General features: G+C 62.5%; 57 protein-coding genes and 1 tRNA gene (1 of these 58 only partly in view). 35 read left to right on the top strand and 23 right to left on the bottom strand.

The window, feature by feature from the left end; translation table 11 throughout:
* Positions 1 to 92: 92 nt before the first annotated feature.
* Together PU133_RS14315 and ndk are read left to right on the top strand one after the other, a co-directional pair.
* On the top strand, positions 93 to 782 hold the full coding sequence (locus PU133_RS14315) for a glutathione S-transferase family protein (RefSeq protein ID WP_404862227.1): 690 nt from the start codon (positions 93 to 95) through the stop codon (positions 780 to 782).
* Positions 783 to 890: 108 nt separating this feature from the next.
* Positions 891 to 1,313 carry a nucleoside-diphosphate kinase gene (gene ndk, locus PU133_RS14310; protein WP_126010760.1) on the top strand — a complete coding sequence of 141 codons (423 nt, stop codon included), beginning with the start codon at positions 891 to 893 and terminating at the stop codon, positions 1,311 to 1,313.
* Between the two features lie 100 nt (positions 1,314 to 1,413).
* On the opposite strand, the gene PU133_RS14305 is transcribed toward ndk, so the two are convergent.
* From PU133_RS14305 to PU133_RS14285, 5 genes are all read right to left on the bottom strand, one after another.
* Positions 1,414 to 2,154, bottom strand: a complete 741-nt coding sequence (locus PU133_RS14305) for a phosphoadenylyl-sulfate reductase (RefSeq protein ID WP_404862226.1) — start codon at positions 2,152 to 2,154, stop codon at positions 1,414 to 1,416.
* 129 nt (positions 2,155 to 2,283) lie between these two features.
* Positions 2,284 to 2,763, bottom strand: a complete 480-nt coding sequence (locus tag PU133_RS14300) for a molybdenum cofactor biosynthesis protein MoaE (RefSeq protein WP_404862225.1) — start codon at positions 2,761 to 2,763, stop codon at positions 2,284 to 2,286.
* A gap of 6 nt (positions 2,764 to 2,769) precedes the next feature.
* Positions 2,770 to 3,027, bottom strand: a complete 258-nt coding sequence (gene moaD, locus PU133_RS14295; RefSeq protein WP_126010757.1) for a molybdopterin converting factor subunit 1 — start codon at positions 3,025 to 3,027, stop codon at positions 2,770 to 2,772.
* Positions 3,024 to 3,608: a CDP-diacylglycerol--glycerol-3-phosphate 3-phosphatidyltransferase gene (pgsA, locus tag PU133_RS14290; RefSeq protein ID WP_126013364.1), complete on the bottom strand. Its 585-nt coding sequence runs from the start codon at positions 3,606 to 3,608 to the stop codon at positions 3,024 to 3,026. Before pgsA ends, moaD begins: the two co-directional genes overlap by 4 nt.
* 246 nt (positions 3,609 to 3,854) lie before the next feature.
* On the bottom strand, positions 3,855 to 4,163 hold the full coding sequence (locus tag PU133_RS14285) for a hypothetical protein (protein WP_126010756.1): 309 nt from the start codon (positions 4,161 to 4,163) through the stop codon (positions 3,855 to 3,857).
* Positions 4,164 to 4,194: 31 nt separating this feature from the next.
* Between PU133_RS14285 and PU133_RS14280 the strand changes: the two genes are divergently transcribed.
* A complete protein-coding gene (locus PU133_RS14280) occupies positions 4,195 to 4,365 on the top strand; it encodes a hypothetical protein (protein WP_404862224.1) in 171 nt (56 codons plus the stop codon).
* Positions 4,366 to 4,385: 20 nt separating this feature from the next.
* Here the strand turns inward: PU133_RS14280 and uvrC are convergent, their stop codons facing one another.
* Together uvrC and PU133_RS14270 are read right to left on the bottom strand one after the other, a co-directional pair.
* Positions 4,386 to 6,470, bottom strand: coding sequence for an excinuclease ABC subunit UvrC (gene uvrC / locus PU133_RS14275; RefSeq protein ID WP_404864549.1), 2,085 nt, complete (start codon positions 6,468 to 6,470; stop codon positions 4,386 to 4,388).
* Positions 6,471 to 6,564: 94 nt separating this feature from the next.
* The gene (locus PU133_RS14270; RefSeq protein WP_404864548.1) at positions 6,565 to 7,332 is read right to left on the bottom strand and encodes an SDR family oxidoreductase; all 768 of its coding nucleotides are present in this window, start codon (positions 7,330 to 7,332) and stop codon (positions 6,565 to 6,567) included.
* A gap of 339 nt (positions 7,333 to 7,671) precedes the next feature.
* Between PU133_RS14270 and PU133_RS14265 the strand changes: the two genes are divergently transcribed.
* A complete protein-coding gene (locus PU133_RS14265) occupies positions 7,672 to 8,343 on the top strand; it encodes an outer membrane protein (protein WP_404862223.1) in 672 nt (223 codons plus the stop codon).
* A 105-nt stretch (positions 8,344 to 8,448) separates the two neighbouring features.
* Here PU133_RS14265 and PU133_RS14260 read toward each other — a convergent pair whose 3' ends face one another.
* The 4 genes from PU133_RS14260 to PU133_RS14245 all read right to left on the bottom strand — a co-directional run bounded on the left by PU133_RS14260 (position 8,449) and on the right by PU133_RS14245 (position 11,127).
* Positions 8,449 to 9,042 (bottom strand): glutathione S-transferase family protein, encoded by a 594-nt coding sequence (locus PU133_RS14260; RefSeq protein ID WP_404862222.1) that lies wholly within the window; start codon positions 9,040 to 9,042, stop codon positions 8,449 to 8,451.
* Positions 9,043 to 9,075: 33 nt separating this feature from the next.
* Positions 9,076 to 9,729 carry a ribonuclease T2 family protein gene (locus PU133_RS14255; RefSeq protein WP_404862221.1) on the bottom strand — a complete coding sequence of 218 codons (654 nt, stop codon included), beginning with the start codon at positions 9,727 to 9,729 and terminating at the stop codon, positions 9,076 to 9,078.
* Positions 9,726 to 10,163, bottom strand: a complete 438-nt coding sequence (locus tag PU133_RS14250) for a hypothetical protein (protein ID WP_404862220.1) — start codon at positions 10,161 to 10,163, stop codon at positions 9,726 to 9,728. Before PU133_RS14250 ends, PU133_RS14255 begins: the two co-directional genes overlap by 4 nt.
* A 97-nt stretch (positions 10,164 to 10,260) precedes the next feature.
* A complete protein-coding gene (locus tag PU133_RS14245; protein WP_404862219.1) occupies positions 10,261 to 11,127 on the bottom strand; it encodes a 23S rRNA (adenine(2030)-N(6))-methyltransferase RlmJ in 867 nt (288 codons plus the stop codon).
* An 81-nt stretch (positions 11,128 to 11,208) separates the two neighbouring features.
* Between PU133_RS14245 and PU133_RS14240 the strand changes: the two genes are divergently transcribed.
* The gene (locus PU133_RS14240; RefSeq protein ID WP_404864547.1) at positions 11,209 to 13,341 is read left to right on the top strand and encodes a molybdopterin-dependent oxidoreductase; all 2,133 of its coding nucleotides are present in this window, start codon (positions 11,209 to 11,211) and stop codon (positions 13,339 to 13,341) included.
* 12 nt (positions 13,342 to 13,353) lie between these two features.
* Here PU133_RS14240 and purN read toward each other — a convergent pair whose 3' ends face one another.
* Positions 13,354 to 14,034: a phosphoribosylglycinamide formyltransferase gene (gene purN / locus PU133_RS14235; protein ID WP_404862218.1), complete on the bottom strand. Its 681-nt coding sequence runs from the start codon at positions 14,032 to 14,034 to the stop codon at positions 13,354 to 13,356.
* Positions 14,031 to 15,107, bottom strand: coding sequence for a phosphoribosylformylglycinamidine cyclo-ligase (purM, locus tag PU133_RS14230; protein ID WP_126013358.1), 1,077 nt, complete (start codon positions 15,105 to 15,107; stop codon positions 14,031 to 14,033). Before purM ends, purN begins: the two co-directional genes overlap by 4 nt.
* A 197-nt stretch (positions 15,108 to 15,304) precedes the next feature.
* On the opposite strand from purM, the gene PU133_RS14225 reads away from it, so the two are divergent.
* From PU133_RS14225 to ppx, 5 genes are all read left to right on the top strand, one after another.
* The gene (locus PU133_RS14225; RefSeq protein ID WP_126010748.1) at positions 15,305 to 15,838 is read left to right on the top strand and encodes a CDP-alcohol phosphatidyltransferase family protein; all 534 of its coding nucleotides are present in this window, start codon (positions 15,305 to 15,307) and stop codon (positions 15,836 to 15,838) included.
* Positions 15,839 to 15,947: 109 nt separating this feature from the next.
* Positions 15,948 to 17,081, top strand: coding sequence for an AI-2E family transporter (locus PU133_RS14220; RefSeq protein WP_126010747.1), 1,134 nt, complete (start codon positions 15,948 to 15,950; stop codon positions 17,079 to 17,081).
* A gap of 3 nt (positions 17,082 to 17,084) precedes the next feature.
* On the top strand, positions 17,085 to 17,792 hold the full coding sequence (gene hdaA / locus PU133_RS14215) for a DnaA regulatory inactivator HdaA (RefSeq protein WP_404862217.1): 708 nt from the start codon (positions 17,085 to 17,087) through the stop codon (positions 17,790 to 17,792).
* Positions 17,793 to 17,874: 82 nt separating this feature from the next.
* Entirely contained in the window at positions 17,875 to 20,118 is a 2,244-nt protein-coding gene (locus PU133_RS14210; RefSeq protein WP_404862216.1) for an RNA degradosome polyphosphate kinase, read from the top strand.
* A gap of 8 nt (positions 20,119 to 20,126) precedes the next feature.
* Complete coding sequence (gene ppx, locus PU133_RS14205) at positions 20,127 to 21,647, top strand: exopolyphosphatase (protein ID WP_404862215.1); 1,521 nt, start codon at positions 20,127 to 20,129, stop codon at positions 21,645 to 21,647.
* A gap of 123 nt (positions 21,648 to 21,770) precedes the next feature.
* Here ppx and PU133_RS14200 read toward each other — a convergent pair whose 3' ends face one another.
* Both PU133_RS14200 and rnd read right to left on the bottom strand, forming a co-directional pair.
* On the bottom strand, positions 21,771 to 22,010 hold the full coding sequence (locus PU133_RS14200; RefSeq protein WP_404862214.1) for an amino acid transporter: 240 nt from the start codon (positions 22,008 to 22,010) through the stop codon (positions 21,771 to 21,773).
* A gap of 12 nt (positions 22,011 to 22,022) precedes the next feature.
* Positions 22,023 to 23,177, bottom strand: coding sequence for a ribonuclease D (gene rnd / locus PU133_RS14195; RefSeq protein ID WP_404862213.1), 1,155 nt, complete (start codon positions 23,175 to 23,177; stop codon positions 22,023 to 22,025).
* 195 nt (positions 23,178 to 23,372) lie between these two features.
* Here rnd and aspS point away from each other — a divergent pair, with 195 nt between their 5' ends.
* Positions 23,373 to 25,163, top strand: a complete 1,791-nt coding sequence (gene aspS / locus PU133_RS14190) for an aspartate--tRNA ligase (RefSeq protein WP_404862212.1) — start codon at positions 23,373 to 23,375, stop codon at positions 25,161 to 25,163.
* A gap of 5 nt (positions 25,164 to 25,168) precedes the next feature.
* Entirely contained in the window at positions 25,169 to 25,840 is a 672-nt protein-coding gene (locus tag PU133_RS14185; protein ID WP_404862211.1) for a hypothetical protein, read from the top strand.
* On the opposite strand, the gene PU133_RS14180 is transcribed toward PU133_RS14185, so the two are convergent.
* On the bottom strand, positions 25,794 to 26,975 hold the full coding sequence (locus tag PU133_RS14180) for a hypothetical protein (RefSeq protein ID WP_404862210.1): 1,182 nt from the start codon (positions 26,973 to 26,975) through the stop codon (positions 25,794 to 25,796). The two genes, PU133_RS14185 and PU133_RS14180, sit on opposite strands and share 47 nt — an antisense overlap.
* Positions 26,976 to 27,154: 179 nt before the next feature.
* On the opposite strand from PU133_RS14180, the gene parC reads away from it, so the two are divergent.
* Both parC and PU133_RS14170 read left to right on the top strand, forming a co-directional pair.
* Complete coding sequence (gene parC, locus PU133_RS14175) at positions 27,155 to 29,404, top strand: DNA topoisomerase IV subunit A (RefSeq protein WP_404862209.1); 2,250 nt, start codon at positions 27,155 to 27,157, stop codon at positions 29,402 to 29,404.
* 28 nt (positions 29,405 to 29,432) lie between these two features.
* Complete coding sequence (locus tag PU133_RS14170; RefSeq protein ID WP_404862208.1) at positions 29,433 to 29,792, top strand: MliC family protein; 360 nt, start codon at positions 29,433 to 29,435, stop codon at positions 29,790 to 29,792.
* A gap of 27 nt (positions 29,793 to 29,819) precedes the next feature.
* On the opposite strand, the gene PU133_RS14165 is transcribed toward PU133_RS14170, so the two are convergent.
* The 3 genes from PU133_RS14165 to hemB all read right to left on the bottom strand — a co-directional run bounded on the left by PU133_RS14165 (position 29,820) and on the right by hemB (position 32,371).
* Positions 29,820 to 30,575, bottom strand: a complete 756-nt coding sequence (locus PU133_RS14165) for an arginyltransferase (RefSeq protein ID WP_126010737.1) — start codon at positions 30,573 to 30,575, stop codon at positions 29,820 to 29,822.
* A gap of 175 nt (positions 30,576 to 30,750) precedes the next feature.
* Positions 30,751 to 31,236: an RDD family protein gene (locus PU133_RS14160; RefSeq protein ID WP_404862207.1), complete on the bottom strand. Its 486-nt coding sequence runs from the start codon at positions 31,234 to 31,236 to the stop codon at positions 30,751 to 30,753.
* An 88-nt stretch (positions 31,237 to 31,324) separates the two neighbouring features.
* A complete protein-coding gene (hemB, locus tag PU133_RS14155; RefSeq protein ID WP_404862206.1) occupies positions 31,325 to 32,371 on the bottom strand; it encodes a porphobilinogen synthase in 1,047 nt (348 codons plus the stop codon).
* An 89-nt stretch (positions 32,372 to 32,460) separates the two neighbouring features.
* On the opposite strand from hemB, the gene PU133_RS14150 reads away from it, so the two are divergent.
* The 3 genes from PU133_RS14150 (at position 32,461) to PU133_RS14140 (ending at position 35,269) form a co-directional block, all read left to right on the top strand.
* The gene (locus PU133_RS14150) at positions 32,461 to 32,970 is read left to right on the top strand and encodes a DUF6163 family protein (RefSeq protein ID WP_404862205.1); all 510 of its coding nucleotides are present in this window, start codon (positions 32,461 to 32,463) and stop codon (positions 32,968 to 32,970) included.
* A gap of 134 nt (positions 32,971 to 33,104) precedes the next feature.
* Entirely contained in the window at positions 33,105 to 33,611 is a 507-nt protein-coding gene (gene ldtR, locus PU133_RS14145; RefSeq protein WP_404862204.1) for a transcriptional regulator LdtR, read from the top strand.
* 386 nt (positions 33,612 to 33,997) lie between these two features.
* Complete coding sequence (locus PU133_RS14140) at positions 33,998 to 35,269, top strand: murein L,D-transpeptidase (RefSeq protein ID WP_404862203.1); 1,272 nt, start codon at positions 33,998 to 34,000, stop codon at positions 35,267 to 35,269.
* Positions 35,270 to 35,778: 509 nt separating this feature from the next.
* On the opposite strand, the gene PU133_RS14135 is transcribed toward PU133_RS14140, so the two are convergent.
* A complete protein-coding gene (locus PU133_RS14135; RefSeq protein WP_404862202.1) occupies positions 35,779 to 36,750 on the bottom strand; it encodes a phytanoyl-CoA dioxygenase family protein in 972 nt (323 codons plus the stop codon).
* A gap of 126 nt (positions 36,751 to 36,876) precedes the next feature.
* On the opposite strand from PU133_RS14135, the gene PU133_RS14130 reads away from it, so the two are divergent.
* The 9 genes from PU133_RS14130 to PU133_RS14090 all read left to right on the top strand — a co-directional run bounded on the left by PU133_RS14130 (position 36,877) and on the right by PU133_RS14090 (position 46,123).
* Entirely contained in the window at positions 36,877 to 37,764 is an 888-nt protein-coding gene (locus PU133_RS14130; RefSeq protein ID WP_404862201.1) for an AraC family transcriptional regulator, read from the top strand.
* A 110-nt stretch (positions 37,765 to 37,874) separates the two neighbouring features.
* Positions 37,875 to 39,194, top strand: a complete 1,320-nt coding sequence (gene glyA / locus PU133_RS14125) for a serine hydroxymethyltransferase (RefSeq protein WP_404862200.1) — start codon at positions 37,875 to 37,877, stop codon at positions 39,192 to 39,194.
* A gap of 8 nt (positions 39,195 to 39,202) precedes the next feature.
* Positions 39,203 to 39,685, top strand: a complete 483-nt coding sequence (gene nrdR / locus PU133_RS14120) for a transcriptional regulator NrdR (RefSeq protein WP_126010729.1) — start codon at positions 39,203 to 39,205, stop codon at positions 39,683 to 39,685.
* The gene (ribD, locus tag PU133_RS14115) at positions 39,678 to 40,802 is read left to right on the top strand and encodes a bifunctional diaminohydroxyphosphoribosylaminopyrimidine deaminase/5-amino-6-(5-phosphoribosylamino)uracil reductase RibD (protein ID WP_404862199.1); all 1,125 of its coding nucleotides are present in this window, start codon (positions 39,678 to 39,680) and stop codon (positions 40,800 to 40,802) included. The genes nrdR and ribD overlap by 8 nt, the downstream gene beginning before the upstream one ends.
* Entirely contained in the window at positions 40,802 to 41,407 is a 606-nt protein-coding gene (locus tag PU133_RS14110; RefSeq protein ID WP_404862198.1) for a riboflavin synthase, read from the top strand. Before ribD ends, PU133_RS14110 begins: the two co-directional genes overlap by 1 nt.
* Positions 41,408 to 41,520: 113 nt before the next feature.
* Complete coding sequence (locus tag PU133_RS14105) at positions 41,521 to 41,979, top strand: 6,7-dimethyl-8-ribityllumazine synthase (RefSeq protein WP_126010726.1); 459 nt, start codon at positions 41,521 to 41,523, stop codon at positions 41,977 to 41,979.
* The gene (gene nusB / locus PU133_RS14100; protein ID WP_404862197.1) at positions 41,976 to 42,527 is read left to right on the top strand and encodes a transcription antitermination factor NusB; all 552 of its coding nucleotides are present in this window, start codon (positions 41,976 to 41,978) and stop codon (positions 42,525 to 42,527) included. Before PU133_RS14105 ends, nusB begins: the two co-directional genes overlap by 4 nt.
* Complete coding sequence (locus tag PU133_RS14095; RefSeq protein WP_404862196.1) at positions 42,524 to 43,774, top strand: MFS transporter; 1,251 nt, start codon at positions 42,524 to 42,526, stop codon at positions 43,772 to 43,774. Before nusB ends, PU133_RS14095 begins: the two co-directional genes overlap by 4 nt.
* Positions 43,775 to 43,984: 210 nt before the next feature.
* A complete protein-coding gene (locus PU133_RS14090; RefSeq protein ID WP_404862195.1) occupies positions 43,985 to 46,123 on the top strand; it encodes a sodium-translocating pyrophosphatase in 2,139 nt (712 codons plus the stop codon).
* A gap of 75 nt (positions 46,124 to 46,198) precedes the next feature.
* On the opposite strand, the gene PU133_RS14085 is transcribed toward PU133_RS14090, so the two are convergent.
* Positions 46,199 to 46,714, bottom strand: a complete 516-nt coding sequence (locus tag PU133_RS14085) for an outer membrane protein assembly factor BamE (protein WP_404862194.1) — start codon at positions 46,712 to 46,714, stop codon at positions 46,199 to 46,201.
* Between the two features lie 178 nt (positions 46,715 to 46,892).
* Here PU133_RS14085 and PU133_RS14080 point away from each other — a divergent pair, with 178 nt between their 5' ends.
* From PU133_RS14080 to PU133_RS14050, 7 genes are all read left to right on the top strand, one after another.
* Positions 46,893 to 47,459: a ubiquinol-cytochrome C chaperone family protein gene (locus PU133_RS14080; RefSeq protein ID WP_404862193.1), complete on the top strand. Its 567-nt coding sequence runs from the start codon at positions 46,893 to 46,895 to the stop codon at positions 47,457 to 47,459.
* Positions 47,456 to 48,010, top strand: coding sequence for a YceD family protein (locus tag PU133_RS14075; protein ID WP_404862192.1), 555 nt, complete (start codon positions 47,456 to 47,458; stop codon positions 48,008 to 48,010). The genes PU133_RS14080 and PU133_RS14075 overlap by 4 nt, the downstream gene beginning before the upstream one ends.
* Before the next feature lie 156 nt (positions 48,011 to 48,166).
* Positions 48,167 to 49,219 carry a phosphate acyltransferase PlsX gene (gene plsX / locus PU133_RS14070; protein WP_126010720.1) on the top strand — a complete coding sequence of 351 codons (1,053 nt, stop codon included), beginning with the start codon at positions 48,167 to 48,169 and terminating at the stop codon, positions 49,217 to 49,219.
* 34 nt (positions 49,220 to 49,253) lie between these two features.
* Positions 49,254 to 50,225 (top strand): beta-ketoacyl-ACP synthase III, encoded by a 972-nt coding sequence (locus tag PU133_RS14065; protein ID WP_404862191.1) that lies wholly within the window; start codon positions 49,254 to 49,256, stop codon positions 50,223 to 50,225.
* A gap of 117 nt (positions 50,226 to 50,342) precedes the next feature.
* Positions 50,343 to 50,678 (top strand): integration host factor subunit alpha, encoded by a 336-nt coding sequence (locus PU133_RS14060; RefSeq protein WP_126010718.1) that lies wholly within the window; start codon positions 50,343 to 50,345, stop codon positions 50,676 to 50,678.
* 131 nt (positions 50,679 to 50,809) lie between these two features.
* Positions 50,810 to 51,331 carry a MerR family transcriptional regulator gene (locus PU133_RS14055; protein ID WP_404862190.1) on the top strand — a complete coding sequence of 174 codons (522 nt, stop codon included), beginning with the start codon at positions 50,810 to 50,812 and terminating at the stop codon, positions 51,329 to 51,331.
* A 114-nt stretch (positions 51,332 to 51,445) separates the two neighbouring features.
* Positions 51,446 to 51,522, top strand: a tRNA-Pro gene (locus PU133_RS14050).
* Positions 51,523 to 51,536: 14 nt separating this feature from the next.
* Here PU133_RS14050 and PU133_RS14045 read toward each other — a convergent pair.
* The gene (locus PU133_RS14045; protein WP_404862189.1) at positions 51,537 to 51,851 is read right to left on the bottom strand and encodes an antibiotic biosynthesis monooxygenase family protein; all 315 of its coding nucleotides are present in this window, start codon (positions 51,849 to 51,851) and stop codon (positions 51,537 to 51,539) included.
* 200 nt (positions 51,852 to 52,051) lie between these two features.
* Here PU133_RS14045 and PU133_RS14040 point away from each other — a divergent pair, with 200 nt between their 5' ends.
* Together PU133_RS14040 and PU133_RS14035 are read left to right on the top strand one after the other, a co-directional pair.
* Positions 52,052 to 53,095 (top strand): aldo/keto reductase, encoded by a 1,044-nt coding sequence (locus PU133_RS14040; RefSeq protein ID WP_404862188.1) that lies wholly within the window; start codon positions 52,052 to 52,054, stop codon positions 53,093 to 53,095.
* A gap of 16 nt (positions 53,096 to 53,111) precedes the next feature.
* The gene (locus PU133_RS14035) at positions 53,112 to 54,140 is read left to right on the top strand and encodes an AbrB family transcriptional regulator (RefSeq protein WP_404862187.1); all 1,029 of its coding nucleotides are present in this window, start codon (positions 53,112 to 53,114) and stop codon (positions 54,138 to 54,140) included.
* On the opposite strand, the gene PU133_RS14030 is transcribed toward PU133_RS14035, so the two are convergent.
* Positions 54,082 to 55,029: the 3' portion of an O-antigen ligase family protein gene (locus PU133_RS14030; RefSeq protein ID WP_404864546.1), read on the bottom strand. Its footprint extends 261 nt past the window's final position; only the last 948 of its 1,209 coding nucleotides appear in the window; its start codon lies off the right edge, out of view — the gene reads right to left on this strand; it ends in the stop codon at positions 54,082 to 54,084. The two genes, PU133_RS14035 and PU133_RS14030, sit on opposite strands and share 59 nt — an antisense overlap.

Genomic DNA, 55,029 nt, shown 5'->3' with positions numbered 1-55,029 from the left:
CGGCGCATCGCATGTTATGGATGCGGTGAGAGCGCCATGGCATAGGCACTGATGTTGCCGATCCGTGGGCAAGCGCAGAGGGAGATCGCTCCATGACCATTCAACTCTACGAACTCGTCGGCAGTGACTCCGCACGCCCCTTCAGCCCGCATTGCTGGAAAGTCGTGATGGCGCTCGCCCATAAGGGGCTCGAGTGGGAAAGCCGGTACGTTCCCTTCACCGAAATTCCGAAGATCGAAGATGGCAGCGGCATCGTGCCGGTTATCCGCGACGGAGGTGCGACCGTGTCCGACTCATTCGCGATCGCGCTGCATCTGGAAAGAACACGAACCGATAGCCCGTCGCTGTTCGGCGGACCGGGCGGCGAGGCGATGGCCCGCTTTGTCGAAGCTTGGTGCCAGACGCAGATTCACGCGATCATCGGCAAGGCGGCGATCATGGACGTGCATGACGCGCTGGCGCCCGATGACCAAGCGTTCTTTCGCAAGAGCCGCGAAGCCCGTTTCGGCATGCCGCTGGAGGAAACGCGCGAGCTTGGGCTGTCGGAACTCGGCAAACTGAATGCGAGGCTGGAGCCCGTGCGCGCCATGCTGCGCCACCAGCCCTTCATCGGTGGCGCAGGTCCTCTTTTTTCCGACTACATCCTGTTCGGCGCTTTCCAATGGGCCAGGATCATCATGCGCGAGCCGTTGATCGGCCATGATGATCCGGTGTTGGACTGGTTCGAAACCTGCCTCGATCTGCACGGCGGGATCGGTCGCGCGGTGCCGGCCGCCGCCTGAGCCAAGCCGCCGTCTCGTCGTCGTGTCTTGTGTTCGCAACACTTGGCGGCTATGGAGGCCGCCAAATTCTCCCGACATTCCGTCAAGCAAAAGAACAGGGAAAACCTCATGGCGATCGAACGCACCTTTTCGATGATCAAGCCCGACGCAACGAAGCGCAACCTCACCGGCGCCATCACCAAGATGCTGGAAGACGCCGGCCTGCGAGTCGTCGCTTCCAAGCGCGTATGGATGAGCCTGCGCGAAGCCGAAGGCTTCTACGCGGTTCACAAGGATCGTCCGTTCTTCGGCGAACTGACCGAATTCATGTCGTCGGGCCCGACGATCGTTCAGGTGCTGGAAGGCGAGAACGCCATCGCCAAGAACCGCGAAGTCATGGGCGCAACCAACCCGAAGGACGCTGCAGAAGGCACCATCCGCAAGGTGCACGCGCTCTCCATCGGCGAGAACTCGGTGCACGGCTCCGATGCTCCAGAGACCGCAGCGGAAGAAATCGCCTACTGGTTCTCCGGCACCGAAATCGTCGGCTGAATCGGTTTCTCGACAGCAGGCCCTAAACGGCTGATACAGATACAAAAACCCCGGAACTCAGGTCCCGGGGTTTTTTAATGTCGGATGCCGGATCGCTGGGTCAGGCGGCTGGCAGGGCCGAGGCGGCACCGGCGACATGCAGGCCGCATTCGCGCTGCTCGTCGCGTTCCCACCACCAGCGGCCGGCGCGTTCGTCTTCGCCGGGCTTGATCGCGCGGGTGCAGGGCGCACAGCCGATCGACGGATAGCCGCGCAGGTGCAGCGGATTGACCGGAATGCTGCGTTCCGCAACGCGAATACGGATATCTTCGAGAGTCATGTCCGCGAGCGGATTGATCTTCAACAGTTCCCGATCGGCGTCCCATTCGGCAAAGGGCACACTGCCGCGCGCCGCCGACTGGCCACGCCTCAGTCCGGTGATCCAGATATCGGCACCCGCCAGCGCCCGACCGAGCGGCTCCACCTTGCGGATGCCGCAACAGGCGTGGCGTGCTTCGACGCTTTCATAGAACCCGTTCATCCCGTAGGTCGCCACGAACTGGTCGACCGCGCTCGGTTCCGGAAGGAAACGCTCGATCGAAATGCCGTAACGCGCCTCGGTCTCCTCGATCAGATCCACCGTCTCGTCGAAAAGGCGCAACGTGTCGAGCGTGACGATCCGCGCCGAGGGCAGGGCGCTCACTAGCGCATCGGTCACCACCTGATCCTCGATGCCGAGGCTGGTCGTGAAGACGATCGAGTGGCCAGCGCTTTGCAGCCACGCCAGCCGGTCTTCCAGCAACAGGGTGCCGAACAGGCAGGAGATGTCGCCGATCAGGACATTTGCTTCGTCGCGTCGCATGTTCACTCCAGTGCTTCTTCGCGCCGATTTTCACCATTTATCGGCGATCGACGGCGTAAAGACGAGGCAACCCATCCTTCGAGGAACGCTCTTTGAGAAAAAGCCTACGCTTGAAGGCCGGCAGACGGGTCAGCTTTCGCCGCGAGCCTTTTGCCATCGAAGCCGTGCCTCATCGTCGGCATCACGCGCAGCCACCCAGTCGCCGGCCTGGCCGCTTGCGGCGTGCTCCTTCTTCCAGAAGGGCGCCGAGGTCTTCAGATAGTCCATCAGGAAATTCGCACCATCGAATGCCGCCTGCCGGTGCGACGAGGCGGCGACCACAAGCACGATGTTGCCGCCGGGCGCGATCTTGCCACAGCGGTGGATGGCGGTGAGGCCGCTCAATCCGAACCGGGCAATGGCTTCGTTGGCGATGCGACTGATTTCCGCCTCGGCCATGCCAGGATAATGTTCGAGCTCGAGCGCCGAGAGCCGACCGTTTTCATCGCGGCAAAGGCCCGTGAACGTCACCACCGCGCCGATATCGGTGCGCCCCGATGCCACTGCTTCGATCTCTGCAGCGACGTCGAAATCGTCAGCCTGAACGCGGATGGTCGGTGTGACGGCCATGGCTCTTCATCCGCCGGTCATCGGCGGGAACAGCGCGATTTCACGCGCATTGCCGATCGGCTCGCGATGGTCGGCATGCTCCTGGTCGAGCGCCACTCGGATCACATGGGCGTGCTGCAGCGCTGCCTCGTACTCGTCGCCCTGCGTCTGCAGATAGGCGAGAAGATCGCTGACGCTGACGACACTTTCGGGCAGTTCGCGCTCTTCTTCGGACTTGCCGATGCGCTCGCGCACCCAGGCGAAATAGATGAGCTTGCGCTTCATTCGGTCACCACATGCTTCAACCCGGCCCGGAAATAATCGTAGCCGGTGTAGATCGTGATCAGCGCCGCTGCCCACAGCAGCGCGATACCAAGTTCGGTGGTGTAAGGCAGGATCTTGTCGCCCGCAGGGCCGGCGAGAAGGAAGGCAAGCGCGACCATCTGGATTGTCGTCTTCCACTTGGCGATGCGCGTGACGGGCACGGACACCTTCAGGGCTGCCAGATATTCGCGAAGGCCAGACACGAGAATTTCGCGGCAAAGAATGGTGATCGCGGCCCAGATCGTCCATCCGGCGATCGTGCCGTCCGCTGCCATCAGCAACAATACGGACGCTACGAGCAGCTTGTCGGCAATGGGATCCAACATGCGGCCGATATTGGACGACTGATCCCAAAGGCGCGCGAGATAGCCATCGAGCCAGTCCGTGAGCGACGCAATCACGAAGATCACGAGCGCCGACCAGCGGGCGAAATCCGACCCGTGCAGCCGGCCTTCGACGAAGAAGCACAAGACGATCAGCGGCACCGCCAGGATGCGACCGTAGGTCAGAAGATTTGGGATGTTGTAGACCGGCGAGGCCATGGTCACCTTCAATTTCAAAGTGGTGCCAGATGAACGGTCGATAGCCATGGCGTCAACCTCCATTTTGTCCGAACCGGGCCGCGTCCGTCCAACCATCGCAGAGCTGCGCAACGGACTGATGAATCATAGGTAACCGGACTGGCCGCATTTCAAACGATTGTTTCGCCTGTTTCTAAAGAAGAACTCGCTAAACACCCGCCCGATCGATCTGACATGGAGAATAGTAATGATCGGAGCTCTTATCGGCTACAGGCAGCCACAGGCTTCATCGTCGCAGCAATCGTCCCCACCTTCACAGTCCGCCAACGCATCGACGCAGACTTCTGGCTCCTCCGCCCCCTCGACGGTGAGCAGCGGAGGCTCGGCGCCGGCTGCATCCTCGACGACTGCCGGTGCATCCACGACGCCGTCGTCCACATCTTCGACGAGAGCGGCGGCCACCTCGTCATCGGCGCCGGCTGGAAGGCCGCTGGAGAGCACCTCCGCCGCGTCATCAAGGGGCAGTGGGCAGGGTGCGTCCGGCGCATCGAGCACGGTCGTAGAACGCAGCCTCACCAGGCTTGAGCCGCTACCTACCGAACAAACCGTGCGGGATCCCCGTGCTGCAGCTCTTGCCGTGCTTGAAGCCATGCGGCTTGACAGCATGATCGGCGGCCTCGGCCAGGCAGGCGACGCTGATGCCGGAGCGAAAGACGACGGTTTCCAGGCACTGGTTGCCAAGCAGAGCGAGATCGCGCGCCGCTACGCCGAGTTCTGATGCTGAAAAAGCTTCCGGCGCTACCGGGCGCCGGAAGCATCCGGGTGAAAGTGGTTGTAGATCGAGATCGCCATCGCTTCGGAGATCCCGTCGACTGCGCGCAGATCCGTCAGCGCCGCGCGCGAAACAGCCTTGGCCGTCCCGAAATGATGAAGCAGCGCGCGCTTGCGCGCCGGGCCGATGCCGCCGATCTCGTCCAGCGGGTTCTTCACCATCTCCTTCTTGCGCCGCTGGCGGTGCGAGCCGATGGCGAAGCGATGCGCCTCGTCGCGCAGTCGCTGCAGAAAATAAAGCACCGGGTCACGCGGCGGCAGGGTGAAGGGCTGCTTGCCCTCCATGAAGAATCGCTCGCGCCCGGCCTCACGATCCATCCCCTTGGCAACGCCGATCGCCGTCACCTTGTCCCTGATGCCGAGCGAGTCCAGAATTTCCCGCACGGCCGTCATCTGTCCCTGGCCACCATCGATGAGGATGAGATCAGGCCACGCGGGTAGCGGCGCATCAGTGTCGTCGTCACCCGACGACTGGTCCGTGGCGCTTTCCAGCGGATGCTCCTTGATCAACCGTGAGAAGCGCCGCTCCATCACCTCTCGCATCATGCCAAAGTCGTCGCCCGGCGTGATGTCGGTCGAGCGGATGTTGAACTTGCGGTAGTGGTTCTTCGCAAAACCCTCGGGGCCGGCGACGATCATCGCGCCTACGGCGTTGGTGCCCATGATGTGGGAGTTGTCGTAGACCTCGACCCGGCGCGGCTTGCGCTCAAGTCCGAATGTCTCCTGAATGCCCTGCAGCAACCGGGCTTGCGAGGCCGTTTCCGCAATCTGCCGTCCATGGGCTTCGCGGGCGTTGCTGAGCGCGTGGTCCACGAGCTCCTTCTTCTCCCCGCGCTGCGGCACCGAGATCGCGATCTTGCGCTCGCCCTTCAGCGACAGCGCCTCGGCGATCAGAGATTGTTCCTCGACCTCTTCGGACAGCAGGATCTGCTTCGGGATCGGCTTGTCGTCATAGAACTGGGACATGAATGCCCCGAGGATCTCACCGGCGGAAAGCTGCGGGTCGGCCTTGGGGAAATAGGCCCGGTTGCCCCAGTTCTGGCCGGTGCGAAAGAAGAACACCTGGATGCAGGCAAGCCCACCCGCGAGATGGATGGCAAAGACATCCGCCTCGTCGACGGAGCGGGGGTTGATGCCCTGGTGGCTCTGCACATGGCTGAGCGCCGACAGACGGTCGCGGAACACGGCCGCGCGCTCGAAATCGAGATCTTCCGACGCCTGCTGCATGGCCTGCGAGATGTGCGACTTCACCTTCTGGCTCTTGCCGGAAAGAAAATCCTCCGCTTCCTGCACGAGCTCGGCGTAGTCCGGCAGGCTGATCTCGCCCGTGCAAGGGCCCGAGCATCGCTTGATCTGGTAGAGCAGGCACGGCCGTGTCCGGCCTTCATAAACCGAATCCGTGCAGGTTCTGAGCAGGAATGCGCGCTGCAGTGCGTTGATCGTACGGCCGACCGCGCCCGCCGATGCGAACGGCCCGAAATACTCGCCTTTGCGCGCACGCGCGCCGCGGTGCTTGAAGATGGCCGGTGCCGGGTGATCCCCGGTCACCAGAATATAGGGAAACGACTTGTCGTCCCGCAGCAACACATTGAAACGCGGCCGCAAGCGCTTGATCAGATTCGCTTCCAGCAGAAGCGCTTCTGTTTCGGTTCGGGTGGTGACGAATTCCATATGCGCGGTTTCGCGCACCATGCGGGCGATGCGGTTGGAATGGACGCGGCCCTGGGCATAGTTCGCGACACGCTTCTTCAGGCTGCGCGCCTTGCCGACATAGAGAACGTCGCCCTTGGCGTTGAACATCCGGTACACGCCAGGCCCGTTCGGCAGCCGCTTGACGAATGCCTGGATGACATCAGGCCCCTGCAGCCCCGGCTCCGGCTTGGTCAACGCCTCCCAGTCGATCGCGGGGCCACTTTCCTGCGCAACCGCTTCGACCTCATCCGTCTCCGTGTCGCTGTCCTCGTCGGGAAGGGAATCAGGCGAGATATCCGCATCCGCGATCGTCGAAAAATCGAGCGCATCCACGTCGATCCCGATGTCTTCCGCGGGCATGCGCGGCGACAACCCACGCGCAGCCCTGCGTTTGAACAGGTTGCGCGGCGCGGACTTCTTGGCTGGCTCCTCGGTCACAATGGCACTCTGTCTGTTATTCCCTGGCGTTCACGACGTCCGGCGTTTCCCATGCGAGATGCTGGCCACCGTCGAGCGCGATCATCTGGCCCGTAATGGACGGCGTGTCGAACAGATAGCGGATTGTGCGACCGAAATCAGGCAGATCCGGGCCGTATCCCAAGGGAACGCTCTTCGTCTGGGCGGCAAAGTCCGCCGTGTCCTGCCGCTCATTGGCAAGCGTCGGGCCGGGACCGATGGCATTGACGCGGATTCCGCGCGGCGCAAAGGCTTGTGCCATCGTCTGCGTGGCTGTCCAAAGCGCCGATTTGGACAGCGTGTAGGAAAAGAAGCGCGGCGTGAGCGCCCACACGCGCTGGTCGATGATGTTGACGATGAGACCGCCATTGCTTTCCCCAATGCTCGCAAAAGCGGCCGAGATGGCCAGGGGCGCTTTGACATGTACCGCAAAGTGGCGGTCGAAGAGGGTTTCGTCGAAACGATCCGCCTCGTCGGCGACGAAAACCGAGGCATTGTTGACGACGACGCCGATCGGCCCGATGGCAGCTTGCGCGTTGGCAAGCAGTTCACCCGCCTCGAGAGGTACTTCCAGGTTGGCCGTGACTGCGGCAGCCACTGCCCCATTCTGCCTTAATGTGGCAGCCAGTGCTTCGGCTTCCTCTGCGTTTCTGTTGGCGTGTATCGCTACGGCGAAGCCGGCTTCGGCCAGATCGCTGGCGATCGCTCGTCCTATTCGTCGTGCAGCGCCCGTGACCAGCACGGCCTTGGGGGGGATGACTGTCATGAAGTTCTCGGCGACCCCGCGCGGAGCCCCGATTTCCAGGGGGTTCCGGCAAATTGTGTGATTATGTTGCAACAGTGCGGATATAGAAAATCGGGGCCAGGAACAAAGGGGCCGCGAAGGCTTTTTATCGGCAGTCGCATGAGTGTGGAATTCGAGACGACCGCTTCTGTTGCATAATTGCAGCACCGCAAGGTGATTGGAGGTTGGCCACTGAATCTCCACATTCCGGCTTAGACGCCGCCGCATTCGAGGGTCATTCAGGCCCTGCTAGGGCGGGGCAAGAACGATAAACGTCCACCCGTTCGCCATGCGATCGGAAATTGTATTAGGAGAAGTAAAATGCGTGCACTTAAATTGGCTGGTCTGGCCACGGCAATGGTTCTTCCGCTTACGGCTGGCGCCTTTGCAGCCGACGCCATCATGGCTCCGCCGTCCCCGCCGCCGGCAGCAGCGCCAGTTCAAGCTGCACCTGTGCAGCTCTGGACCGGTCCTTATGCCGGTGTGTTCCTGGGCTACAACTGGGGTGACCACGAAGACATCGTCGGCGACGATTCTGACGGCATCTCCGGCGGCGCATACGCTGGTTACAACTACCAGTTCGACAACTTCGTCGTTGGTGCTGAAGCCGATCTCGGCTACTCCGACGTCAGCGGCACGGGCGTAGCGACCGTCACCGGCGGCGTGCCTGGTGTTCGCGAAGGCGAAGTCGGTCTGTTCGGTTCGGTCCGTGCACGTGCCGGTGTGGCCTTCAACCCGTTCCTCATCTACGCAACGGGCGGTGTGGCTGTAGCTGACATCGAGTACAACCAGTTCGACGGCAGCGACTCCTCCACGGCAGTCGGCTACACCGTTGGTGGTGGCGTCGAAGGCATGGTCACCGACAACATCACGGCTCGTCTCGAGTACCGTTACACCGACTACGGCAGCGACGACTACAACATCAACGGAAACTCGTTCTCGTCGGCTTACGACGAGCACAGCGTCCGCGCTGGTGTTGGCTTCAAGTTCTAAGCCGATCGATCGAAACTGCTTTCGGGCAGTCAGAAAGCCGGGGTGCCTTGCGCACCCCGGCTTTTTCTTTTGCCGGCGAGGGGATTGCCGAAGAAGAAGTCGCCGTTACTGCGGCTTCAGCCGCGCATAGTCGGCGAAGAACGTCTCGAACTTCTTGGGCCAGTTCTTCAGCTTCGGCCGGCCGCGCTCCCACTTTCCTTCGAAACGCAGTGACAGGTAGCCAAGCAGAGCTGCGAGCGCGAAATGGCCGCCATTCAGCGACTTGGTCGTGCGCGGCAGGTTCGCTTCGAGATGATCGAGCGCCCGCTCCACCTTCTTCCACTGCTTGTCGATCCACTCCTGGTGCACCTTTTCCTCGGGGCGGAAGCGACGCTCATAGACCATGGCGAGCAGGCAATCGCAGGTGCCGTCGCAAAGCGCTTCCAGCACGTCCACCTCGGTGCGCTTTGCCGGATTGCGCGGATAGAGCTTGCGCCTGGTTTCACGGTCGATGAACTGCATGATCGCGCGGCTGTCGAACACGGCATTGCCGTCGTCGGTCAGGAGCAGGGGGATCTTGCCGAGCGGGTTGTTGGCGACGAGTTCGGCCGGTTCCGCATTCGTGTCGGTCAGCACGCTTTCGAAGGACAAGCCCGCATAGGTCGCAGCCATGCGCACTTTGGCCGAATAGGGCGAGGCGGGTGAAACGAGGATACGCAAGGGCAAACGTCCTTCTTCTAGATAATGGAAAGGCTACCTGGCCGGCACTTCGATGAGGCGCTGGCGGCAGCTGCGGGCATCGACCTCGCGACACGCACGAAAATCGAGATCTTTGGTGAGGCAGATGCGGACTTCGTCCAGCGCGCCGGCCGAACAGGTCGCCGCGATACCATCCTCGGACAGCCCGGGATTGGCGTTGAGAAAGCCGGTCTCCACATCCGCAGCCGAGAGGCTGATCGGGCCGCGCCCATCGAGCTCGTCTGGAATCTGGATCCGCTCATACGCTTCGCGGGTCAGTGCCAGATAATCGTCCGGAGATAGTCCCGTGCAGGAGCCATGCTTACGCCATTGATGGCCGATCAGGCCCATGCCCGGCATGATGTCGAAATAGTCTTGTCCGAGGTCGCGCGGAACCCGGTCGTCATGGCGGGTTGCGCAGAATTCGGGAAAGCCTTGCTCATATTGCGGCCAGAGGCCGTGCACGATGAAGCCGAAATCGGCGTTCGATCCGCATTGCTGACGATTGTCGCGACCGTCGAGCGCGCAGAATGTCGGGGACCAGGAGAGAGACAGGACGTAGAAATCGAAGTCGCCCGCACGATCCTGAGCCACTGCCGGTGCGAGCGGCAGTCCTGCGGCAAAGAATGCAGCGTGGAGGGCGTGTCTGAGCGAAGAGGTGGGCCTCACCGCAGAGACGCGCAGGTCGCTCCATAGACATAGAGCGGGTCGAGACCGGCAACGCAGGATTCGACATTGTCACCGATCGCGCCAGCAAAGCCCATGTCGGTCTCGATGAGATACCAGGTCGTCCGGGTCGTGTTGTCGTTGAGATTGGCGGTCGCCCTGCAATAATGGCGCTCGATCAAGTTGCGCTCGGTACGAGGCTCATAGCGCGTGTAGGTGATGTTCGAGAAATCGTTGATCGTGAGACCGCGCTTCAACAGATTGGCATCGGCATAATCGAACCGCTCGACGACGCGCGTCAGCACCTTGTGCTCGTTGCAGATCGTGACCGGCGCGGCGACGGCGGCCGGACCCATCAGATAGTCGGCAGCGCTGGCCGGGATGGACGCCGTCGCGACGGTGAGAAGCGCGAGAGCGCATGTGGCGACAGACTTCATCGAGGCAAACTCCTGAACGATTTGCAATTTTGGCGAAGAATGGTTGCGGCCATGCCACGCGTCAAGGCGAAAGCGCGGTTGAAAGGCCGTTTTTGCGTCACTGTTGCGGGCTTGCCGTCACTGGCTCGAGGCGTTGCAAGCGAAAACCGGCGCCGGCCCCTTCGGCGAGAACTTTGGTCAGCCAAGGAAGCAACTCGTCCAACTCGCTTTCGAGCGTGAAAGGCGGGTTGACGATCACGAGGCCGGAGCCGTTGAGACCCTTTTCGGTTCGTGGATCGCGCACCCAGAGTTCCGCGCACAGCACGTCTTCCATGCCGAGCGCTTCGATCCGGCGGTGGAACGCTTCGACGGCCGCGTCCTTCTTCAGCGGATACCACAGGCAGTAGGTGCCGCCGCGCCACCGCCGAAGGGCGCGGGCAAGACCGTCGGTCATGCGCTCGAATTCGCCATCCTGCTCGAAGGGCGGATCGATCAGCACGAGGCCGCGCTTTTCCTTGGGCGGCACATGGGCGCCAAGTGCCAGCCAGCCATCGAGTGCAATGACGCGCGTCTGGAAATCTCCGGCGAAGACCGATCGCAAGGTCTCTGCATCCGAAGGGTGCAACTCGATCGCCGAAAGCCTGTCCTGCGGGCGAAAGAGCATGCGTGCGATTTTCGGCGAACCGGGATAGTGCGTGACGCCGCCCTCCGGGTTTAAGGCGCGTACCTGGTCGAGATAGGGCGCGATCAGCGGCGCGATCTGGGCAGGCACATCCGCATCGAGAAGGCGGCCGATGCCGCCGATCCACTCGCCGGTTCGCTGCGCTTCGTCGGAGGTGAGATCATAGAGCCCGATGCCCGCATGGGTATCGATGACGCGAAATGCCTTGTCCTTGGCCTTCAGATACGCGACCAGCCGCGCAAGCACGATGTGCTTGAGGACATCGGCGAAATTGCCGGCGTGATAGATGTGACGGTAATTCATGGGCGCGTTCTAAAGCGATCGAGATGCATGCGTCACGGGAATTGTTTGGTTCCGTTCCCCGCATCGCATTATAGAGAAGGCATGAACGAAGCGAGCCCCATCACCGCCGGCCGGGTCAAGTCTGCGATCCGAATCGGCCATTCCGCCTGTCCCCACGACTGCCCGTCCACCTGCGCGCTCGAAGTCGAGCTTCTCGATAACGGCACCATCGGGCGCGTGCGCGGCGATCCGGCGAACTCCTACACGGCCGGCGTCATCTGCGCCAAGGTCGCGCGGTACGCCGAGCGCATTCATCACCCGGACCGCCTGTTGAAGCCGCTCCGGCGGATCGGGGCGAAGGGCGAGGGCCACTGGCAGGAAATCGGTTTCGACGATGCGCTCGACATCGTCGCCGAGAAGTTCATGGAGGCAGAAGCCCGCTACGGTGCCGAGGCCGTCTGGCCGTATTTTTACGCCGGAACGATGGGCCTTGTTCAGCGCGATTCCATCAACCGGTTGCGCCACGCGCGCAATTATTCCGGCCAGTTCGATTCGATCTGCACCAACATGGCTTGGACCGGCTGGGTGATGGGAACCGGCCGGCTCGTGGGCCCCGACCCGCGCGAGATGGCGGTGTCCGACTGCGTCGTGATCTGGGGAACCAACGCGGTCTCCACGCAGGTCAACGTGATGACCCACGCGGTGCGCGCCCGCAAGGAGCGCGGTGCCAGGATCGTCGTCGTCGACGTCTACGACAATCCGACGATGAAGCAGGCGGACGTCAAGCTGATCCTGAAGCCCGGTACGGATGGCGCGCTCGCTTGCGCCGTGATGCACGTGCTGTTCCGCGAAGGCCTTGCCGATCGCGCCTATCTGGAGCGCCACACCGACGACCCGGCCGGGCTCGAGCGGCACCTCGCCACCCGCACGCCGGAATGGGCTGCAGCGATCACCGGGCTCTCTGTTGCCGAGATCGAATCGTTTGCGCGGCTCGTCGGCACGACCAAGCGCACCTTCTTCCGGTTGGGCTACGGTTTCACCCGTTCACGTAACGGCGCGGTGAACATGCACGCAGCCCTCTCGATCCCCGCTGTCACCGGCGCCTGGCAATATGAGGGGGGCGGTGCCTTCCATTCCAACAGCGACATATTCGGCCTCGACAAGACCGAGATCATGGGCCTCGATTTCAAGGACCATGGGGTAAGGGCACTCGACCAGTCGCAGATCGGCCGCGTCCTGACGGGCGATGCCGAGGCATTGCGCAACGGCCCGCCGGTCACGGCCATGATCGTGCAGAACACCAACCCGGTGAACGTCGCGCCCGAACAGCGTCTCGTCAAAGCCGGGTTTGCGCGCGACGATCTCTTCGTTGCCGTGCACGAGCATTTCATGACCGAGACGGCGGAAATGGCCGATGTCGTGCTTCCCGCGACGATGTTCCTCGAACATGACGACATCTATCGCGGCGGGGGCCAGCAGCACATCCTGCTCGGACCGAAGCTCGTCGATGCCCCGGAAGGGCCACGCACCAACCTCGAAGTGGTCTATGGCCTTGCCGAGCGGCTGGGTGTGGCCGATCAGGTGCAAACCGGACTCGATGCGCGAACGCTTATCGACAACATGCTGAAAAAAGGCGGAAAGATCGGCTTCGGCGCTCTCCGGGACGAGAAGTGGATCGACTGCCAACCGGACTTCGCCACCTCGCATTATCTCGATGGCTTCCACTGGCCGGACCGCAAGTTCCGGTTCAAGCCGGATTGGACGGGTACGGCCGCTCCGAACCGGCCGCCGGCGACCGTCGGGTCTCTCGGGCCGCATGAGCGCCTGCCGGAGTTTCCGGACCATGTCGACCTGATCGAAATTGCGGATGCCGCGCACCCGTTCCGCCTCGCCACGTCGCCGGCGCGCAACTTCCTGAACTCGACCTTTGCCGAGACGAAGGGATCGAAAACCCGCGAGGGCCGCCCCTCGGTTCTCGTCCATCCAGACGACGCGGCCGATCTGGAAATCGAAGAGGGCGATATCGTCCGTCTCGGTAACGAGCGCGGTGCGATCCGCCTTCACGCGCGCATCGATGCCGGCCTGAAGCGCGGCGTGCTCGTGGCGGAAGGCATCTGGCCGAACAAGGCGCATCTCGACGGCGCGGGCATCAATGTGCTGACGGGCGCCGATCCCGTTGCGCCTTACGGCGGCGCCGCCTTCCACGACAATCACGTCTGGATGGAAAAGGCCTGAGGTCGGACCCGCCTAACTTGTGGCGGGTTCCATCGCTGGCGAGATCAGCATGGCCGGGTCGTCGCTGCGCTGCGCACCGGCCGTCAGAACCCGGCCGGCATCGTCAAGCCTGACGGCACCTGTCGCCACCAGCCGAAGGGCATGTGCATAGAGGCGGTGTTCGGCCGTGAGTACGCGCCCGGCAAGCGTCACGGCATCGTCCTGCGGGTCAACGGGCACCACCGCTTGCGCGATGATCGCACCTTCATCCATGCCTTCATTGACGAAATGGACGGTGCAGCCATGCACACGCACGCCGGCATCAATCGCACGTTGATGGGTATGGAGACCGGGAAACAGCGGCAGCAGGGAAGGATGGATGTTGAGGATGCGTCCATCATGCGGCCGGATGAAGTCTGCCGAAAGCAGCCGCATGTAGCCCGCAAGGCAGAGCAGGTCCGGCCTAATTTCCGCAAGCGCTGCAAGGATCGCAGCCTCATGCTCGGCCTTCGATCCGTAGCTCTTTCGCGCAAACACATGCGTCGGGATGCCCAAAGCCTCGGCCCTGGCGAGACCGCCAGCATCGGGCTTGTCGGAGATGACGGCGACGATCTCGGCTGGGAAGTCCGGGGCTTCACACGCCTTTGCCAAGGCCAGCATGTTGGAGCCGCCGCCCGAAATGAAGGCGACGACGCGCTTGCGCGGCTCGCTCATAGACCGAGCTTGCCCTTATAGATGACGCCTGCACCATCGCTGCTGCGTGCACGAAGGCGCCCGAGCGGCACCACGATCTCGTCTGCTTCCGTGAGGGACTGAATGACCTGTGCGGCTTTGTCTTCGGCAACAACCACGATCATGCCGATCCCGCAATTGAAGGTGCGCAGCATCTCCTCGGGCGCGACGCCGCCTTCCTTGGCAAGCCAGGCAAAGAGCTCGGTGACCGGCATCTGACCGAGATCGATCTCGGCGGCAAGCGTCTTCGGCAGCACCCGCGGAATGTTTTCGGGAAATCCACCGCCGGTGATGTGGGCAAGGCCCTTGATCGCGCCGGTCTCGCGGATCGTCTTCAGGAGCGATTTCACATAGATGCGCGTCGGCGTCATCACCGCGTCGGCAAGCGTGATTCCTTCGCCGAAGGGAACGGGCGCTGAATAGGAGAGCCCCGAGCGCTCCACGATGCGCCGCACCAGCGAATAGCCGTTGGAGTGCAGCCCGGAGGAGGCGAGACCAAGCACGATGTCGCCTTCCGCCATGTCGCCATGCGGCAGCAGCGTGCCGCGCTCCGCTGCACCGACGGCGAAGCCTGCGAGATCGTAGTCGCCCTTGGCATACATGCCCGGCATTTCGGCCGTTTCGCCGCCGATGAGCGCACAGCCGGCCTGCCGGCAGCCTTCGGCGATGCCGCTGACGATTGCCGCACCCTGATCTGGGTCGAGCTTGCCGGTCGCGAAATAGTCGAGGAAGAAGAGTGGCTCCGCGCCCTGAACTACGAGGTCGTTGACGCACATGGCGACGAGGTCGATCCCGACCGTCTCATGCTTGCCTGTCTCGATCGCAACCTTCAGCTTGGTGCCGACGCCGTCATTTGCAGCCACCAGTACGGGGTCGGTGAAACCGGCTGCCTTCAGGTCGAACAGCCCGCCGAACCCGCCGATCTCCCCGTCCGCACCCGGCCGGCGCGTGGATCGGACCATCGGCTTGATCTTCTCGACCATCGCGTTTCCGGCATCGATGTCGACGCCCGCATCTGCATAGGTGAGCCCGTCCTGTTTCCCGGCCTCGGCCATGAGCGTCTCCTGATCAAGAAAGCTGTCCGCGATGGCGCGAGGCAATGCCATGTGGACCCCGCAAAGGCAAGTTTAAGGGGTGCTGAAAGCCCTGTAATCCGCAGAAGAGATTGAACAATGCGCTTGAAAGAGGCTTGGAGGCCATGAACTGTGCTACCGAGCTGAACGCAAGCAATCTGTTTTGAAGCCAAGGCCGCATGACCATCCCCAACCTCATCACCGTCGCACGGCTGCTCTGTGTGCCGGCCCTGGTCTACGCGATGATCCTCGGCGAGCTGCAACTGGCGTTCGGTCTGTTCCTGGCGGCCGGAATTTCGGATGCGGTGGATGGCTTCATCGCGCGTCATTTCAACCAACGCTCCGAGCTCGGAACCTATCTCGATCCGATCGCCGACAAGCTGCTCCTCGTGTCGGTCTTTGTAATGCTGACCTGGCTTGCGGTGTTGCCGCTCTGGTTTCTGATATTGGTGGCCTCGCGCGACATCCTGATCGTGGCGGCCGTGCTTCTGTCGTCGCTGATGGCGCAGCCGGTCACCGTGAAGCCGATCCTCGTCTCAAAAGCGACGACGGCGTTCCAGATCGGCCTGGCTCTGGTCGTACTCGGAGAACTGGCCTTTGATCTGAACCTCAGCGGCGTTGGCCACACGCTGCTGATCCTGACATCCGCCTTGACCGTCCTGTCCGCTGCGGCCTATCTCATTGACTGGCTGCGCCACATGTCCGACGACTGATGCGCGCCGCTGGACGAGGCTTCTGGACGCCTCGAAAAAGCGCCCATTTCAAAGTTGAAGGTCCAGCGTCCCGGTCTGACGGGGCAGTGTGGTTGCCGCGGAGACTGCCATGACGTTCGTTTTCAACCAGTCTTCACTGCGCCGCCAGATCGTCTTCTGGCTCATCGCTCTCGCCGTGTTCATCGGTTTCATTTTTTTGTTCCGCAACGTGCTTTTGCCGTTCGTCGCAGGCATGGCGCTCGCCTATTTTCTTGATCCTGTCGCCGATCGGCTGCAGAGACTGGGTCTGAGCCGGCTGATGGCGACGGTCGTCATTCTTCTGTCCTTCCTGCTCGTTTTTGTCCTGATGCTGATCATCGTCATCCCGGTGCTCGTCGGCCAGGCCGTGGAGTTCGGCCAGAGACTGCCGGAATACATCACGCAGTTGCAGACGCTGATCACCACCGCCGACCAGGATCTGTTTCCGCCATGGGTCGAGGATCAGATCGCCAATCTGAGGGAAAGCTTCGCGGGCCTGCTTTCGCAGGGCGCGGGTTTGGTCGGCACGCTGGTCGCGCAGATCTGGACCTCGTCCATGGCGCTGATCAACGTGCTGGCGCTTCTGGTCGTCACGCCGGTGGTGGCCTTCTACATGCTGCTCGACTGGGATCGCATGGTGGACAAGGTCGACAGCTGGGTGCCGCGCGACCACGTCGAGGACGTGCGCGAGATCGCGCGCGACATGGATCTGGCGATTGCGGGCTTCGTGCGCGGGCAGGGCACCGTCTGCATCATCCTCGGTCTCTTCTATGCGATCGGGCTCAGCATGGTGGGGCTGAACTTCGGGCTGCTCATCGGCATGTTTGCCGGTCTCATCAGCTTCATCCCCTATGTTGGCTCGCTGATCGGCCTCGTGCTGTCGATCGGCGTCGCGATCGTGCAGTTCTGGCCGGACTATTTCTGGGTGCTGACGGTGGCGGGCATCTTCTTTGCCGGGCAGTTTCTCGAAGGCAACATTCTCCAGCCGAAGCTCGTCGGTTCATCCGTCGGTCTTCATCCCGTCTGGCTGATGTTTGCGCTGTTCGCGTTCGCTTCGCTGTTCGGGTTTCTCGGCATGATGATCGCTGTGCCGGCCGCGGCCGCAGTGGGTGTTCTGGTGCGCTTTGCCCTGAAGCGGTATCTTCAGAGCGATATGTTCGCGCCGTCGCTGACCGTTGAGAAGCCGACGCTTATCGAGCCGGGCCAGAGGCGCAAGCCGGAGTAGGCAATGGCCAGACGCAGTAGTCTCCAGACCGGACGGGCCGAGCAGCTGCCGCTCGAACTCGGCCATGCCGCAGCGCGCGGGCGCGAGGATCTGATCGTTTCCGACCCGCTCAGCGCCGCCATCGCGCTGATCGACCGTTGGCCTGACTGGCCGTCGCCCGTCGTGATCCTCTGCGGGCCTGCAGGCGCGGGCAAAACCCATCTGGCAGAGATTTGGCGCGAGCGGGCCGATGCGTCCGTGCTCGATCTGGCCGGCAGCACGTCCCGAGCCTTGGAGGCCGCCCGCACGCACCCGGTCATCCTCGAAGATGTCGACCGGAAGGCGATCGACGAGACGGCACTCTTCCACCTCATCAACGAGGTGCGATCCGCCGGGAGCTTCCTGATGATGACGAGCCGGCTCTGGCCTGCCGCCTGGCCGGTTTCGCTGCCCGATCTCACATCGCGGCTGAAGGCGGCAACGGTCGTTGAGATTGGCGGGCCCGACGATGGACTTCTCGCCCAGGTGATCGTCAAACTGTTCGCCGACCGGCAGATCGCGATCGACCCCAAGGTGGTCGATTATCTGGTGGCGCGCATGGAGCGCTCCTTCGATGCCGCTTCTTGGCTCGTCGCCGAGATGGACCGGGTCGCCTTGTCGCGCCGCGTACGCCTGACGACCAGCCTCGCGAGCGAGGTGCTGGCGAGATATCAGGACGATCGCGCCAGCTGATCAATTGGCCGAATGGCACTGTCATGCATTCTTCGCTAGATTTGGTTAGGTGCTCCGGAGAGGCCGGAACCGAAGAAAGTTGATGTGCATGACCGACAAACAGGACAACGCTGCAATAGCAGAGCCACTGGCCGTTGAGGCTCCGAAGCGCGAGCGGGATGAGGCGCCCGTGACAAGCCTGGATCCCGAGCTTTTCGAAAGCCCCAGCCGGTTCGTCAATCGCGAGTTCTCCTGGCTCCAGTTCAATCGCCGCGTCCTGCTGGAAACCAAAAATCTTGCCCATCCGCTTCTGGAGCGTGTGCGATTTCTCTCGATTTCCGCCGCCAATCTGGACGAGTTCTTCATGGTGCGCGTGGCCGGTCTGGAGGGCCAGGTTCGTGAAGGGATCGGCAACCGTTCGCCCGATGGCCTGACGCCGCCCGAGCAGCTCGACATGATCCTGGCGGAAGTCGGCAAGCTGCAGATGGAGCAGCAGGCTTCGCTCGCCGATCTGCAAAACTATCTGGCGAAGGAAGACATCCACATCGTTCGCCCGGATCGGCTGGAGCCCGATGACAGGCCTTGGCTCGAAGACGAGTTCCTCCGCTCGATCTTCCCGGTTCTGACGCCGCTGTCGATCGATCCGGCGCATCCTTTCCCGTTCATTCCCAATCTTGGCTTCTCGATCGGTTTGCAGTTGGTGAGCAAGACCGGCCGCGATCCCATGACGGCGTTGCTGCGTATCCCGACGGCGCTTGATCGATTCATCCGCTTGCCGGATCAGGGCACGCGCATCCGTTACATCACCATGGAAGATGTGATCGGCCTCTTCATCGGCCGGCTCTTCCCCGGCTACGAGGTCAAAGGCTCCGGCACGTTCCGCATCATCCGCGACAGCGATATCGAAGTGGAGGAAGAGGCCGAAGATCTTGTTCGGCTTTTCGAAAGCGCGCTGAAGCGGCGTCGCCGTGGCTCGGTCATCCGCATCGAGTTCGACAGCGACATGCCGCGATCCCTGCGCCAGTTTGTCATCGACGAACTGAACGTTCCGGAAAACCGGGTCGCGCTCCTGCCGGGCTTTCTTGCGCTGAACACCATTTCGGAGATCGTGAAGGCGCCGCGCGACGATCTGCGTTTCGAACCGTACAATGCCCGCTTCCCAGAACGCGTGCGCGACCATGCCGGCGACTGCCTGGCAGCGATCCGCGAGAAGGATCTGGTCATCCACCACCCTTACGAATCGTTCGACGTCGTTGCCCAGTTCCTGTTCCAGGCCGCTCGTGACCCGAACGTTCTTGCAATTAAGCAAACGCTCTACCGGACGTCGAACGACAGTCCGATCGTGCGCGCCTTGATCGACGCTGCCGATGCCGGAAAGTCGGTGACGGCGCTTGTCGAACTGAAAGCACGTTTCGACGAGGAGGCGAATATTCGCTGGGCCCGAGATCTGGAGCGCGCCGGCGTTCAGGTGGTCTTCGGCTTCATCGAACTAAAGACGCACGCCAAGATGTCGCTGGTCGTGCGCCGCGAGGAGAAGGGGCTGGTCAGCTACTGCCATCTCGGCACCGGCAACTATCACCCGGTCACGGCCAAAATTTATACGGACCTGTCCTTCTTCACCTGCAACCCGGCGATCGCCAAGGACGTCGCGAATGTCTTCAATTTCATCACCGGCTATGGTGAGCCGGAGGGTGACATGAAGCTCGCGGTTTCGCCGCTGACGCTGCGCCAGCGCATTTTGAGCCACATCGAAGGCGAGATCGCTCACGCAAGTGCTGGAAGACCGGCTGCCATCTGGATGAAGATGAACGCGCTCGTCGATCCGGAGATCATCGACGCGCTTTACCGGGCGAGCCAGACTGGCGTTGAAGTCGATCTGGTGATCCGCGGCATCTGCTGCCTGCGCCCGGGCGTGCCTGGCTTGTCCGAACGCATCCGCGTGAAATCGATCATCGGACGCTTCCTGGAGCACAGCCGCATCTTCTGTTTCGGCAATGGCGATGGCCTGCCGTCGGAACGCGCACTCGTCTATATCGGATCGGCAGACATGATGCCGCGCAATCTGGATCGGCGCGTCGAGACGCTCGTGCCGTTGACGAACAAGACCGTGCATGAACAGGTTCTGTCACAAATTATGCTCGGCAACCTTATTGATAACCAGCAGAGCTACAAGATATTGGAGGATGGGACGTCCAGCCGACAGGAGGCGCGTCCCGGCGAAGAGCCGTTCAATGCGCAGGTCTATTTCATGACGAACCCCAGCCTGTCCGGCCGAGGAGAAGCCCTGAACTCCAGCGCCCCGAAGCTGATAGCCGGTTGGATTTCCGGCAAGAAAAGCAGAAGCTAAAATATTGCATGGTTGAATCCGAAGCGCGTGGCCGTTTGCCCGGCATTCACCCGATATCGGTCATCGATATCGGGTCGAACTCTGTGCGTCTGGTTGTTTACGAAGGTCTTAGCCGCTCACCGACCGTCCTCTTCAACGAGAAGGTTCTCTGCGGGTTGGGTCGAGGCTTGGCTGAAACCGGCCGGATGGAAGAGACCGGTGTTGAGCGGGCGATTTATGCGCTGCGCCGCTTTCGCGCCCTATCGGATCAGGCACGCGCGACCCGCATGCATGTGCTGGCGACTGCCGCTGCCCGCGAGGCTGAAAACGGACCGGAATTCGTCAAGCGCGCCGAAGCGACGCTCGGCACCTCGATCCGCATCCTGACGGGCGAGGAAGAAGCGCTTTTCTCTGCATACGGCATCATTTCCGGCTTCCATGCGCCGGACGGCATCGCCGGCGATCTTGGCGGCGGTTCGCTGGAACTCGTCGACATCGTCGGCAACGAGATCAGCCGCGGCATGACTCTGCCGCTCGGCGGGCTGCGGCTCGCCGATACCGCGCACAGCAATCTCGATGAAGCGGCCGCGATCGCAAAGCAGCAGATCGCGCGGGCGGATATGCTGACAGCCGGCCGCGACCGCACCTTCTACTGCGTTGGCGGCACGTGGCGAAACATTGCTCGTCTCCACATGGAAGCCACCGGTTACCCTCTGCACATGATGCAGAATTACGAGATCCCGTACGACACCGCGATGGCATTCCTGGACGCCATCGTTTCCGGCAAGCTTGCCAAGGATGATGCGATGCGGGTGGTCTCCAAGAGCCGCCGCGCGCTGCTGCCCTACGGCGCCGTGACGCTCAAGGAAACGATCGAGCGGATGAAGCCGAAGACGGTCTGCTTCTCGGCTCTGGGCGTGCGGGAAGGGTATCTCTTTTCCCTGCTGAGCGAAGAGGAGAGGGCCCGGGATCCGCTGCTCACCGCTGCCCATGAACTCGCCGTGCTTCGCGCGCGTTCGCCCGAACATGCCCGCGAGCTTGCCGACTGGACGGGCGAGATCTTTTCGGTATTCGGCGTGGAAGAAACGCCGGAAGAAAGCCGTTACCGGCAGGCGGCCTGCCTCATGGCCGACATTTCCTGGCGCGCCCATCCCGATTACCGCGGCCTGCAGGCGCTCAACATCATCGCCCACGGCTCCTTCACCGGCATCACCCATGCCGGCCGGGCCTATATCGCGCTCGCCAACTATTACCGCTTCGAAGGTCTGAACGACGACGGCGCAACGAGCCCGCTAGCCGCAATCGCGACTCCCCGGCTGCTGGAATGCGCCAAACTGCTTGGCGGCCTGCTGCGCGTGCTTTACCTCTTTTCCGCGTCGATGCCGGGCGCGGTTCGGCGTCTATCGGTCGAAAAGGGGGAAGGCGAAAACGCACTCGTCTTCGTGGTACCGGCCGATATGGCACGCTTCGAAGGCGAGAGGCTCGAAGGCCGGCTGCAGCAGCTCGCCAAACTCACCGGCCGCGATCTGAGCTTCCGGTTCTGTCACTGAGAAAGAAAAGCGGAGCTGATCAGTTTGTCTTGCGATCGCTGAGTGCCGTCAAGAAATAGACGATGACGCCACAAGCGAGAAACATCGCCGGCACACCGAATGCGATATAAAGTTCCAGACCGGTCACGATCTCAACCTTCCGAGCACCTTCCGTGCCATAAAATGTAGGGCAACGCTGAATCCAAAACAAGCTGCGCTGGTGGTCGTCAGCCACTCCGGCGAGGGCGTCGACACCGTTGCGGCGAGGTAGGAGATGGTCGGGGCAAAGCCTCCGACGGCCATCAAGGCGATCGCAACGCCATTCAGCCACGTCGCCGTCAGCTTCGTGCGCTCATTGTGAATGGTGGTCGCGACATCGCTCACGCCGGTGCGCCTTTAGCCGATGTCGAGTGTGTCCACGCGCTTTTCGTTGAAACGCAGCGCCAGGCGGCCGTTGATCAGGTCCAGAGCCTTGTCGCCGAACATTTCGCGCCGCCAGCCGTGAAGTGCCGGCACGTCTGCATCCTCGCCATTGGTCGCGATCTGCTCCAGATCGTCGGCATTCGCGATGATCTTGGGTGCGACGCCTTCGCGTTCCGTGATGAGCTTCAGGAGCACCTTCAGGAGTTCGGTTGCCGCACCGGCACCCTCGGGCGCGGCGCGCGAACGCTCCAGGCGGGGCATGTCATCCTTTGGGATCGACAGTGCCTCGTTGACGGCCGTGATCACCGCCTGACCAGCCTGAGAGCGTTCCCAGCCGCGCTGGATGGTGCGCAGTCGCGACAAGGCTTCGGTATCCTTCGGCGCCTGCTGCGCAATCTCGTATATGGCGTCGTCCTTGAGCACCCGGCCGCGCGGAACGTCGCGGGCACGCGCCTCGCGCTCGCGCCATGCGGCAACGGTCTGCAGGATTGCGAGTTCGCGAGGCTTCTTCACCCGCATGCGCAGCCGCTTCCAGGCGTCGTCGGGATGTAGATCGTAGGTCTCGCGCGATTCCAGAACGTCCATCTCTTCCTTGAGCCAGTGTGTGCGGCCTTCGCGCTCCAACTCGGCTTTCAGATGCATATAGACGTCTCGCAGATGAGTGACGTCGGCCAGCGCATATTCGAGTTGTGTATCCGATAGCGGTCTGCGGCTCCAGTCGGTGAAGCGCGACGTCTTGTCGATGCGCCCGCCGGTGATGCGCGCCACCAGCTGGTCGTAAGAGATCGAATCGCCGAACCCGCACACCATCGCCGCGATCTGTGTGTCGAAGATCGGGTGGGGAATGAGATCGCCCAAGTGAAAAATGATCTCGATGTCCTGGCGCGCCGCGTGAAAGACCTTCGTGATCTTCGTATCGGCCATCAGTTTGAAGAACGGGCTGAGGTCGATACCGCTCGCCAACGGGTCGACGATGACGGCGAGGTCCGGCGATGCCATCTGGATGAGGCAAAGCTGCGGCCAGAACGTCGTTTCGCGAAGAAACTCCGTGTCGATCGTCACGAACTCGGAAGTGGAGAGCCTGTCGCAGGCGGCCGCAAGGGCGTCGGTCGATGTAATGATGTCCATGAATGCTCTATATAAGAGGGGTGAGCTATTGCAAACGGCTCGCCGCAGCCCAAGTGCTTGCCCGCGCCAATCCTTGACAAACCGGCCTTGCCATGCGCTTGTCCGGCGCGAATTTCAGGGGCGGCGGCCGCCATTCGGACAAGGCCGCATAAGCGCTCCCAAACCATGTCCAAGCAAGAATCCCGGGATCAATTGATGCACCGTTATCGCAGCCATACCTGCGCCGCCCTCCGCAAGGCCAACGTGGACGAAACCGTCCGCCTCTCGGGCTGGGTCCACCGTGTGCGTGACCATGGCGGCGTGCTCTTCCTCGATTTGCGCGACCATTACGGCATCACGCAGGTCGTCGCCGATCCTGATTCCCCGGCGTTCAAGGATGCCGAAAAGGTTCGCGGCGAGTGGGTCATCCGCATCGACGGCAGGGTCAAGGCACGCACCCAGGAAACCGTCAACGCCAAGATGCCGACGGGCGAAATCGAGATCTACGCCACCGAGATCGAAGTGCTGTCCGCATCCAAGGAACTGCCGCTGCCGGTCTTCGGCGAGCCTGATTACCCGGAAGACGTGCGCCTGAAGTACCGCTTCCTCGATCTGCGCCGCGAGACGCTGCACAAGAACATCATGACCCGCACCCGGGTCATTGCCGCGATGCGTCGTCGCATGAACGAGATCGGCTTCACCGAATTTCAGACGCCGATCCTGACCGCATCGTCGCCGGAAGGCGCGCGCGACTTTCTCGTGCCGTCCCGCCTGCACCAGGGCGAGTTCTACGCGCTGCCGCAGGCGCCGCAGATCTACAAGCAGCTTCTGATGGTGTCGGGCTTCGACCGCTACTTCCAGATCGCGCCGTGCTTCCGTGATGAAGATCCGCGCGCCGATCGCTTCTATGGCGAATTCTACCAGCTCGACCTCGAAATGAGCTTCGTCGAACAGGACGAGATCCTCGGAACGATGGAGCCGGTCCTGCGCGGCATCTTCGAGGAATTCGCCGAGGGCAAGCCGGTTACGCCGAGCTTCCGGCGCATTCCTTACGATGAGTCCATCCGCACCTATGGTTCGGACAAGCCGGACCTGCGCAACCCGATCGAGATGCAGGACGTGTCCGAGCATTTCCGCGGCTCTGGCTTCAAGGTTTTCGCCAACATCCTCGCGGGCAGCGACAAGGCCGAAGTCTGGGCGATCCCAGCCAAGACCGGCGGCTCGCGCGCGTTCTGCGATCGCATGAATTCCTGGGCGCAGGGCGAAGGCCAGCCGGGCCTCGGCTACATCTTCTGGCGTGAGGAAGGCGGCAAGATCGAAGGTGCCGGCCCGATTGCCAAGAATATCGGCGAGGAGCGCACCGAAGCCATTCGCCAGCAGCTCGGCCTGGAGCCCGGCGATGCGTGTTTCTTCGCCGCCGGCGATCCGAAGAAGTTCTACAAATTCGCAGGTGCTGCCCGCGATCGCGCCGGCGAGGAACTCAACCTCATCGACCGCGAGCGCTTCGAGCTTTGCTGGATCGTCGACTTCCCCTTCTACGAGTGGAACGAGGACGAGAAGAAGATCGATTTCGCCCACAATCCGTTCTCGATGCCGCAAGGCGGCATGGAGGCGCTGGAAGGCTCCGACCCGCTCGGCATCAAGGCCTATCAATATGACCTGGTCTGCAACGGCTTCGAGATCGTCTCGGGCGGCCTGCGCAACCACAAGCCCGACCTGATGGTCAAGGCGTTCGAAATGGTCGGCCTGTCGAAGAACGATGTCGAGGAGCGCTTCGGCGGTCTCTACCGCGCTTTCCAGTACGGCGCACCGCCCCATGGCGGCATGGCGGCCGGCATCGATCGTATCGTCATGCTCGTCTGCGGTGCGCGCAACCTGCGCGAAATCGCACTGTTCCCGATGAACCAGCAGGCGCAGGACCTTCTCATGGGCGCTCCGGCACCCGCCGAGAACAAGCAGCTCGTCGATCTCGGACTGCGCGTCATTCCGAAGAAGAAGGACGACTGATTCCGATGGCGGGCGAGGGCGCAACATCGTTGCCCCGCGTGCTCGTCACGAGCTTTTCCGTCTTTCCCAGCGCCCCGGTCAATCCGACCGAGGCGCTGGCACGTCTCCTGAGCTTTGATCCGCCGACCGAGCGCCTGGAAGCCTTCCAAGCGGAAATCTTGCCGGTGGAATATGCAGGCCTTGCCGACCGGCTTTCCGCGATCGGCCGCGCATTTCGTCCAGACATCGTCATTCAGTTCGGCCTCGCCCGGCGCGCGATCGGTTTTCGGCTGGAGGGGCTTGCCCGCAACAGCCTTAAGCATGCGCGGCCCGACAATCAGGGCCATCTTCCGGTGAGCGAGCGGATCTGCGATGGGCCGGAAAGCTGGCCCTCGACGCTGCCTCTACAGGCCATCATCGAAGATCTTCAGGCCGAGGGCCTGCCGGTCGAATGGTCGGACGATGCCGGTGACTATCTCTGCAACATGGCGTTCGCGCTCGCCCGTTCAGGCACCTGCGAGGGGCTGCAAGCCGGCATGACCGGTTTCGTCCACGTGCCGCCTCTGCCGGAGGATGCGCTAGAAGGCGAGCTGCCGATGAGTGCCGCGGATCTCGAACGTGGCGCACGGCTGATCATCGCCCGTTGCGTAGCTACCTGGACGGAAGCGGATCGCTCAGATCGAAATTCGAAACGCTGAGATTGAGCAGGTCGGGCAGGGCCTGGGGAAACATCATTGAAGCCGCCGCGATCTGCATCACGGGCACCGGTTGAGCCGGCGCTGCCTTGATCTCGAACGTGTCCGGCTCGATCAGGAAGGCATTTGCGACCTCGAGGATTTCGGCCTGCAGGCGCGGGTGGCCGAGACGCGCCACGGCAAGCGGCAGCATCATGCGCGAGACGCTGGTCATCTCTGCCGCGTTCAGTCCCTGGGTGCTGCCCGTATAGGCGAGGATACGGCCCGTCAGGCCCGTATCCAGAAAGCGGATGGAGCCGTTGGAGAGCACGGCCGACCCCATCGCATCTGCCAGCGCTGCGCGTGCCTGGGCCTCGTTTCGCATGGTCTCGCCACCGCGCATCATCGCCCAGGGCGCAGTGTCGAGCGCTTCCATCTCGAAGCTGAAGGTCAGGATCCCCATCTCGTCCAGCATCAGGCTGAGATCGGGAACGGCGAGTGCGCCCGTCGTTTCGTTCCAGTTGCTCGTCAGATGCATGGAGCCTGTCAGCGTATCGTAGCCCATGGCCTTCATCGCGGACACCGCGGACGGATGGCCAGCCATCTCGGCGGGTATCTCGATCCCACTTGCTTCCACCGAAGTCTCGATCGCGCCGCCGGCGGATGGAGTGACCTCAAGCGACGTCGACACGGCTGAAAAGACGGTCACGCCGTCCATGACGAGATTGACCGGTCCGGTCATCGCCTGGTCGTAGGAGGCCCGCCGACCGGCATCGGCAAACAGGTCGACACCGCTCACCATGATGTCCTCGACCGTCACCCGGCCGCCAGTCTGGCTGACTTGAAGCGTCGGTATGAGGATCTGCGCCACATTGAAATCGCCGGCCGCACTGCGGGACACGCCGTCGAAGATGACCGTGTCTATCGGCACCGGCTGGCCGCCTTCGGGCGATACCATCACGTCGGAAAATGTCAGTCGCTCGCCGTCGAGATCGACACGTTCGTAGCTGAACGTGCCATTTTCGATCGCGACCGAGTTGAGCATGCGGTCGAGAAGCGCATCGGCCACGCCATCCTGGGCAAGCGCTCCGTCCGACAGAACCACGCATCCACAGGCGACCATGAAGGCAAGCGAAGTCACGGGCATTTTCGAAGCCATGCGTAGGTCTCTCTTGCAGCAGTCATGCGGGAGATTCGTGTCCTGTCCATCATGGCCGGATTATTGTCCTGATGAAGGCAGCGGGTCCAGAAGACATGCGTGTGGACAAGTCCCGTGACGCAAGCCCGGCGAAGGCTCCGCCTCTTTACGCTCGACACCCCAGGCGATAAGCCCGACGGATGGGTAAGGACCTTGGACCGCCGCGATCACCGGACGAGATCGAACCGATCGATCTGAAGAAGGCGCTCGAAGAGCGCTACCTTGCCTATGCGCTCTCGACAATCATGCATCGCGCGCTGCCCGACGTGCGCGATGGGCTGAAGCCGGTTCACCGCCGCATCATCTATGCGATGAGCGAGATGGGTCTGCGTTCGGCCGGATCCTTCCGTAAATGCGCGAAGATCGTCGGCGAGGTCATGGGTAACTTCCACCCCCATGGCGACCAGTCGATCTACGATGCGCTGGTGCGTCTGGCGCAGGATTTTGCCGTTCGCTATCCGTTGGTCAACGGCCAAGGCAATTTCGGCAATATCGACGGCGATAACGCAGCCGCCATGCGTTACACCGAATCGAAGATGACGGCCGCCGCCGAACTCATCCTCGAAGGCATCGACGAGGACGCCGTCGATTTTCGTACCACCTATGACGAGGAGAACAGCGAGCCGACCGTTCTGCCCGGCGCGTTCCCGAACCTGCTCGCCAACGGCTCCACCGGCATCGCCGTGGGCATGGCGACCTCGATCCCGCCGCACAATGCCGCCGAACTCTGCGACGCCGCGCTCCATTTGATCGAGCATCCCGATGCGTCGGTCGAGGCTCTGATGGAGTTCATTCCGGGACCCGACCTGCCGACCGGCGGCGTCATGGTGGAAAGCCGGGGTTCCATTCTGGAATCCTACCGCACCGGCCGCGGCGGCTTCCGCGTGCGGGCGCGCTGGGAGACCGAGGATACCGGCCGTGGCGGCTATCAGATCGTCGTCACGGAAATTCCGTACATGGTGCAGAAGGCACGGCTGATCGAAAAGATCGCCGAGCTTTTGAACGCCCGCAAATTGCCGCTGCTCGACGACGTGCGCGACGAATCCGCCGAAGACGTGCGCCTGGTCCTGATCCCCAAGAGCCGCACGGTCGATCCGCAGCTTCTGATGGAATCGCTCTTCCGCGTCACCGATCTCGAAAGCCGCATCCCGCTCAACATGAACGTTCTGAGCATGGGTCGCGTGCCGAAGGTCATGGCGCTGAACGAGGTGCTGTGGGAGTGGCTGGAGCACCGCAAGGACGTGCTGCAGCGGCGGTCGCGCCATCGCCTCGCTGCCATCGAGCGCCGGCTGGAAATCCTCGGCGGTCTTTTGATTGCCTATCTGAACCTCGACGAGGTGATCCGCATCATCCGCGAGGAGGACGAACCGAAAGAGGTGCTGATCGCGACCTTCACGCTGACCGAGCTTCAGGCCGAATCCATCCTCAACATGCGCCTGCGGCACTTGCGGCGCCTGGAAGAGATGGAAATCAGGCGCGAGTTCGATGAGCTCACCGAAGAGAAGGCCAAGATCGAAGGCCTGCTCTCGTCCGACGTCAAGCAGTGGCAGGCGGTGTCCTGGCAGGTGAAGGAGGTCAAGAAGACCTTCGGCAAGGACACCAAGCTCGGCCGCCGCCGCACGCAGTTCGCCGATGCGCCCGAGACGGATCTGGAAGCCATTCAGCAGGCGATGATCGAGAAGGAGCCGATCACGGTCGTCATCTCCGAAAAGGGATGGATCCGCGCGCTCAAAGGCCACATGTCCGATCTCTCGAGCCTCGCCTTCAAGGATGGCGACAAGCTGAAGACCGCGTTCCCGGCCCAGACGACCGACAAGATTATTCTGGTGACCACCGGCGGCAAGGCGTTCACGCTTGGCGCAGACAAGCTGCCGGGCGGACGCGGGCACGGCGAGCCGTTGCGCATCATGGTCGAGATGGACAACGACCAGGATATCGTCACGGCCTTCGTCTATGACGCGGCCGCCAAGATGATCATCGTCTCCGGCGAAGGAAACGGCTTCGTTGTCGCCGAAAGCGAGCTTGTCGCGAACACTCGCAAGGGCAAGCAGGTGATGAACGTCAAGCTGCCGGACGAGACGCGGATGGTCGTTCCAGTTTCGGGCGATAGCGTCGCCGTGATCGGCGAAAACCGCAAGCTCCTGGTGTTCCCGCTGGTTCAGATCCCCGAGATGAGCCGCGGCAAGGGCGTGCGCCTCCAGCGCTACAAGGATGGCGGCATCGCCGATCTCAAGTGCTTTGCAATGGCCGACGGTTTGAGCTGGGCCGATTCGGCCGGCCGGTCCTTCACGCGCAACCGGGAAGAGTTGACCGAATGGCTGGGCGACCGAGCCCAGGCCGGCCGCATCGCGCCGAAGGGTTTCCCGCGAAGCGGCAAGTTCACGGGCTGAGGCTCCGAGAGAGGGGACGAGTTCAAACATGGTCCGCTTCGCATCCACAGCCCTCGGCGTCACTTTACTGGCATTCGTGACGTCGGCGTTCGCCCAAGACCAGGCGCCTGCCTATGAAGGCGTTCTCACCACCTATGTCTGCGCCGACGGCGCGGAGATCGACATCGCCTATCTCAACATGGCGAGCGGGCTATCGCTTGCAGTCGTGCGCGCCGATGGCGTCATGCATGTGATGGAGACCATCATCAGCGGCTCCGGCGTGCGCTATGCGACGGCCGGCGAAGGCGAACGCTTCGTCTGGTGGTCCAAGGGCAATGAGGGAAGTCTTTACCGCGGCGACGATGGTGCTGAAGAGATCCGGCATCAGGACTGCGTCGGCAAGGACTAGGAGCGGCCTGCCAAAGCCCGCCTCAGATCAGGGCTTGCTGCAAAACCGTTCCCAGCCACGCGCGCCGAGATGTTCCTGGGGCAGGAACTTCGTCTTGTAATCCATCTTCCGAGAGCCGGCGACCCAGTAGCCGAGATAGACATGCGGCTGGCCGCGCTGGCGCGTGCGCGCGATGTGGTCGAGGATCATGAAGCTGCCGAGCGAGCGATCGCGGTGCTCGGGATCGTAGAAGGAATAGACCATCGACATGCCGTCGCCCATGACGTCTGACAGCGCCACGGCGATGAGCGGCCCCGTCGACTTGCCGGTGATGCGGCTGTCGGGGTCGGAGATCCGGTATTCGATGATCTTCGTCTCGACATGGCTATCTTCGACCATCATCGCATAATCGAGCACGGTCATGTCCGACATGCCGCCCTTGCGGTGCCGGGCGTCGAGGTAACCGCGAAAAAGCGAATATTGCTCGCTCGATGGTTCCGCCGGGTATTCGATCGCGATGAGGTCGGAGTTGCGTTGAAGCACACGGCGCATGGAGCGCGACGGCTGGAACTCATCGACGAGAATGCGGACGGAAATGCAGGCGCGGCACGTCTCGCAGGCGGGGCGATAAGCTATGTTCTGCGAGCGCCTGAAGCCGCCCTGCGTCAGCAGATCGTTGAGATCGCTTGCTTTCTCACCGACGAGATGCGTGAAGACCTTCCGCTCGAACTGGCCTTCGAGATAAGGGCAGGGCGAGGGGGCCGTCAGGAAAAACTGCGGAGATTGGACGGGATGGCTGGTCATCGCGCTCGATCGAAGATTCTTGCCCTCTTGATCCCCCATACCATGGCGCAAGCTGCGGAAACGTCAACTGGATCGTTGAAGACCGACCGCGTCGGCTGCACGCGGGAAGAAAAGGGGTGCAGTGCGCCCAGTATCGACGAGCCCGAGTGCGGGCTCGTCTTCTCATGTGAGTCGGTCAGCGCAGCGCGCTGGTGCGCAGCACGACGGTGCCGAGCAACATGTCGTGAACCAGTCGCTTGCGGTCGAGAAAGAGGCTTGCCAGCAGGATGAGCGGCGTGAGGATGACGTTGCCGGCCCAGAAGACCACGGCATGCACCATGGCCAGCATCGTATCGACCGGACGCCCGTCGGTGCGTGCGACCATGATGCCCATGAGCCGCATCCCGGGCGTCGCCTGGTTCGGCCCGCCCATGGTGAAGCCCACATAGGGCAGGGCGACGAGGGCGAAGAGCACGCCATAGAGCGCCCAGCCGAGGCCGAGCGTCAGAAGGCCGATGAAGAACACGATGACCGCGACTGGGATGCTGAGCAGAAGCACGATCGTGTAATCGATGCAGAAAGCCAGCATGCGCCGCGTGCGCACGCCTTCGTAGGAACGCCAGTCGTCCAGTGCGCCGGTCTGCAGCGGTACGGCTTCGTCAATCTGGGCCTGCGTCGTCATCGTCCAATCCGTCCTCGTTCTTGCCCCTGATCGGGCCGCACTGATGTGGGGAGGGCGGTCGCCTTATTCAACGAGGTGCGAAATCACGTCACCGCCGCGAAAGCAGCGTGGCAACCTCCGGTGCGAAATAGGTGAGGATGCCGTCGCAGCCGGCGCGCTTGAAGGCGAGCAGGCTTTCCAGCATCACCTTCTCGCCGTCGATCCAGCCATTGGCGGCGGCCGCCCGGATCATCGAATATTCGCCCGACACCTGGTAGGCGAAAGTCGGCATGGCGAAGGCGTCCTTCAGCCGCGCGATGATGTCGAGATAGGGTTGCCCCGGCTTCACCATCAGCATGTCGGCGCCTTCCTCGACGTCGAGCGCCGCTTCACGCACGGCCTCGTCGCTGTTGGCGGGGTCGATGTAATAGGTGCGCTTGTCGCCCTTCAGCAATCCGCCGGTGCCGATCGCCTCACGGTAAGGACCGTAATAGGCCGACGCGAATTTCGTCGCATAGGACATGATGCCGACATTCTGGTGCCCGGCTTCATCGAGCGCCCGGCGGATCGCGCCGATGCGTCCATCCATCATGTCGGATGGCGCGATGATGTCGGAACCGGCATCGGCCTGGATGACGGCCGCCTGTGCGATTTGTGAAACGGTGTCGTCGTTGAGGATCTGGCCATCCTTCAGGATGCCGTCATGGCCGTGGCTGGTGAAGGGATCGAGCGCCACGTCGGTGATGATCCCGATATGCGGCACGGCCTTCTTGATGGCCCGCGTCGCCTCGTTGATCAGATTGTCGCTCGCAAGGCTGTGCGAACCCGTCTCGTCGCGACGATCCATGGAAATGTTCGGAAAAGTGGCGAGCGCCGGAATGCCGAGATCGGCGGCGCGCTTGGCTTCTTCTACGGCCATGTCGACTGTCAGGCGTTCCACGCCCGGCATCGCGTCGATGCTTTCGCGACGGTTTTCGCCGGAGATCAGGAAGATCGGCCAGATCAGATCGTCCACCGTCAGCCGGTTCTCCTGCACAAGGCGGCGGGTCCAGTCGGCCTTGCGGTTGCGGCGCATGCGCCGATGGCCGGTGATCTCGTCGACCATGTTGGTGCCGGCCGGGTGACCTGTGCCGGGGGAGGTGACGTGCCTGTTCATGGCCGGCTCCTGCGTGCGTTTTTAAGCTTCTGGCAGCGGATGCTGCAGAAGGCCGGGCATAGCACAGCCGCAATCGCACCACTACCCGCATGGCATTGCGCCTTGAGCGTCTCGATGTCGCGTGGCACACACGGGCGACGATGAATGACGGAAATCAGACGATGCTGCTTGAGAGCGATGCGCGACCGAGGGAAACGCTGACGTTCCGGCTGTTCAACATCTTCCAGCGGCTGGTCGCGATCGGCGCGCTGGTGTCGGCTTTGCATTACTGGGCACTGTTGTCCGGCCTCTATGGCGGCGAACTTTGGCGCTTCGATCTGATGCCCGTCCATTGGCGGGTCGCTGCCACCGCGCTTGCGGTTCTGTTTCCCGTTGCAGCGGTCGGGCTATGGATGCCCGTATCCTGGGGGCCGGTCATCTGGTTCTGCGCCGCGGCTACCGAGATCGCTATGCATCTCGGCTTCCCATCGCTCTTCGGCCAGAACCTCGTGGTCGTCGTGCTGCACCTTGCGGTCATAGCGATCTATGCCGCGTTCCGGGGCGTGCTCTACGTTGAAAAGCTTCGCTCACGTCGACCGGTAAGGGTTGATTCACTCTGACACACGGAGGCGCTTCGGTAAGGCGCTGTTAATGCTAGCCTTTAAGTCCAATTTTATTGGTATTCGATAGGGTCTCTCTCAAGGCGGAAGAAAACAACAGCCGCCAACAGGGATCACGGAGAGGCTCGAAAACAATGGCACAGGCAAAGCTGCAGTCCAACGAAACGCACAACCGCGAAGGTGCTCTTCGCAATCTTTATCTGGAATCGCTCCAGCTGGTGGAACGCCTTCACCGCCGTCTGCTCGACGTCATCAAGGATGAGTTCGACCGCAAGGGACAGAGCGACATCAACGCCGTCCAGGCGCTGCTCCTCTTCAACATCGGCAATTCTGAACTGACCGCAGGCGAGCTTCGCTCGCGCGGCTACTATCTCGGCTCCAACGTCTCCTACAACCTCAAGAAGCTGGTCGATCTCGGCTTCATCAACCACCAGCGCTCGCGCATCGACCGCCGCTCGGTCCGGGTCAGCCTGACCGAAAAGGGCAACGAGATCGCCAAGGTCGTCGGCGCACTCTATGACCGTCACATCGGCTCGATCGAACAGGTCGGCGGCATCGGCACCGACGATTTCGAGAAGATGAACAAGCTGATGCAGCGCCTTGACCGGTTCTGGAACGACCAGATCCTCTACCGCCTCTAAGGCAACCTGACTTTCGACCACCTCCGGTCCCGGCCTCCGATCGCTGCAGCTTCCCTGCTGTCGCGACTGGAGGCCGCAGGTCGTCCAAGTTGCAGTCCTGCAACGGCGAAGATCGTATTCCGCCGGGCCTCGTCCAAGCCCGTTCCCGGCCATCCCTGAAACATGAATTGGCCATATTGCGATGACAACTCTCGCCGTGGAAGAGGGCAAACGAGGCGGTCCAATCTGCCTGTGAGCTCGCCGAAATCCCAATGTGCCGACGCTCGCGAACTTGTGATTACAACCGCAGGCTGGCGGCGTTCTAAGGGTTTCGTTTCATTAACTATACGGGTGCTAGCCTTTGGGCTCTTGCGTCAAGAACGTCTCGAATGTGATGGTGTGGTTGAATGGCGATGAAAAACGGATCTGAGCGACTGTCCCGACGGGCTTTTCTCTCGAGTGCGGCAATGGTTGGAGCGACGGCCTTCGCCGGTGCCGCCAGCGCCCAGACGGTTCTCGATAACATTTTGAACGCGCCACGGCGCGGCAACTGGGATGATCAGTTCGATGCGCGCGGCACGCGCAGCGTCGAGCAGGTCAGCTCGAATGTACCGGTCTTGAGCCCGGAAACGGTCAACAACACGAATTTCGCGCTCATCGACTATCAGAACATCGTGCGCAACGGCGGCTGGCCTTACGTACCGGAAACCCGCCTGCAGCTCGGCGCGACCGATCCGGCTGTCCAGGCACTGCGTCAGCGCCTCATGGTCTCCGGCGACCTGCCGATGGATGCCGGCATGTCTCTGGCTTTCGATTCCTACGTGGATGGAGCAGTCAAGCGCTTCCAGGCTCGCCACGGCCTGCCGCCGGATGGTGTTATGGGCGAGCTGACATTCAAGGCGCTCAACGTGCCGGCCGACATCCGTCTCGGCCAGCTCGAGACCAACGTCGTGCGCTTGCAGACGATGGCCGGTGATCTCGGCCCGCGCCACGTTGCCGTTAATATTCCTGCAGCGGCCATCGAGGCTGTCGAAGGCAATCAGGTTGCTTCGCGTCACACGGCCGTCGTCGGCAAGATCGATCGCCAGACGCCGATCCTCACGTCGCAGATCCACGAGGTCATTCTCAACCCGACCTGGACCGCGCCGCGCTCGATCATCGAGAAGGACATCATGCCGCTGATGCGGCAGAACCCGAACTATCTGACGGAAAACAGCATCCGTCTGTTCGACGGGCAGGGCAATGAAGTGCCGCCATCCTCCGTCGACTGGAACGCCGCACAGGCACCGAATTTGATGTTCCGGCAGGACCCCGGCGCCATCAACGCCATGGCCTCGACCAAGATCAACTTCCACAACGAGCATGCCGTGTATATGCACGACACGCCGCAGCAGAACCTGTTCTTCAACGAGGTTCGCTTCGATTCGTCGGGCTGTGTGCGCGTGCAGAACGTGCGCGATCTTTCGCTCTGGATCCTGCGTGACACGCCGGGCTGGAACCGCCAGCGGATGGAACAGGTGATTGCGACCCGCCAGGTCAACCCGATCGCCGTCAACAATCCGGTGCCTGTTTACTTCACCTACATCACGGCCTGGGCGACGTCCGACCGCGTGGTGCAGTTCCGCGACGATATCTACAAACGCGATGGCGCGCCGGAATTGGCAATGCAGGAAGGCTGATCTTCCTCATCAACCGGGAACTTCTGATGGCCGCCGAAAGGCGGCCATTTGCTTTTCAGGATGGGACTCAGTGCGGCGAAGCCGGAACATTTCGTGTGCGTGCCGCACAAGGTTCGGTCGCGACAAAGCGGCCGCTCTCCAAGGTCAGAGTGCATGTCACCAGCGATTCGTAGCGAACCAGTGCACGTGCTGACGGGGTAAAAAATTCCACGACGAGCCCGATTATCGTGGCAATGATCAACGCTAATGCGCCGAGAAGTGTGGATTTGAGGTAGCATTTCCTGCGTATGCGAAAGTACGAGTCATTCAAAGTCTCCGTCCGATCTGCTGTCCGGCAGACAACACGCATCATCGGGAGACCGTTCCAAGGCGCAACCTGCCTTCGACTCAATCCAACGCGATCAAGCCGCTCATGCTCAACAAAACCTTAATTCAGCGGCAGGCGGATTGAACGAAAAAGGGCGCCTGCGTTTGCGGCGCCCTTCTTTCATCGGGGATCTAGTTTCGGCTTACCAGCGATCGAGACCGAGCAGCTTGCGGCCGAGCGGGTTGAGCTCGGCGACAGCGTTTTGCTTCTCCAGTTCGCGCGGATCGCCGGGGAAGGGGTTGCCCTTCGGCGCTTCGCGCTCCTGCCAAAGACGGATGCGCTCTTCGCGCACCGCATCGTTGTCGAAATTGCCGGGGAACATGGAGATGTATTGCGCCATGCGCACGCGGTTTTCCGAGCGATTCGGCCGCACGCCATGGGCAAGCAGCGAGTTGAAGATGAGCAGGTCGCCCGGCTCCATGTCGATATTGATGATGTCGTAGCCGGTGGTATCGGGCTTGAAGGGGTTGCGGTCTTCCGGCTGGCGGTCGCACCATTCTTCGAGCTCTGCAAAGAGATCCGGCACGCACTGGAAGCCGCCCGTTTCCTTGTCCTGCTTGGCGAGCGAAAGCACGCCCTGCACGCTGATCGGGAAGGGCCGCACCGACGTGTCGACGTCGAAATGGATGAAGCCGTTTTCCTGCTGGGCGGCACGCGCTGCCTTGTTTGGAGGATTGAGGTTTGCGCGGTCGATCGCAACCCACAGGTTCTCGCGGTCCCAGATGTCGACGAAGGCATCGTAGACGCGTTGGGTCTGGCGATTATTCCAGAGCGTCTGGTGGTTATAGACTTCCACCATGCCGGCGTTGTTCAGTTCCTTCATCTTGTATTCGCGCAGCTGCGGCTTGTACCAGGTCGACGGGTCGTGACGATCCATCTCCTGAAAGTCCCACAGCATATCGATCACGGCATCGCACTGTTCCTTGGGAACGGCGCCGCGCACGATGACGTAGCCACGCGTCGTCCAATGCTTCCAGTCATCCTCGGAAAGGACGCGTAGCGGCAGGGTTTTTTCGATGTCCTTGAGCTGGGTCGTGACACCCATGGCCTGGGGGTGATCGCCGTGGCCATCGTCTTCTTCGACGGCCGGCTGCTTCAGGGCTGCTTGGTTCATGGTCTCCCTCCCATCGGGTCAACATGATGACGATGGCGAGAGATTACGCGGTCCACCAAACGCATGTTGTCGTGTTCTGGCCGATTCTGGTAGGATACTGGCGTCGCTTGAGAGGAGGGCGCGTTTATGAGGCCGTTTCTGGAGAAGATCCGCCAATCCGATGGCGCGTCCTGGGCGTTCCTCGATCGCGTCCTGCCGGACGGCATCCCCTTCGAATGGCACCATCACCCCGAATACGAGCTGACCCTGACGCTGAACAGCCGCGGTCACCGTTACGTGGGCGATCATATAGGCGCCTATGACGATGGTGACCTTGTGTTGCTGGGACCGGGGCTGGCGCATAGTTGGGCGTCCAGCGACAAGATCGATGCCGCCGGACCGCATCGCGCTCTGGTCATCCAGTTCACCGAAGCCTGGGCGGGATCCCTGACAGCGCTCTTCACCGAGATGGCGGCCCTGCGCCATCTGCTTGCTGAAGCAGACCGTGCGGTCTGTTTTTCTCCCGAAATCGCTGCTGCAGTGCGGGCGGACCTCGAGGCGTTGGTGGGACTGCCAGCGGACGAGCGGCTTGTGCGTTTGCTTTCGGTCTTCGCAAGGCTGACCCGCGACGATCACCGCAGCCTGCTGGCGAGCCCCGGCCGCGCGCTCGTCGCCGCCTCCGACGCCGATCGACCGCGCATCGACAAGGTGCTGGAGCATCTTCACGCCAACCACCGCGCGCCGATCGCCATTGCGGAACTTGCCGAGATCGCCTGCCTCAGCGAGTCGGCGCTCCACCGCATGTTCCGTCGCCAGACGCGGCTGACGCCGCTCGAATATCTGACGCAACTGCGCATCGGCCATGCGTGTTCGCTGCTGATCGATACGGATCGCCCGATCCATGTGATCGCCGACGAGGTCGGCTACCGCAATCTCGCGCTTTTCAATCGGATCTTCAAATCGCGTCGCGAAATGACGCCCAGGGAGTTTCGTGCCGCGTACCGGCGGGGGCATCATCCGCACCTGGCTGCCTGAAGGGCAAATGAGCGCTGCGAAAGTGCCGCAGTCCGGGCTGCTCATATTGCTCTCGATGCCCGCCGGGTTTAAGAGGGCGCCACGTCAAGAGCGAAAGGACTTCAGGGCCCATGTCCACTGCATCCCAGGCTTCCGCCAAGCGTTTCGCCGACGCTTTCTTCAATCGCTCGCTTGCCGAAGCCGATGCCGATATCTTCGGCGCGATCGGCAAGGAACTCGAGCGCCAGCGTCACGAGATCGAACTGATCGCATCCGAAAACATCGTCTCGCGCGCCGTCCTGGAAGCTCAGGGCTCGGTGATGACGAACAAATATGCCGAAGGCTATCCCGGCAAGCGCTATTATGGCGGCTGCCAGTTTGTCGATATCGCCGAAGAGCTTGCCATCGAGCGTGTGACCAAACTCTTCGGTTGCGGCTTCGCCAATGTGCAGCCGAATTCCGGCAGCCAGGCGAACCAGGCGGTGCTTCTCGCCCTGTCGAAGCCCGGCGACACCATTCTCGGCATGAGCCTCGACGCCGGCGGTCACCTGACCCATGGCGCCAAGCCCAACCTTTCCGGCAAGTGGTTCAATGCCGTTCAGTACGGCGTGGTCTCGTCGACCGGTCTCCTCGACTACGATCAGGTCGAGGAACTGGCCCGCGAACACAAGCCAGCGATCATCGTCGCTGGCGGCTCGGCCTATTCGCGCCAGATCGATTTCGCCCGTTTCCGCAAGATCGCGGACGAAGTGGGTGCCTATCTCTGGGTCGACATGGCGCACTTCGCCGGTCTCGTCGCCGGTGGACAGCATCCGAGCCCGTTCCCGCATGCCCACGTGGCGACGTCCACGACCCACAAGACGCTCCGTGGTCCGCGTGGCGGCATCGTCCTCACCAATGACGAGGCGATCGCCAAGAAGATCAATTCGGCCGTTTTCCCCGGTCTCCAGGGCGGCCCGCTGATGCATGTCATCGCCGGCAAGGCAGTGGCATTCGGCGAGGCGCTGACGCCTGAATTCCGCAACTATACGGCGCAGGTCGTAGAAAACGCCAATGTCCTGGCCGAAACGCTGGTCGAAGGTGGCCTGCAGATCGTCTCCGGCGGCACCGACACGCACCTGATGCTTGTTGACCTGCGTCCGAAGAACCTTACGGGCAAGGCTTCCGAAGCTGCGCTCGGCCGCGCCTACATCACCTGCAACAAGAACGGTGTACCGGATGATCCGGAAAAGCCGATGGTCACGTCCGGCGTTCGCCTCGGCACGCCGGCCGGCACCACCCGCGGTTTCGGCAAGGATGAGTTCCGTGAAATCGGCCGCCTGATCGTCGAAGTGCTCGATGGACTAAAGGCAGCCAACTCGGAAGAGGGTAATGCCAAGGTCGAGGAAGCCGTGAAGGCCAAGGTGATCGCGCTCACCGATCGCTTCCCGATCTATCCGCATCTCGGCTGACCGGCCTGATGCGCTGCCCCTACTGCTCGTCGGAAGACAGCCAGGTCAAGGATTCGCGTCCGGCGGAGGATGGTGCAGCCATCCGCCGCCGTCGCGTGTGCCCGGATTGCGGGGGCCGCTTCACGACCTTCGAGCGGGTCCAGCTGCGTGAACTGACGGTCATCAAGAAGACCGGCCGGCGCGTGCCCTTCGATCGAGACAAGCTGATGCGCTCCTTCGAGATCGCGCTGCGCAAGCGGCCGGTAGAGCGTGACCGGATCGAGCGCGCTGTCTCGGCCATCGTCAGGCGTTTGGAAAGCTCCGGCGAACAGGACATCCAGTCCGAGCAGATCGGGCTTCTCGTCATCGAGGCGCTGAAGGCGCTCGATGACGTCGGTTTCGTCCGCTACGCCTCGGTCTATCGCGACTTCTCAGGCCCCGAAGACTTCGAGAACGTCATCAACGAACTGACCGCCCGCATCAATGCGGACACCACCGCTGCGAATGACTGAATGTGCTGACGGCGCCGCGGTGACGGCCGACGATCGCCGCTTCATGGCAGCCGCAATCCGGCTGTCGCTGCGCCACTCAGGCCTGACTGGCTCCAACCCATCCGTCGCGACCCTGATCGTTGCCGACACCGATCATGGCCCGGTCATCGTCGGCCGCGGGGTGACCGCGCTTGGCGGCCGGCCCCACGCCGAAGCCGAGGCATTGGCAGAAGCCGGCGAGCGCGCCCGTGGCGCAACCGCCTATGTCACGCTCGAACCCTGCGCCCATCACGGCCGAACGCCGCCTTGCGCCGAGGCGCTGGCCCGATCCGGCATCAGGCGCCTGGTGGCCGCGACGATGGATCCGGACCACCGCGTATCCGGCAAGGGCTTCGAGATTCTGCGCGCCGCCGGCATCGAAACCGTGCCCGGTGTGTTGGCGGAGGCCTCCGAGCATGCGCTGGCCGGCTATCTCATGCAGCGCACGAGCAACCGGCCGCATGTGACTCTGAAAGCGGCAGTTTCGGCAGACGGCAAGATCGGACGGGCCGGGGCAGGGCAAGTCGCGATCTCCGGAGACGTGTCGCGCGCGCAGTCCCATCTGATGCGCGCCGAAAGCGATGCGATTCTGGTCGGGATCAACACCGTGCTCGAGGATGATCCGGCGCTGACATGCCGCTTGCCTGGGCTGGAGCGCCGGTCGCCGATCCGCATCGTCCTTGACGATCACTTGCGCCTGCCGCTCGACAGCCAACTTGTAAAGACCGCCCGCGATGTACCGCTCTGGGTCGCAACGACCAGCGAGGACGACCGGGCCCGCCGCGCTCTGGAAAAGGCCGGCGTCGAGATCGTTGCCTGCGCCCGCCACAACGGCCGCATCGCGTTGCCGGAGCTTCTGGACGATCTCGGCGCACGCGGCGTCTACACCTTGCTCGTGGAGGGAGGTGCGTCGGTTGCAGCTTCTTTCGTGCGCGACGATCTTGCCGATCGGATCGCGCTTTTCTCTGGCACCGCGACTGTCGGTGATGACGGCATTGACGCTCCGTTCACGTCAGCCACCATGCCGGTGGGCTTTTCACGAGGGCAGGCGATGCTTTATGGCAGCGACCGGTTCGAAGAATGGAAGAGAGATCGCTGATGTTCACCGGGATCGTCACGGATATCGGCCGCCTGCTGGCAACGGAAAAGCTCGACCACGGGCTGAAGCTGCGCATCGCCACGTCCTACGACCCTGCCGGCATCGACATCGGCGCTTCGATCGCCTGTTCGGGCCCGTGCCTGACGGTCACAGCCCTTTCGGCTCCGGGCGAAGAGCGCTGGTTCGAGGTGGAGGCCTGGGAAGAGGCGCTGCGGCTGACGACGATCGGCAATTGGGCCATCGGCGCGCGCATCAATCTTGAGCGGTCGCTCAAGATTGGCGACGAACTGGGCGGGCACCTCGTCTCCGGCCACATCGATGGCGCCGCGACGATCGTCTCCGTCGAGAGCGAGGGGGAGGCGACCCGCTTCACGCTGGAAGCCCCCGCCGAACTGGCCCGGTTCATCGCATGCAAGGGCTCCGTTGCGCTCGACGGCACGTCGCTCACGGTCAACGGCGTTGATGGTGCACGGTTCGACGTGCTGCTCATCCGCCACTCGCTCGAAGTCACCACCTGGGGCGAGCGCAAGGCCGGCGACCGCGTCAATCTCGAAATCGACCAAATGGCGCGCTACGCTGCACGGCTGGCGGAGTTCGCCGCCTGAGATGGCGCTTGGCGGGCGATTGGGCTTGCCAAAGCAGACGGCACATGGTTTGACGCGCTCCACCCCCATATCACCCACGCATCGCCGCGTTCCGGCGCAAGGATACCCGTTTCATGGCGCAATCCGAGAAGCTTCATTTGTTGATCGTCGAGGCGCGTTTCTATGACGATCTCGCCGATGCTCTGCTCGAGGGCGCCAAGGCGGCTCTGGACGAAGCCGGCGCAACCTACGACCTCATCACCGTACCAGGTGCGCTGGAAATCCCGGCCGTCATCTCCATGGCGCTCGACGCGGCCGATGAAGGCGGCACCGATTATGACGGCTTCGTCGCACTCGGCACCGTCATCCGCGGTGAGACCTATCATTTCGAGATCGTGGCCAATGAATCGAGCCGTGCGCTGACCGATCTTGCCGTCGACGAGGCGATCGCGATTGGCAACGGCATCCTGACCGTCGAGAACGACGAGCAGGCGTGGGTACGGGCACGCAAGGACGATAAGGACAAAGGTGGTTTCGCAGCGCGCGCGGCGCTGACCATGATCGCCGTCAAGAACAGGCTGAACGCAGCGTGAGCGACAAGGACCGACAGCAACAGGCTTCAGGCCGCCCAGCCGGCGAGGTGAGACCTGCAAACCAGCGCGGCGCCGCACGCCTCGCTGCCGTGCAGGCGCTCTACCAGATGGACATTGCCGGCACCGGCGTGCTGGAAGTGATTGCCGAATACGAAAACCATCGCCTTGGCCGGGAGATCGACGGCGACACCTACCGGCAGGCGGATGCCGCGTGGTTCCGCTCCATCGTGTCTGGCGTTGTGTCCGATCAGCGCAACCTCGATCCGCTGATCGCCTCGGCACTCACGATGGATTGGCCGCTGTCGCGTCTCGATTCGACGCTGCGCGCGATCCTGCGTGCAGGAACGCTCGAACTGTCGACCCGCAAGGACGTGCCGGTCGCGGTGATCGTCACCGAATATGTCGATATCGCCCAGGCGTTCTATGTCGGCGAAGAGCCGAAGATCGTGAACGCTGTGCTCGACAGGCTCGCCCGTCAGTTGCGCGGCGACCGGTCACCTGCCCAAGGCGGACCGGCCGGTTCCGACAAGGCTCCGTCGGCCAAATGAGCGCATCTGCCCGTGATCATATGAGCGGGCAGGGTTCTTCGACAGCAAAAAGCGCGAGGATCAACGCCGTCGTGCTTGCGGCCGCGCAGGCGGTTGTGGGCGCTGCCGCCCCGATGACGATCTCCATGGGCGGCCTTGCGGGCTACTATCTTCTCGGCAGCGACAAATCGCTCGCGACCGCGCCGGTGACAGGATTCACGGTCGGATTGGCGCTCGGCGCTTTCGGTGCGGCGGCCATCATGCGGGTGACGGGGCGTCGGCTGGGCTTCATGGTTGGTGCCGCGTTCACCGCAGCCGGCGGCGCGCTCGCAGCGCTTGCCCTTTGGATCGGTTCCTTCTGGTTCTTCGCCTTCGCTCTGGCGGTCATCGGCTGCGGCGGCGCCTTTGTGCAGCAATACCGTTTTGCCGCGGCCGACAATGCGCCTCCGCAGTTCAAGGCGCAGGCGATCTCCTGGGTGCTTGCCGGCGGGGTCTTCGCTGCCGTCATCGGTCCCCAAACGGTGATCTTCAGCCGGGAAATGTTTCCGACAGTCCCCTTCGCCGGCGTCTTCGTCGCAATGATCGCGCTGGGCATTGTCGGAGCACTCATCTTGTCCGTGCTGCGCGAGAGCCGGGACGCCGTCGTCGATCCCGCGTCGCAGACGGCCGACGACCGTCCCCGGCCGCTTCGCGACATCGTCGCCCAGCGCAGCTTCGTGACCGCCATGGTCTGCGGGGTAGGCACCTACGCGCTGATGACCTTCATGATGACCGGCGCGCCGCTTGCCATGGTCGCCTGCGGCTTCTCGGCCGATCTCGCCACGCTCGGCATACAGTGGCACGTGATGGCGATGTTCGCGCCGAGCTTCTTTACCGGTCATCTCATCCGCCGGTTCGGAGAAGCGACCATCGTCGGCATCGGCCTCGCACTCTTGCTGGTCTGCGCCTTCATTGCCTTCATCGGCATCGAGCTTTGGAATTTCTGGCTGGCGCTCGTTCTGCTCGGGATCGGCTGGAACTTCGGCTTCATCGGCTCGACCGCCATGGTCACCGCCACGTACCGGCAATCGGAAAAGAACAAGGTGCAGGGCTTCCACGACGGCTTCCTGTTCTCGCTGGTGGCCGTGGCGTCGCTCGCCTCCGGCGGTGCGCTGAACCATTTGGGCTGGGAAGGCGTCTCGCTGGTCTTGGTGCCGATCGCGAGCCTCTGCCTCCTCGTGCTCGGGCTCCAGGTCGTGAGCGACAGGCAAAAGCACGCCTCCGCCTGAAGCGCTAGCCGCGGCGCCCAAACCGCCTCGAGCGGCTGCAACTTATAACTTTCTCCTTATGTTCAATACACTTGACCGGGCTTGACCGTAGGGCAATCATCCCGCCCACTGCGACCGAGCGTCGCAGAGCCCGAGTGGCTTCGCGATTCGGGAGGAAGGCGGCGTCGGGGACTTGAGGCGCCGAAAAGACCACCAGGAGGATTAAGAGGAATGAGCATTTTGATCGCCGTCATTGCTTGCGGCCTGCTTGCGATTGCCTACGCCATTTGGGCGACGCAATCGGTTCTCGCAGCCGACCAGGGCAATGCGCGCATGCAGGAAATTGCCGGTGCCATCCGCGAGGGCGCACAGGCCTATCTCTCCAGACAATATACGACCATCGCCATCGTTGGCGTCGTCGTTTTCGCCTTGACCTGGTGGCTTCTCGGGGCAACCGCTGCGGTCGGCTTCCTCATCGGCGCCGTGCTTTCCGGCGCTGCGGGTTTCATCGGCATGCATGTGTCGGTGCGCGCCAACGTCCGCACCGCACAGGCCGCTGCACACAGCCTGTCGGCCGGTCTCGACATCGCGTTCAAGTCGGGCGCCATCACCGGCATGCTCGTTGCCGGTCTCGCGCTGCTCGGCGTCGCCGTCTACTTCTTCGTTCTGACTGCAATCATGGGCTTCGGGCCCGGCGACCGCGTCGTCATCGACGCACTCGTTGCGCTTGGCTTCGGCGCATCGCTGATTTCGATCTTCGCCCGTCTCGGCGGCGGGATCTTCACCAAGGGTGCGGATGTCGGCGGCGACCTCGTCGGCAAGGTGGAAGCGGGGATACCGGAGGACGATCCGCGCAATCCGGCAACGATTGCCGACAACGTAGGCGACAATGTCGGCGACTGCGCTGGCATGGCGGCTGACCTATTCGAAACCTACGCGGTCACCATCGTCGCGACGATGGTGCTTGGCGCGATCTTCTTCGCCGGCACGGACATCCTGGCCAGCGTAATGCTCTATCCGCTGGCGATTGGCGCGGCCTGCATCGTCACATCCATCATCGGCACGTTCTTCGTGCGTCTCGGCTCCAACGGCTCCATCATGGGCGCGCTCTACAAGGGCCTGCTCGTGACCGGGCTCCTCTCGATCATCGGGCTTGGCGCCGCCACGTCACTGACCATCGGCTGGGGCTCGATCGGCCAGGTCGACGGCATGGATATCACCGGAACCAACCTGTTCCTGTGCGGCATCCTCGGTCTTGCCGTGACGGGCCTCATCGTCTGGATCACCGAATATTATACCGGCACCAACAAGCGGCCGGTCAATTCGATCGCCCAGGCATCCGTTACCGGCCACGGCACCAACGTCATCCAGGGCCTTGCCGTATCGCTGGAATCGACCGCACTGCCGGCGATCGTCATCGTGGCGGGCATCATTTCCACCTTCCAGCTCGCCGGCCTGCTCGGTACCGGTATCGCCGTCACGGCCATGCTCGGCATTGCGGGCATGATCGTCGCGCTCGATGCGTTCGGTCCGGTGACCGACAATGCCGGCGGGATTGCCGAAATGGCGGGACTTCCGCCGGAAGTACGCCGCTCCACCGATGCGCTCGACGCCGTGGGCAACACGACGAAGGCCGTCACCAAGGGTTATGCGATCGGATCGGCCGGCCTCGGCGCGCTCGTGCTTTTCGCTGCCTATTCCAACGACTTGGAGTTCTTCGCTGCGAATTCGGACCAGTATCCGTACTTCGCCGACATGGGCGACATCTCGTTCTCGCTCTCGAACCCCTACGTGGTCGCCGGCCTGATCTTCGGCGGTCTCATCCCCTACCTCTTCGGCGGTATCGCGATGACGGCCGTTGGCCGTGCAGCGGGTTCCATCGTGGAAGAGGTGCGGCGCCAGTTCCGCGAGGATCCGGGCATCATGGCCGGCACGTCCAAGCCGAACTATGCCCGCGCGGTCGACCTTCTGACCAAGGCCGCCATCCGGGAAATGATCATCCCGTCCCTGCTGCCGGTGCTGGCCCCGCTCGTCGTCTATTTCGGCGTGCTCTTGATCTCCGGATCGAAGGCCTCGGCATTTGCGGCGCTTGGCGCGTCTCTGCTCGGCGTCATCGTCAACGGCCTGTTCGTTGCCATCTCCATGACGTCCGGCGGTGGCGCATGGGACAATGCCAAGAAGTCCTTCGAGGATGGGTTCATCGACAAAGACGGCGTCAAGCACGTCAAGGGATCGGACGCTCACAAGGCATCGGTGACCGGCGATACGGTCGGAGATCCCTACAAGGATACGGCCGGACCAGCCGTCAATCCGGCGATCAAGATTACTAACATCGTGGCGCTGCTGCTTCTGGCAGTTCTCGCCCACTGACTCTAAGCACAGGCAAAGAAAAAGGCTCCGGGGTCGCCCTCGGAGCCTTTTTTGTATGTGAACTCAAGCGCGGCGTCAGTAGGGGTTGCCGTCGCTCGTCTGGCCGAACGGGTTCGGAACCGCGCCGCCGCCTTCGCCGGGTCCGGCAAGCAACTGGCCGAGGAAGGTGAGGTCGCGCCCGCCGGTCGGCGTCGTGCGCGAGATCAGGTCGAACACGCGACCATCCTGCAATGTGTAATTGGCGATCTGACGAACCATTCCTTCGGATGAGAAGTAAACGGCGAGCACGCGCTGATCGACGAGACGCGGCTTCATGAAGGCGACGGGACGGCTGCGCGTCTGCGAGATGTAATAGAAGACCTCGTCATTGTCGAAAGTCGCGGTCGTGGACGGCGTGCCGAGCGAAAGCAGAACCTGTTCGCGGCTGGAGCCGACCGGCACCAGAGCCAGCGTGTCCTCGTCGAGCACGTAGCCTTGCTTCAGAACTTCCGATGTCGAGCAACCCGAGACGACCATGGCGCCGGACAGTGCGACAACAGCCACACCGGCACGCAGGATCGTACCGCCATACTTGAAATACCGTCGCGTCAACGACATCTCCCTTCATGATCCTGTCACTGCAAGAATTGCCGGCGACAGTGTGCGGCGCAGTGTTGGCCACCGCAGCCCATTTGCTTTTCAGGCTCGCTTCGGTAAACCAGCCGCCGTTGAGTTGCAACATGCCCGAGGCGGGCACGGCTCCTTGAGAAACCGAGACCTGGGCGATTTGATGATTTTTTCGCTATTCGGCCGCAGAAAGACCAACCAGCGCGTCGTCGACGACACCTATGTGCATCTGACCGAAGCGGCACGTCAGCCGCTCTTCTATGAGCGCTTCGGCGTGCCCGACACAGTCATGGGCCGTTTCGAGATGGTGGCGATGCATATGGTGCTGTTCCTGCGTCGTGCCGGCCAGGCCGACGGGCCACTCCGCGCCTTTACCCAGGAGATGGTCGACACGTTCTTCCAGGACATCGACCATTCGATCCGTGAGATCGGCATCGGCGATACCGGCGTGCCGAAGCGCATGAAGAAATTTGCCAAGATGTTCTACGGCCGCGTCGAATCCTACAGTGTGGCGCTCAACGCGGGCGACCGGGTTGCCCTGTCGGAAGCATTGTCGCGCAATGTCCACCCGACGCTCCCATTTTCCCGCGATAGCGCCGAGGGACGGGGCATGCACGCACTGGCCGATCATCTGTTTGCGCTGGAGGCGCATCTCGCCGGTCAGCCTGATGGCTCGATCATGGATGGGCGCCTGTCCTTCGTCGTGCCGGAAGTGAGGGAGGCCGTATGAGAGACCCCGTTCAGCCATTTTCGTTCGCCGTCAAGGTCGGCCATGTTTCGGCCAACCCGATCACCGTCCACATGGAGGCGGATGAGCGCGAACGTGCTGCCCTGGCCAAGACATGGGGCGTTCTCTCCGTCAGCGCATTCTCCGCAGACTTTTCCGTGGTGCGCTGGAAGCGCGACGGCATCCGCCTGTTCGGCACGGTGCATGCCGTGCTGGAGCAGGCCTGCGTGGTGACGCTCGAGCCGATCGAGCAGACTATCGAGGAAGAGATCGAAGTGCTCTTCGTGCCGGAAGGGTCCAAGCTCGCCCGCAATGAAGCCGTCAACGGCGAGCTGATCATCGATGCCGATGCCCCCGATCTGCCGGAGGTGTTCGCCGGCGATACGATCGATGCCGGCGCAGTCGCCGCGGAATATGCCGCGATGTCGATCGACCAATATCCCCGGAAGCCAGGGGTCGGGTTCGTCGAACATATCGAAAGCGATGGCACAGAGCCTGACGCCAGACCGTCGCCATTCGCCGTGTTGAAGGGCTGGAAGGGCGACAGCCAGTGAGAATGGAAAGCGCCGCGGCAAAGCAAGCCACGGCCGCTCATTCTGGTGACACCGCTTCTTTTTCGCCTCTGTCGAGTTGTGTGACGGCGCAAAAACAGTATTTTCGGCCCCGCTCAGGAGCCGTTCGGCCCCCGAAAGCAGATTGGACGAGATAGCGTGATTACAGTTTCCCTCGATGCGATGGGCGGCGACGAAGGCCCTGCGGTGGTCATTCCGGGCGCTGCAAAGGCTCTCGAGCGCTATCCAGACGTGCGGTTCATCATCTACGGGATCGAATCGCAGTGCCTTCCGGTTCTGGAACGCTTTCCGAAATTGCAGGCGGCGAGCCGGTTCGAAGCTTGTGAGATCGCAGTTCGAATGGACGACAAGCCGAGCCAGGCGCTCCGCAAGGGCCGTTGGCGCTCCTCCATGTGGAAGGCGATCGAGGCGGTAAAAAGCGGAGAGGCCGATGTCTGCGTCTCGGCCGGCAACACCGGCGCTTTGATGGCGATGTCCAAATTCTGCCTGCGCACCATGGCCAACATCGAACGTCCCGCCATTGCGGCGATCTGGCCGACGCTCAAAGGCGAGAGCATCGTGCTCGATGTCGGCGCGACGGTCGGCGCGGATGCCCAGCAGCTGATCGATTTCTCCGTCATGGGTGCGGCCATGGCCCGCGCGCTCTTCGGCGTGAAGCGGCCGACTGTTGGCCTCCTCAACATCGGTGTTGAGGAAATCAAAGGCCAGGAAGAAGTGAAGGAGGCAGGCCGGCTCCTGCGCGAGGCCAAGTTCCTCGATCTCGACTATCACGGCTTCGTGGAAGGCGACGATCTCGGCAAGGGCATCGTCGATGTCGTGGTGACCGAAGGCTTTGCCGGCAACATCGCGCTGAAAACCGCTGAAGGCACGGCCCGCCAGATCGCGTCCTACCTGAAATCTGCCATGTCGCGCACATGGCGAGCCAAGATCGGCTACATGTTTGCGCGCGATGCTTTTCAGCGGCTGAAGGAGAAGATGGATCCGCGCCGCGGCAATGGCGGTGTGTTTCTCGGCCTCAACGGCATCGTGATCAAAAGCCATGGCGGTACCGACGTGGAAGGCTTCGCGGCTGCCGTCGAAGTCGGGCTCGACATGGCGCGCAACGATCTGCGCAAGAAGATCGAAGCGGATTTGAACCTCTATCACGCGCGCCGGGCGCCGGCGCTGGCACGGGCCGAAGCCGCGATTTGACGCGGCGTCCATCTCTGCCGGAACGGGAAATTTGATGATCAGAACAGTCGTCCGGGGCGTTGGTTGTGCATTGCCCAAGCGCATCATGCAGAACCGTGATTTCGAAAATGTGGTCGAGACCAGCGACGAGTGGATCGTCCAGCGCACCGGTATCCGCCAGCGTCACATCGCAGGCGAGGGCGAAACGACGGCATCGCTCGGCGAAGCGGCCGCACGGGCTGCGCTCGATAATGCTGGGCTGACACCCGACGACATCGACCTGATCATCCTGGCCACCTCCACGCCGGACAACACGTTCCCTGCCACGGCAGTCAACATCCAGGCACGCCTTGGCATGACGCATGGCGCAGCCTTCGACGTTCAGGCCGTCTGCACGGGCTTCGTCTATGCGCTCACGACAGCCGATCTCTACATCAAGGGAGGGATGGCACGACGCGCTCTCGTCATCGGCGCTGAAACCTTCTCGCGCCTGCTGGACTGGAACGATCGCACAACTTGCGTGCTCTTCGGCGATGGCGCCGGTGCGCTCGTGGTCGAGGCCGCGGAAGGCGAGGGGACGGTTGCCGATCGCGGCATTCTGACGACCCACCTGCGCTCCGACGGCTCCCACAAGGAAAAGCTCTATGTCGACGGTGGACCGTCCACCACCGGCACCGTCGGCCATCTGCGTATGGAAGGCCGCGAGGTCTTCAAACATGCAGTCGGCATGATCACCGATGTCATCGAGGCTTCCTACGAATCCACCGGCCTGTCCTCGGACGATCTCGACTGGTTCGTTCCCCATCAGGCCAATGTGCGTATCATCGACGCGTCGGCCAAGAAGCTCGGCATCGCGCCGGAGAAGGTCGTCATCACCGTCGATCGTCACGGCAACACGTCTGCCGCCTCCATCCCGCTGGCGCTCGCGACGGCTGCAGCCGATGGCCGCATCAAGAAGGGCGATCTCGTCCTGCTCGAGGCCATGGGCGGCGGCTTCACCTGGGGTGCCGTCCTCGTTCGCTGGTGATCGGCGCCCGCTCCGAAAGCATCAGGCGTGCTTCCTTGACGCGTCGCTCAAAGGCCAATAATCTCAATTCATTGGAACGTGTTTTGACATTCGTTTTCGACATTTCGGAACGGGATTATGAGCGGAAAAACGATTACCAGAGCTGACCTGGCCGAGTCCGTATTCCGCAAGGTGGGCCTTTCCAGAACCGAATCTGCCGCCTTGGTCGAGATGGTCATCGAAGAAGTCTGCAACGCCATCGTGCGGGGGGAGACCGTCAAGCTGTCGTCCTTCGCGACGTTCCAGGTTCGCGACAAGAACGAGCGCGTCGGTCGAAATCCCAAGACGGGCGAGGAAGTGCCGATCTCGCCGCGCCGCGTCATGACCTTCAAGGCTTCGAACGTACTGAAGCAGCGCGTGTTGAAGACCCACCGCGTCCGCCAGACCGGACAGAAGATCGCTTCCACCGCCTGACCGGCCAAGGTCGCTCCACCGAATTCTGTGCACCACATGCGCCTGGGGCTTGAAATAAGTCCGGCAAGCGATTGAAATGCATGCCATTAGGCCCCCTCGATGTGGTGCCCCTCGTTGCGACGGAGGTTGGCATGGAAAAAAGTCCAGACGCGTTTCGCACGATCAGCGAGGTCGCAGACGACCTCGATCTGCCCCAGCACGTCCTGCGGTTCTGGGAAACCCGGTTCACCCAGATCAAGCCGATGAAGCGCGGTGGCGGGCGGCGCTATTATCGGCCCGACGATATCGAGCTTCTCAAGGGCATCCGCCATCTGCTCTACGATCAAGGCTACACCATCAAGGGCGTGCAGAAGCTTTTGAAGCAGAACGGCCCGAAATTCGTCATCGCTGTCGGCAATGGCGATGTCGCGTCGATGGAGGCGCTGACCGCCGAAGCCGCAACCAATGCGCCGAGCATCGAGGTTGCCGAGCCGGATCAGGTCATCGGCCGCCCCAAAGTGCCGACCGGTCGCCGATTCTTCGGCTTCGGCGGCGAGGGCGACAAGGCTGCAGTGACCGACAGCGCTGCGCTGTCGAAGGAAAACAAGGCGCTGCTGCAGGAGGCGCTGTACGATCTCTTGGAATGCAAACGACTTTTGGACCAGGTTCGGTAAGCCATCGGCCCAGCGGCGCGCCGCCCCATGAAATTGCGCTTGGAATTGCGCTGGGGCGGGCTTGCCTTGATCGCGGTGAACGACTAGACAGTCCGAGCCTTCACGAAGGCAGGTCGGAGCGTAGCGCAGCCCGGTAGCGCACTTGACTGGGGGTCAAGGGGTCGTGGGTTCGAATCCCGCCGCTCCGACCATTCTCCCCCCAATTTCATGCCCCCTCAACGATCGTAAAACCCTCGAACTGCGGCGGGCCGAGATACTCGGCTTTCGTATCGCCGGCATTGCGATGTGCCTGGCGGAACGCGTCCGACTTCGTCCAGTCCTTGAACGCCGCTTCCGAAGCCCAGATCGTGTGCGAGGCGAAAAGCGTGTAGCCCTCATCCTCATGGACAGGCCCGCGCAGGAGATGAAACTCCTTGAAGCCCGGCACGTCGGCGAGCGACGAACTGCGGTTCTTCCAGATATCCTCGAACGCCGTTTCCGACCCGGACTTTACCTTGAAGCGGTTCATGGCAATGAACATGCGATCTCCTGTTCCAGTAGGCACGGCATGGAACATGGCGCTGCCGGGCCGCTGGATCAACCGCACTCACGCGGCAACCGGCGCAAGGAATGAGTGCCTCCGCCACCCAAGGGGTTGAAAAAGCGGTGGCGGCTGGTCAAGAAGAGAACTGCCGGTGGCGGCCGCCGCATGGCTTTTCACGACAAGCATGAGGATGCGCGATGATCTACCGCAAGCTCGGTCGCACCGATATTGACGTCAGTGCCATCTGTCTCGGCTCGATGACCTGGGGCACGCAAAACAGCGAGGCTGAGGCACACGAGCAGCTCGATTACGCGGTGGAGCAGGGCGTCAATTTCATCGACACCGCGGAGATGTACCCAACGAACCCCATGTCGAAGGAGACGATGGGCGACACCGAGCGCTTCATCGGCAGCTGGCTCGCGCGCTCCGGCCGCCGCTCGGATGTGGTGATCGCCTCGAAGATTACCGGGCCGGGCAGGGACTATGTGCGCGGTGGTCGCAAGATCGATCGCGCCGGCATTCTGGAGGCCGTGGACGAGAGCCTGAAGCGCCTGCAGACGGATTACATCGATCTCTATCAGCTCCATTGGCCAAATCGTGGCTCCTATCATTTCCGCCAGTCCTGGAGCTTCGATCCCTCGAAGCAGGACAGGCAGCAGGCGCAGGATGACATCACCGAAGCACTGCATGCGCTGGACGAGGTGGTGAAGGCTGGCAAAGTGCGCCATGTCGGGCTGTCGAACGAAAGCACATGGGGCACGGCGCAGTATCTGAAGATTGCAGAAGCGGGCGGCCTGCCGCGCGTGCAGTCGATCCAGAACGAATACAGCCTGATGCAGCGCATCTTCGATCTCGATCTTGGCGAGCTTGCCCATCACGACAATGTCGGCCTGCTTGCCTATTCGCCGCTCGCCGCGGGCCTTCTCACAGGCAAATACCAGGGTGACGTGACGCCAGCCGGCACACGCCGCGCGGCAACGCCGGATCTCGGTGGCCGCATTGGCGAAATTTCGTTTGCCGTCGTCGAGGAATATCTCGCGGTTGCGCGCAAGCACGGGCTCGATCCATCCCAGATGGCGCTCGCCTTCTGTCTAACCCGGCCCTTCATGACGTCCGTGATCATCGGCGCGACGACGATGACACAGCTGCGCACCAACATCGCCTCCGTCGATGTGACGCTCGGCGACGATGTGCTGGACGACATTCAGGCCGTGTATCGGCGCTACCCGGTGCCGATGTGAGCCACACTTGGTGACCATGCGGCAGATCAGCGACACGGCGATCATCCTCGCGATCGCCGCTGTCGGAGCGGCCATCGCCTCGCTGATCGGCTTCCCGGCGCCGTTCCTGACCGGCCCGGCTGCGGCGGTATCGCTCGCGGGCGTTGCAGGGGCCAAGCTCAACCTGCCGATGCCGCTCGTCAATTTCGCGCTCATCATGATCGGCATGAGCATCGGGACTGGTGTGACCCCGGAGGTCATCGACACCGCGCGCCAGTGGCCGGCGAGTTTCATCGTGCTGGCACTCAGCCTCGTCGTCATCATGATCGCAACGAGCCGCTACCTCATGCGGGCGCACGGCTACGATCGAAACACGGCGCTGCTGTCGGCGGCGCCCGGCCATTTGTCCTATGTCCTGTCGCTGTCGTCCGACCTCGATGCTGATATCCGCAAGGTCAGCATCGTCCAGTCGATCCGCGTCTTGGCGATCACGCTCATCATCCCGGTCGCGATCACCGCGATGGGCGGCAGCACCGATCTGCCCAGCACCGCGCTGGCGACAATGGAGCCGCTCGCGATTGCATTGATCTTCGTCGCGTCGTTGGCTGCAGGCATGCTGTTCAAGAAGCTGCAGGTTCCGGCGGCGCTTCTCATCGGCGGCATGGTGATTTCGACCTTCACCCATCTCACCGGCATCGTGTCCGGCGTCATGCCGAATTGGCTTCAGATGCCGGCCTTCCTGGTGATGGGGGCCATGATCGGGTCGCGCTTCTCAGGCGTGACACCACAGATGCTGAAGAGCTCGGTCACGGCAGGTTTCGCCATCACCGTGCTGGCGACGGCGCTCGCCGGAGCTTTTGCGGCCATCATCGCGATCTCGCTCGGCCTGCCGATGACGCAGGTGCTGATCGCCTTCGTGCCGGGCGGGGTGGAGGCGATGGTGGCGATGGCGGTTCTGCTCGACGCGGATCCGGCCTTCGTGGCCGCCCATCACGTCATGCGGCTCTTTATCTTGACCGCGCTGGTGCCGCTGCTGCTCGGGCGCCAGAAGAAGCCGCAGACCTGACGCGTTCGCGCTGATACCGCGCTTCCAGCGCAAAGCATCCCCAGAGAATACCAAGCAGCAGATAGAAATGGCGCCAGTGATCCGTGTCGATCACGGTGCCGATGAGGATGTGCCCGAAGAAGACGATGTAGGTCGTCAGCAAAAAGGGCTGCCACGGCCGGTCGCGCAGCAGGTAACGGAAGCCGAGTGTCAGCGTCCAAATCATCAGGCCGAGATAGGTGACGAAGCCGAGCCAGCCGTAGTCCATCAGCGCCTTCAGCCAGATGTTGTGTGTGTCTTCGCCGTAGATCGTGCCGAAGACAACGGCACCGACGCCGAGCGGCTTCTCCATGGCCAGGATGAAGCCGATCTTGTGACGTTCGAAACGGCCAAAGCGCGCGCCGTCGTAGTCCTGCACGAGCTGGGCGCGCACCGTGAAGAGATCCGACACCGCATCGAACTGCAGCGCCACAGCCAGCGCGCCGATCATCGCGAGGACCGCGCAGAGCGCCAGCGTGAAGATACGAAGCCGGAACTTGGCGCTCTGCGAGCTGATCAGCATGGCAAAGACCATGATCACGATGCTGACCGCGTAGAGCCCCCAGGCGGCACGCGAGAAGGACAGGAAGATCGCAAAGGTCAAAATGAGGAGGGCACCGAGTTTCAGCGGTGCGGCCGTGATCTTGCCGGTCAGCAGGCTATGAATGAGATAGAGCGCCGGTAGCACGAGATAGGGGCCGAAGACGTTAGGGTCCTGAAAGGCGCCGCGCGCGCGATCGTAGAGCGTGAACATCTCGCCGCCGGGAATCGCGCCGAAGTAGCCGAGAATGCCGAGCATGGCGGTTGCCAACGCGCCAAAGACATAGGCGAGAAAAATCAGGTTCAGTCGACGGTGGTCGGCCTCGATGAT

The sequence above is a fragment of the Georhizobium sp. MAB10 genome (assembly GCF_045012825.1).
Classification (GTDB): domain Bacteria; phylum Pseudomonadota; class Alphaproteobacteria; order Rhizobiales; family Rhizobiaceae; genus Georhizobium; species Georhizobium profundi.
Note: the sequence above shows the minus strand (reverse complement) of the source record. Positions and strands in the feature narration are given on the sequence as shown.

Excerpts from the sequence above, each read along its gene's own strand:
- uvrC (WP_404864549.1), bottom strand. The coding sequence starts at position 6,470 with ATGCCCGCGGAAGACATCGGGATCGACGTGGATGCGCTCGATTTTTCG.
- PU133_RS14055 (WP_404862190.1), top strand. The coding sequence starts at position 50,810 with ATGGAAAAAAGTCCAGACGCGTTTCGCACGATCAGCGAGGTCGCAGAC.
- PU133_RS14150 (WP_404862205.1), top strand. The coding sequence starts at position 32,461 with ATGGCATTGCGCCTTGAGCGTCTCGATGTCGCGTGGCACACACGGGCG.
- PU133_RS14130 (WP_404862201.1), top strand. The coding sequence starts at position 36,877 with ATGAGGCCGTTTCTGGAGAAGATCCGCCAATCCGATGGCGCGTCCTGG.
- hemB (WP_404862206.1), bottom strand. The coding sequence starts at position 32,371 with ATGAACAGGCACGTCACCTCCCCCGGCACAGGTCACCCGGCCGGCACC.
- PU133_RS14210 (WP_404862216.1), top strand. The coding sequence starts at position 17,875 with ATGTGCATGACCGACAAACAGGACAACGCTGCAATAGCAGAGCCACTG.
- PU133_RS14095 (WP_404862196.1), top strand. The coding sequence starts at position 42,524 with ATGAGCGCATCTGCCCGTGATCATATGAGCGGGCAGGGTTCTTCGACA.
- PU133_RS14270 (WP_404864548.1), bottom strand. The coding sequence starts at position 7,332 with ATGACAGTCATCCCCCCCAAGGCCGTGCTGGTCACGGGCGCTGCACGA.
- moaD (WP_126010757.1), bottom strand. The coding sequence starts at position 3,027 with ATGAAGCGCAAGCTCATCTATTTCGCCTGGGTGCGCGAGCGCATCGGC.
- PU133_RS14220 (WP_126010747.1), top strand. The coding sequence starts at position 15,948 with ATGACGTTCGTTTTCAACCAGTCTTCACTGCGCCGCCAGATCGTCTTC.
- PU133_RS14060 (WP_126010718.1), top strand. The coding sequence starts at position 50,343 with ATGAGCGGAAAAACGATTACCAGAGCTGACCTGGCCGAGTCCGTATTC.
- PU133_RS14305 (WP_404862226.1), bottom strand. The coding sequence starts at position 2,154 with ATGCGACGCGACGAAGCAAATGTCCTGATCGGCGACATCTCCTGCCTG.
- purN (WP_404862218.1), bottom strand. The coding sequence starts at position 14,034 with ATGAGCGAGCCGCGCAAGCGCGTCGTCGCCTTCATTTCGGGCGGCGGC.
- PU133_RS14110 (WP_404862198.1), top strand. The coding sequence starts at position 40,802 with ATGTTCACCGGGATCGTCACGGATATCGGCCGCCTGCTGGCAACGGAA.
- PU133_RS14105 (WP_126010726.1), top strand. The coding sequence starts at position 41,521 with ATGGCGCAATCCGAGAAGCTTCATTTGTTGATCGTCGAGGCGCGTTTC.
- pgsA (WP_126013364.1), bottom strand. The coding sequence starts at position 3,608 with ATGGCCTCGCCGGTCTACAACATCCCAAATCTTCTGACCTACGGTCGC.
- PU133_RS14265 (WP_404862223.1), top strand. The coding sequence starts at position 7,672 with ATGCGTGCACTTAAATTGGCTGGTCTGGCCACGGCAATGGTTCTTCCG.
- PU133_RS14035 (WP_404862187.1), top strand. The coding sequence starts at position 53,112 with ATGCGGCAGATCAGCGACACGGCGATCATCCTCGCGATCGCCGCTGTC.
- ndk (WP_126010760.1), top strand. The coding sequence starts at position 891 with ATGGCGATCGAACGCACCTTTTCGATGATCAAGCCCGACGCAACGAAG.
- ppx (WP_404862215.1), top strand. The coding sequence starts at position 20,127 with ATGGTTGAATCCGAAGCGCGTGGCCGTTTGCCCGGCATTCACCCGATA.
- PU133_RS14300 (WP_404862225.1), bottom strand. The coding sequence starts at position 2,763 with ATGGCCGTCACACCGACCATCCGCGTTCAGGCTGACGATTTCGACGTC.
- PU133_RS14250 (WP_404862220.1), bottom strand. The coding sequence starts at position 10,163 with ATGAAGTCTGTCGCCACATGCGCTCTCGCGCTTCTCACCGTCGCGACG.
- PU133_RS14315 (WP_404862227.1), top strand. The coding sequence starts at position 93 with ATGACCATTCAACTCTACGAACTCGTCGGCAGTGACTCCGCACGCCCC.
- PU133_RS14225 (WP_126010748.1), top strand. The coding sequence starts at position 15,305 with ATGACCATCCCCAACCTCATCACCGTCGCACGGCTGCTCTGTGTGCCG.
- PU133_RS14140 (WP_404862203.1), top strand. The coding sequence starts at position 33,998 with ATGGCGATGAAAAACGGATCTGAGCGACTGTCCCGACGGGCTTTTCTC.
- PU133_RS14165 (WP_126010737.1), bottom strand. The coding sequence starts at position 30,575 with ATGACCAGCCATCCCGTCCAATCTCCGCAGTTTTTCCTGACGGCCCCC.
- PU133_RS14135 (WP_404862202.1), bottom strand. The coding sequence starts at position 36,750 with ATGAACCAAGCAGCCCTGAAGCAGCCGGCCGTCGAAGAAGACGATGGC.
- parC (WP_404862209.1), top strand. The coding sequence starts at position 27,155 with ATGGGTAAGGACCTTGGACCGCCGCGATCACCGGACGAGATCGAACCG.
- PU133_RS14240 (WP_404864547.1), top strand. The coding sequence starts at position 11,209 with ATGAACGAAGCGAGCCCCATCACCGCCGGCCGGGTCAAGTCTGCGATC.
- hdaA (WP_404862217.1), top strand. The coding sequence starts at position 17,085 with ATGGCCAGACGCAGTAGTCTCCAGACCGGACGGGCCGAGCAGCTGCCG.
- aspS (WP_404862212.1), top strand. The coding sequence starts at position 23,373 with ATGCACCGTTATCGCAGCCATACCTGCGCCGCCCTCCGCAAGGCCAAC.
- PU133_RS14170 (WP_404862208.1), top strand. The coding sequence starts at position 29,433 with ATGGTCCGCTTCGCATCCACAGCCCTCGGCGTCACTTTACTGGCATTC.
- PU133_RS14080 (WP_404862193.1), top strand. The coding sequence starts at position 46,893 with ATGATTTTTTCGCTATTCGGCCGCAGAAAGACCAACCAGCGCGTCGTC.
- PU133_RS14065 (WP_404862191.1), top strand. The coding sequence starts at position 49,254 with ATGATCAGAACAGTCGTCCGGGGCGTTGGTTGTGCATTGCCCAAGCGC.
- PU133_RS14180 (WP_404862210.1), bottom strand. The coding sequence starts at position 26,975 with ATGGCTTCGAAAATGCCCGTGACTTCGCTTGCCTTCATGGTCGCCTGT.
- nrdR (WP_126010729.1), top strand. The coding sequence starts at position 39,203 with ATGCGCTGCCCCTACTGCTCGTCGGAAGACAGCCAGGTCAAGGATTCG.
- glyA (WP_404862200.1), top strand. The coding sequence starts at position 37,875 with ATGTCCACTGCATCCCAGGCTTCCGCCAAGCGTTTCGCCGACGCTTTC.
- rnd (WP_404862213.1), bottom strand. The coding sequence starts at position 23,177 with ATGGACATCATTACATCGACCGACGCCCTTGCGGCCGCCTGCGACAGG.
- PU133_RS14185 (WP_404862211.1), top strand. The coding sequence starts at position 25,169 with ATGGCGGGCGAGGGCGCAACATCGTTGCCCCGCGTGCTCGTCACGAGC.
- PU133_RS14040 (WP_404862188.1), top strand. The coding sequence starts at position 52,052 with ATGATCTACCGCAAGCTCGGTCGCACCGATATTGACGTCAGTGCCATC.
- purM (WP_126013358.1), bottom strand. The coding sequence starts at position 15,107 with ATGGCCGAGGCCGGGAAACAGGACGGGCTCACCTATGCAGATGCGGGC.
- ldtR (WP_404862204.1), top strand. The coding sequence starts at position 33,105 with ATGGCACAGGCAAAGCTGCAGTCCAACGAAACGCACAACCGCGAAGGT.
- ribD (WP_404862199.1), top strand. The coding sequence starts at position 39,678 with ATGACTGAATGTGCTGACGGCGCCGCGGTGACGGCCGACGATCGCCGC.
- PU133_RS14075 (WP_404862192.1), top strand. The coding sequence starts at position 47,456 with ATGAGAGACCCCGTTCAGCCATTTTCGTTCGCCGTCAAGGTCGGCCAT.
- PU133_RS14245 (WP_404862219.1), bottom strand. The coding sequence starts at position 11,127 with ATGAATTACCGTCACATCTATCACGCCGGCAATTTCGCCGATGTCCTC.
- PU133_RS14090 (WP_404862195.1), top strand. The coding sequence starts at position 43,985 with ATGAGCATTTTGATCGCCGTCATTGCTTGCGGCCTGCTTGCGATTGCC.
- PU133_RS14160 (WP_404862207.1), bottom strand. The coding sequence starts at position 31,236 with ATGACGACGCAGGCCCAGATTGACGAAGCCGTACCGCTGCAGACCGGC.
- PU133_RS14045 (WP_404862189.1), bottom strand. The coding sequence starts at position 51,851 with ATGTTCATTGCCATGAACCGCTTCAAGGTAAAGTCCGGGTCGGAAACG.